The organism is Mycobacterium sp. BK086 (genome assembly GCA_004362315.1).
Lineage (GTDB): Bacteria > Actinomycetota > Actinomycetes > Mycobacteriales > Mycobacteriaceae > Mycobacterium.
On record SNWL01000008.1, the window covers coordinates 57,672 to 114,834 of the forward strand.

General features: G+C 66.9%; 55 protein-coding genes and 1 pseudogene (2 of these 56 only partly in view). 39 read left to right on the top strand and 17 right to left on the bottom strand.

From position 1 onward, the window contains the following. Together EV580_RS26665 and EV580_RS26670 are read right to left on the bottom strand one after the other, a co-directional pair. A protein-coding gene (locus tag EV580_RS26665; RefSeq protein WP_133695167.1) for a GAP family protein crosses the window boundary here: on the bottom strand, positions 1–328 show its beginning. It extends 341 nt beyond the left edge of the window; the window shows 328 of its 669 coding nt (coding positions 1–328); the start codon lies at positions 326–328; its stop codon lies off the left edge, out of view. A 126-nt stretch (positions 329–454) separates the two neighbouring features. Further along, entirely contained in the window at positions 455–802 is a 348-nt protein-coding gene (locus EV580_RS26670) for a hypothetical protein (RefSeq protein ID WP_133695169.1), read from the bottom strand. A gap of 9 nt (positions 803–811) precedes the next feature. Here EV580_RS26670 and EV580_RS26675 point away from each other — a divergent pair, with 9 nt between their 5' ends. Then, entirely contained in the window at positions 812–1,780 is a 969-nt protein-coding gene (locus EV580_RS26675; RefSeq protein ID WP_286171867.1) for a putative antibiotic biosynthesis monooxygenase, read from the top strand. 18 nt (positions 1,781–1,798) lie between these two features. Here the strand turns inward: EV580_RS26675 and EV580_RS26680 are convergent, their stop codons facing one another. Then, positions 1,799–2,107: a hypothetical protein gene (locus EV580_RS26680; protein WP_133695170.1), complete on the bottom strand. Its 309-nt coding sequence runs from the start codon at positions 2,105–2,107 to the stop codon at positions 1,799–1,801. Between the two features lie 197 nt (positions 2,108–2,304). Between EV580_RS26680 and clpB the strand changes: the two genes are divergently transcribed. Beyond that, positions 2,305–4,851, top strand: a complete 2,547-nt coding sequence (clpB, locus tag EV580_RS26685; protein ID WP_133695172.1) for an ATP-dependent chaperone ClpB — start codon at positions 2,305–2,307, stop codon at positions 4,849–4,851. A gap of 48 nt (positions 4,852–4,899) precedes the next feature. Here clpB and EV580_RS26690 read toward each other — a convergent pair whose 3' ends face one another. After that, the gene (locus EV580_RS26690) at positions 4,900–5,454 is read right to left on the bottom strand and encodes a TetR/AcrR family transcriptional regulator (protein WP_133695173.1); all 555 of its coding nucleotides are present in this window, start codon (positions 5,452–5,454) and stop codon (positions 4,900–4,902) included. An 81-nt stretch (positions 5,455–5,535) separates the two neighbouring features. On the opposite strand from EV580_RS26690, the gene EV580_RS26695 reads away from it, so the two are divergent. From EV580_RS26695 to EV580_RS26720, 6 genes and pseudogenes are all read left to right on the top strand, one after another. Beyond that, positions 5,536–6,753 (top strand): FAD-dependent monooxygenase, encoded by a 1,218-nt coding sequence (locus EV580_RS26695; protein ID WP_133695175.1) that lies wholly within the window; start codon positions 5,536–5,538, stop codon positions 6,751–6,753. After that, positions 6,753–8,114, top strand: a complete 1,362-nt coding sequence (locus EV580_RS26700) for an alpha/beta hydrolase domain-containing protein (protein ID WP_133695176.1) — start codon at positions 6,753–6,755, stop codon at positions 8,112–8,114. The genes EV580_RS26695 and EV580_RS26700 overlap by 1 nt, the downstream gene beginning before the upstream one ends. A gap of 89 nt (positions 8,115–8,203) precedes the next feature. After that, positions 8,204–8,977, top strand: coding sequence for a trehalose monomycolate transport factor TtfA (gene ttfA, locus EV580_RS26705; protein ID WP_133695178.1), 774 nt, complete (start codon positions 8,204–8,206; stop codon positions 8,975–8,977). Between the two features lie 17 nt (positions 8,978–8,994). Then, a pseudogene (locus EV580_RS34350) lies at positions 8,995–9,132 on the top strand (SDR family NAD(P)-dependent oxidoreductase); the annotation flags it as partial. A 109-nt stretch (positions 9,133–9,241) separates the two neighbouring features. After that, positions 9,242–9,802: an orotate phosphoribosyltransferase gene (gene pyrE / locus EV580_RS26715; RefSeq protein WP_133695181.1), complete on the top strand. Its 561-nt coding sequence runs from the start codon at positions 9,242–9,244 to the stop codon at positions 9,800–9,802. A gap of 2 nt (positions 9,803–9,804) precedes the next feature. After that, positions 9,805–10,572: an FAD-dependent oxidoreductase gene (locus tag EV580_RS26720; RefSeq protein WP_133695183.1), complete on the top strand. Its 768-nt coding sequence runs from the start codon at positions 9,805–9,807 to the stop codon at positions 10,570–10,572. Between the two features lie 8 nt (positions 10,573–10,580). Here EV580_RS26720 and EV580_RS26725 read toward each other — a convergent pair whose 3' ends face one another. The 3 genes from EV580_RS26725 to EV580_RS26735 are packed head-to-tail and all read right to left on the bottom strand — an operon-like array spanning position 10,581 to position 15,327. Then, on the bottom strand, positions 10,581–12,434 hold the full coding sequence (locus tag EV580_RS26725) for a putative bifunctional diguanylate cyclase/phosphodiesterase (protein ID WP_133695185.1): 1,854 nt from the start codon (positions 12,432–12,434) through the stop codon (positions 10,581–10,583). After that, positions 12,434–14,575 (bottom strand): Rv1355c family protein, encoded by a 2,142-nt coding sequence (locus EV580_RS26730; RefSeq protein WP_133695187.1) that lies wholly within the window; start codon positions 14,573–14,575, stop codon positions 12,434–12,436. The genes EV580_RS26725 and EV580_RS26730 overlap by 1 nt, the downstream gene beginning before the upstream one ends. Further along, positions 14,572–15,327, bottom strand: coding sequence for a hypothetical protein (locus EV580_RS26735; protein ID WP_133695189.1), 756 nt, complete (start codon positions 15,325–15,327; stop codon positions 14,572–14,574). The genes EV580_RS26730 and EV580_RS26735 overlap by 4 nt, the downstream gene beginning before the upstream one ends. A gap of 431 nt (positions 15,328–15,758) precedes the next feature. Here EV580_RS26735 and EV580_RS26740 point away from each other — a divergent pair, with 431 nt between their 5' ends. The 4 genes from EV580_RS26740 to nhaA are packed head-to-tail and all read left to right on the top strand — an operon-like array spanning position 15,759 to position 20,207. Then, positions 15,759–16,643, top strand: a complete 885-nt coding sequence (locus tag EV580_RS26740) for a hypothetical protein (protein WP_133695191.1) — start codon at positions 15,759–15,761, stop codon at positions 16,641–16,643. Continuing rightward, positions 16,636–17,280, top strand: a complete 645-nt coding sequence (locus EV580_RS26745; protein ID WP_133695192.1) for a TrmH family RNA methyltransferase — start codon at positions 16,636–16,638, stop codon at positions 17,278–17,280. The genes EV580_RS26740 and EV580_RS26745 overlap by 8 nt, the downstream gene beginning before the upstream one ends. 15 nt (positions 17,281–17,295) lie before the next feature. Continuing rightward, positions 17,296–18,396 (top strand): glycoside hydrolase family 76 protein, encoded by a 1,101-nt coding sequence (locus tag EV580_RS26750; protein WP_133695194.1) that lies wholly within the window; start codon positions 17,296–17,298, stop codon positions 18,394–18,396. Beyond that, the gene (gene nhaA / locus EV580_RS26755) at positions 18,393–20,207 is read left to right on the top strand and encodes a Na+/H+ antiporter NhaA (RefSeq protein WP_133695195.1); all 1,815 of its coding nucleotides are present in this window, start codon (positions 18,393–18,395) and stop codon (positions 20,205–20,207) included. Before EV580_RS26750 ends, nhaA begins: the two co-directional genes overlap by 4 nt. A 3-nt stretch (positions 20,208–20,210) precedes the next feature. Here the strand turns inward: nhaA and EV580_RS26760 are convergent, their stop codons facing one another. Next, complete coding sequence (locus EV580_RS26760; RefSeq protein ID WP_133695197.1) at positions 20,211–21,110, bottom strand: SDR family NAD(P)-dependent oxidoreductase; 900 nt, start codon at positions 21,108–21,110, stop codon at positions 20,211–20,213. Positions 21,111–21,172: 62 nt separating this feature from the next. Here EV580_RS26760 and EV580_RS26765 point away from each other — a divergent pair, with 62 nt between their 5' ends. Genes EV580_RS26765 through EV580_RS26780 form a run of 4 tightly spaced genes read left to right on the top strand, consistent with a single transcriptional unit; the run spans position 21,173 to position 24,866 of the window. Next, positions 21,173–21,616, top strand: coding sequence for a nuclear transport factor 2 family protein (locus EV580_RS26765; RefSeq protein ID WP_133695198.1), 444 nt, complete (start codon positions 21,173–21,175; stop codon positions 21,614–21,616). A gap of 4 nt (positions 21,617–21,620) precedes the next feature. Beyond that, positions 21,621–22,790, top strand: a complete 1,170-nt coding sequence (locus EV580_RS26770) for a sulfotransferase family protein (protein WP_133695200.1) — start codon at positions 21,621–21,623, stop codon at positions 22,788–22,790. Continuing rightward, positions 22,790–24,034 (top strand): DUF1214 domain-containing protein, encoded by a 1,245-nt coding sequence (locus tag EV580_RS26775; protein ID WP_133695948.1) that lies wholly within the window; start codon positions 22,790–22,792, stop codon positions 24,032–24,034. Before EV580_RS26770 ends, EV580_RS26775 begins: the two co-directional genes overlap by 1 nt. Position 24,035: 1 nt before the next feature. After that, a complete protein-coding gene (locus tag EV580_RS26780; protein WP_133695201.1) occupies positions 24,036–24,866 on the top strand; it encodes an oxidoreductase in 831 nt (276 codons plus the stop codon). Positions 24,867–25,002: 136 nt separating this feature from the next. On the opposite strand, the gene EV580_RS26785 is transcribed toward EV580_RS26780, so the two are convergent. Further along, on the bottom strand, positions 25,003–25,947 hold the full coding sequence (locus EV580_RS26785; protein WP_133695203.1) for a LysR family transcriptional regulator: 945 nt from the start codon (positions 25,945–25,947) through the stop codon (positions 25,003–25,005). Between the two features lie 23 nt (positions 25,948–25,970). Here EV580_RS26785 and EV580_RS26790 point away from each other — a divergent pair, with 23 nt between their 5' ends. From EV580_RS26790 to EV580_RS26825, 8 genes are read left to right on the top strand one after another with little or no spacing between them, the layout of a single operon-like run. Next, a complete protein-coding gene (locus EV580_RS26790) occupies positions 25,971–27,140 on the top strand; it encodes an XdhC family protein (protein WP_133695205.1) in 1,170 nt (389 codons plus the stop codon). Positions 27,141–27,199: 59 nt separating this feature from the next. Continuing rightward, positions 27,200–28,090: an FAD binding domain-containing protein gene (locus EV580_RS26795; RefSeq protein WP_133695206.1), complete on the top strand. Its 891-nt coding sequence runs from the start codon at positions 27,200–27,202 to the stop codon at positions 28,088–28,090. Further along, positions 28,090–28,566, top strand: a complete 477-nt coding sequence (locus EV580_RS26800) for a (2Fe-2S)-binding protein (protein WP_133695208.1) — start codon at positions 28,090–28,092, stop codon at positions 28,564–28,566. Before EV580_RS26795 ends, EV580_RS26800 begins: the two co-directional genes overlap by 1 nt. Continuing rightward, positions 28,563–30,953, top strand: a complete 2,391-nt coding sequence (locus tag EV580_RS26805; protein ID WP_133695210.1) for an aerobic carbon-monoxide dehydrogenase large subunit — start codon at positions 28,563–28,565, stop codon at positions 30,951–30,953. Before EV580_RS26800 ends, EV580_RS26805 begins: the two co-directional genes overlap by 4 nt. Position 30,954: 1 nt before the next feature. Beyond that, positions 30,955–31,827, top strand: a complete 873-nt coding sequence (locus EV580_RS26810; protein WP_133695211.1) for an XdhC family protein — start codon at positions 30,955–30,957, stop codon at positions 31,825–31,827. Further along, on the top strand, positions 31,824–32,705 hold the full coding sequence (locus EV580_RS26815; protein WP_133695213.1) for an AAA family ATPase: 882 nt from the start codon (positions 31,824–31,826) through the stop codon (positions 32,703–32,705). Before EV580_RS26810 ends, EV580_RS26815 begins: the two co-directional genes overlap by 4 nt. Before the next feature lie 10 nt (positions 32,706–32,715). Then, positions 32,716–33,396 carry an SRPBCC family protein gene (locus EV580_RS26820; RefSeq protein ID WP_133695215.1) on the top strand — a complete coding sequence of 227 codons (681 nt, stop codon included), beginning with the start codon at positions 32,716–32,718 and terminating at the stop codon, positions 33,394–33,396. Beyond that, positions 33,393–34,586: a vWA domain-containing protein gene (locus EV580_RS26825; protein WP_133695217.1), complete on the top strand. Its 1,194-nt coding sequence runs from the start codon at positions 33,393–33,395 to the stop codon at positions 34,584–34,586. The genes EV580_RS26820 and EV580_RS26825 overlap by 4 nt, the downstream gene beginning before the upstream one ends. 565 nt (positions 34,587–35,151) lie before the next feature. On the opposite strand, the gene EV580_RS26830 is transcribed toward EV580_RS26825, so the two are convergent. Continuing rightward, complete coding sequence (locus tag EV580_RS26830; RefSeq protein WP_133695219.1) at positions 35,152–35,340, bottom strand: hypothetical protein; 189 nt, start codon at positions 35,338–35,340, stop codon at positions 35,152–35,154. Here EV580_RS26830 and EV580_RS26835 point away from each other — a divergent pair. Next, positions 35,339–37,510 (top strand): Ig-like domain-containing protein, encoded by a 2,172-nt coding sequence (locus tag EV580_RS26835; RefSeq protein WP_133695221.1) that lies wholly within the window; start codon positions 35,339–35,341, stop codon positions 37,508–37,510. The two genes, EV580_RS26830 and EV580_RS26835, sit on opposite strands and share 2 nt — an antisense overlap. A gap of 30 nt (positions 37,511–37,540) precedes the next feature. On the opposite strand, the gene EV580_RS26840 is transcribed toward EV580_RS26835, so the two are convergent. Next, on the bottom strand, positions 37,541–37,771 hold the full coding sequence (locus tag EV580_RS26840; protein ID WP_133695222.1) for a hypothetical protein: 231 nt from the start codon (positions 37,769–37,771) through the stop codon (positions 37,541–37,543). A 144-nt stretch (positions 37,772–37,915) separates the two neighbouring features. Next, entirely contained in the window at positions 37,916–38,575 is a 660-nt protein-coding gene (locus tag EV580_RS26845) for a VTT domain-containing protein (protein ID WP_133695950.1), read from the bottom strand. Positions 38,576–38,699: 124 nt separating this feature from the next. Here EV580_RS26845 and fbaA point away from each other — a divergent pair, with 124 nt between their 5' ends. Then, the gene (fbaA, locus tag EV580_RS26850; RefSeq protein WP_133695224.1) at positions 38,700–39,737 is read left to right on the top strand and encodes a class II fructose-bisphosphate aldolase; all 1,038 of its coding nucleotides are present in this window, start codon (positions 38,700–38,702) and stop codon (positions 39,735–39,737) included. An 86-nt stretch (positions 39,738–39,823) separates the two neighbouring features. Here the strand turns inward: fbaA and EV580_RS26855 are convergent, their stop codons facing one another. Next, positions 39,824–40,555 (bottom strand): Rv0361 family membrane protein, encoded by a 732-nt coding sequence (locus tag EV580_RS26855; RefSeq protein ID WP_133695225.1) that lies wholly within the window; start codon positions 40,553–40,555, stop codon positions 39,824–39,826. Positions 40,556–40,647: 92 nt separating this feature from the next. Between EV580_RS26855 and EV580_RS26860 the strand changes: the two genes are divergently transcribed. Beyond that, positions 40,648–41,064 carry a DUF3151 domain-containing protein gene (locus EV580_RS26860; protein ID WP_133695227.1) on the top strand — a complete coding sequence of 139 codons (417 nt, stop codon included), beginning with the start codon at positions 40,648–40,650 and terminating at the stop codon, positions 41,062–41,064. Here EV580_RS26860 and EV580_RS26865 read toward each other — a convergent pair. Together EV580_RS26865 and EV580_RS26870 are read right to left on the bottom strand one after the other, a co-directional pair. Continuing rightward, positions 41,061–42,833 (bottom strand): FUSC family protein, encoded by a 1,773-nt coding sequence (locus tag EV580_RS26865; RefSeq protein ID WP_133695228.1) that lies wholly within the window; start codon positions 42,831–42,833, stop codon positions 41,061–41,063. The genes EV580_RS26860 and EV580_RS26865 overlap by 4 nt on opposite strands. Then, positions 42,834–43,733, bottom strand: a complete 900-nt coding sequence (locus tag EV580_RS26870) for a cation diffusion facilitator family transporter (protein ID WP_133695230.1) — start codon at positions 43,731–43,733, stop codon at positions 42,834–42,836. It lies immediately after the preceding gene. A 138-nt stretch (positions 43,734–43,871) separates the two neighbouring features. Between EV580_RS26870 and EV580_RS26875 the strand changes: the two genes are divergently transcribed. The 12 genes from EV580_RS26875 (at position 43,872) to EV580_RS26930 (ending at position 55,787) form a co-directional block, all read left to right on the top strand. After that, positions 43,872–44,855 carry a PE-PPE domain-containing protein gene (locus EV580_RS26875; RefSeq protein ID WP_133695232.1) on the top strand — a complete coding sequence of 328 codons (984 nt, stop codon included), beginning with the start codon at positions 43,872–43,874 and terminating at the stop codon, positions 44,853–44,855. A 148-nt stretch (positions 44,856–45,003) separates the two neighbouring features. Continuing rightward, the gene (locus EV580_RS26880) at positions 45,004–45,639 is read left to right on the top strand and encodes a TetR/AcrR family transcriptional regulator (protein WP_133695234.1); all 636 of its coding nucleotides are present in this window, start codon (positions 45,004–45,006) and stop codon (positions 45,637–45,639) included. Positions 45,640–45,749: 110 nt separating this feature from the next. Then, entirely contained in the window at positions 45,750–46,325 is a 576-nt protein-coding gene (locus EV580_RS26885; protein ID WP_133695236.1) for a TetR/AcrR family transcriptional regulator, read from the top strand. 67 nt (positions 46,326–46,392) lie between these two features. Beyond that, positions 46,393–47,583 carry a lipid-transfer protein gene (locus EV580_RS26890; RefSeq protein ID WP_133695238.1) on the top strand — a complete coding sequence of 397 codons (1,191 nt, stop codon included), beginning with the start codon at positions 46,393–46,395 and terminating at the stop codon, positions 47,581–47,583. A gap of 49 nt (positions 47,584–47,632) precedes the next feature. Then, positions 47,633–48,073, top strand: a complete 441-nt coding sequence (locus EV580_RS26895) for a type II toxin-antitoxin system Rv0910 family toxin (protein ID WP_133695240.1) — start codon at positions 47,633–47,635, stop codon at positions 48,071–48,073. A 1-nt stretch (position 48,074) separates the two neighbouring features. Further along, a complete protein-coding gene (locus tag EV580_RS26900) occupies positions 48,075–48,941 on the top strand; it encodes a MaoC/PaaZ C-terminal domain-containing protein (RefSeq protein ID WP_133695242.1) in 867 nt (288 codons plus the stop codon). Between the two features lie 28 nt (positions 48,942–48,969). Then, positions 48,970–49,842 (top strand): SDR family oxidoreductase, encoded by an 873-nt coding sequence (locus tag EV580_RS26905; RefSeq protein ID WP_133695244.1) that lies wholly within the window; start codon positions 48,970–48,972, stop codon positions 49,840–49,842. 2 nt (positions 49,843–49,844) lie between these two features. Further along, positions 49,845–51,104 (top strand): acyl-CoA dehydrogenase family protein, encoded by a 1,260-nt coding sequence (locus tag EV580_RS26910; protein ID WP_133695245.1) that lies wholly within the window; start codon positions 49,845–49,847, stop codon positions 51,102–51,104. After that, entirely contained in the window at positions 51,101–51,925 is an 825-nt protein-coding gene (locus EV580_RS26915; RefSeq protein ID WP_133695247.1) for an alpha/beta fold hydrolase, read from the top strand. Before EV580_RS26910 ends, EV580_RS26915 begins: the two co-directional genes overlap by 4 nt. Positions 51,926–51,978: 53 nt before the next feature. Then, positions 51,979–53,529: an acyl-CoA synthetase gene (locus EV580_RS26920; RefSeq protein ID WP_208114673.1), complete on the top strand. Its 1,551-nt coding sequence runs from the start codon at positions 51,979–51,981 to the stop codon at positions 53,527–53,529. Next, positions 53,526–54,929 (top strand): aldehyde dehydrogenase family protein, encoded by a 1,404-nt coding sequence (locus EV580_RS26925; protein ID WP_133695250.1) that lies wholly within the window; start codon positions 53,526–53,528, stop codon positions 54,927–54,929. Before EV580_RS26920 ends, EV580_RS26925 begins: the two co-directional genes overlap by 4 nt. Positions 54,930–54,953: 24 nt before the next feature. Further along, the gene (locus tag EV580_RS26930) at positions 54,954–55,787 is read left to right on the top strand and encodes an SDR family NAD(P)-dependent oxidoreductase (protein WP_133695252.1); all 834 of its coding nucleotides are present in this window, start codon (positions 54,954–54,956) and stop codon (positions 55,785–55,787) included. 134 nt (positions 55,788–55,921) lie between these two features. Here EV580_RS26930 and EV580_RS26935 read toward each other — a convergent pair whose 3' ends face one another. Together EV580_RS26935 and EV580_RS26940 are read right to left on the bottom strand one after the other, a co-directional pair. Continuing rightward, a complete protein-coding gene (locus EV580_RS26935) occupies positions 55,922–56,701 on the bottom strand; it encodes a site-2 protease family protein (protein WP_133695253.1) in 780 nt (259 codons plus the stop codon). A 36-nt stretch (positions 56,702–56,737) separates the two neighbouring features. Beyond that, on the bottom strand, positions 56,738–57,163 hold the 3' portion of the coding sequence (locus EV580_RS26940) for a peptidase M50 (RefSeq protein ID WP_133695255.1). It continues 183 nt past the right edge of the window; only the last 426 of its 609 coding nucleotides appear in the window; its start codon lies off the right edge, out of view; the stop codon is at positions 56,738–56,740.

A 57,163-nucleotide genomic window follows, 5' to 3' on the forward strand; every position in this document is an offset into this window, starting at 1 on the left:
TCAGCCAGCCCGGGGTGTGTGCCGACTTCTTGCGGGTGAACCACCGATACAGCCCGAACACGATCAGGGCCGCACCGATCGCGATGCGGACATACGGTGCCCACGTCGGCTGCTTGCTGAGCCCACCCAAGGCATCGGACACCAGCACGAACCCCGCCGTCAGCCCGGCGATACCCAGCACCCAGCCCAGCAGGAACGCGATGCTGGTGGGCCGCGGGGAGGGCGTGTGCAGCATGAGAATGCCCGGAATGATCGACAGCGGGGACAACGTGATGACGAGCGCCAGCGGGATCAGTTCGACCAATTCCGAACCCAGACTGGTCGTCACAGGTGCCTCCTGGCGATAGTCGGACAACGTGCGGCCACGGCTGACCGTACTATCTCTGCCCGTGGGCAAGGATGCCGACGAAGAAAAGGGTGACGACGGCCACGACGGCCAGCAGAACACCTTGATCTACGTCTCCGGGGTCGCAGCGGTAGTGCTGCTGGTGATATTGGTCTGGGCGGTCATGGACACCGCGGACAGCTCGCAGCGTCCCGATGCTCCGGCGACGTACGCACCGAACACGTACACCACGACCACGACCACCTCTCGTAAGACGTCCACGACGTCGCGGACCACATCGACGCGGATCTCGACCACCGATATGAACCCCACCTCCGGGTCCTCGACGACGACGTCGCCGTCTGAGACCACCGGTGAGGAGACGAGCCCGCCGGAGACGGACTCCTCCACTCCCACGACGACGGTGACCATGACCAACCCGTACGCGACGACATCCGCGCCGAACGCCGGGCGCACCTAGGCCTTATGACCGCGGCGACCGTCGTCACCATCTTTCATCCGGCCGGCGATCCCGCCGACTTCGTCGCATGGGCGGACGAATTGCGTTCCAGTGCAGCCGATTCGACAGACTTCCGGATCTCCGTCTTGGACAACCAGCACCTGGATTGGGGTATCGCGGTCACGTTCGCCTCTGCGCGTGCACTGCACCAGTGGCTGGACAGCACGGATCGCCGGCACTTGCTCGGTGCGGGTGTGCAACGCGGAATTCTATGTGCCACATCGGATATGGTGATCGGCGACGACGGTGGAGTGCCTGCCGGGGTCGGGGTCTTCCGGCACAGCGTGGCGCGGCATCGCGCCGACGAATTCGTGGCGGCCGAGGCGGTGCTGGCCGAGGTGAGTGCGCAGTTCAGTGGATTCGAAGGGGTCTGCACCTTTCCTGCGCCAAACGGCGGAGAAGCATTCGCGGTGCTGCGGTTTCGCACCGAGCACCAGTTGGTGTCGTGGCTGGAGTCCCCCCAGCGGTTGGCCGCGCTCGGACCGCTGCGGTCGAGCTTGACCCGGGAATTCTCGCGGGTGTCCTCGACGACGACCTTCGGCAGCACGGTGCGCACCGAGAACGGCCACACCGCGGTCACCCCCGACTGGAAGACCGCGATGCTGATCCTGTTGGTGCTCTACCCGACGGTGATGCTTGTGGTCGCGGTTCCTCGGTCCTACGATCGACAGCCTCGGCGCGCCGCCCTGGTTGTCGATGTGGGTGAGTCAGGTCGTCAGCGTCGCGGCACTGCAATGGGCGCTGATGCCATGGGCCGGAAGGCTATTCCGGCGCTGGCTCGATCCGATCGACGGCGCGGGGATCCGCATCAGCATCCTGGGTGGTGGGGTGCTGGTGATCGGCTACCTGGTGACGCTGGCTGTGTTCGCGCTCGTGCCGTGGCTGCAGTATTGGGACTACTCCAGTCGCTGAGTGGATCAGTAAGGGCGGGTTGACCTTTCATCGGCCGACGGTCAGCCGGGTTTTCGCCGCAACATCCAGGCCGGCACCCAGTGCGTGACCGCCTTCCCGCGGGATCCGTACGCGATCTCGTAGGTCACCAACCCCCACCAGTCGCCCTGCTCGCAGATGCCCCAGCAGCTCAGGGTGCCGGTGACGACCTTGTGCATTTGCAGACCGTGCGGATGGTAGCGCCCTGAGCGATGGGGTTCGCGAGGGAACAACACCGTGAGGTCGATCAGGACCGGGATCGGGGGGCGGACCACGCGGAACGGCTCCCGGACCGGCTGCCCGGTGTAGCCGATCGACACCCGGTCCACCATCGTTCGATCATATGTTCGAAGATGGCTGAGCGGGAGATGCCTCGAAACCGGGGCCCAAAGTCCCTCGCGAAAACTGTTCAGAAAAGTTTAAGTTGAGCGGAACAGACTCAACCTTGACGACGTTGAAAAAGCCGACAAGCATTTTGCCGTGCCCTGCCGACTACTCGCGGGCACGGCCTGACCGAAAGTGAGGTGTCGTGGATTCTTTCAACCCGACGACCAAGACTCAGGCGGCACTGACCGCCGCGTTGCAGGCTGCCAGTGCGGCCGGCAACCCGGAGATCAGGCCCGCCCACCTGCTGTTGGCGCTGCTCACGCAGGCTGATGGCATTGCTGCGCCATTGCTCGAGGCTGTCGGTGTCGATCCCGCCACCATCCGCACCGAGGCGCAACGCCTGGTCGACCGGCTGCCGTCGAGCAGCGGTGCGACCTCGCAACCGCAGCTGTCCCGCGAGTCGCTGGCGGCCATCACCGCCGCCCAGCAGCTGGCGACCGAGATGGACGACGAATACGTCTCTACCGAGCACCTGATGGTCGGCCTGGCCACCGGTGACTCCGACACGGCCAAGCTGCTGACCGGTCATGGCGCGTCCCCGCAGGCTCTGCGCGACGCGTTCGTGAAGGTCCGCGGCAGCGCCCGGGTGACCAGCCCGGATCCCGAGGCCAGCTACCAGGCGCTGGAGAAGTACTCCACCGATCTGACCGCGCGCGCTCGGGAGGGCAAGCTCGACCCGGTCATCGGGCGCGACAACGAGATTCGTCGTGTCATCCAGGTGCTGAGCCGTCGCACCAAGAACAACCCCGTTCTGATCGGTGAGCCCGGTGTCGGCAAGACCGCGATCGTGGAGGGCCTGGCCCAGCGGATCATCGACGGCGACGTGCCCGAGAGCCTGCGCGGCAAGACCGTCATCTCGCTGGATCTCGGCTCGATGGTCGCCGGTGCCAAGTACCGCGGTGAATTCGAGGAGCGGCTCAAGGCCGTCCTCGACGACATCAAGAACTCGGCCGGGCAGATCATCACGTTCATCGACGAACTGCACACCATCGTCGGCGCCGGTGCCACCGGCGAGGGCGCGATGGACGCCGGTAACATGATCAAGCCGATGCTGGCCCGCGGCGAGCTGCGGCTGGTCGGTGCGACCACCCTCGACGAGTACCGCAAGTACATCGAGAAGGACGCCGCCCTGGAGCGCCGCTTCCAGCAGGTGCTGGTCGGCGAACCGTCGGTGGAGGACACCGTCGGCATCCTGCGCGGCCTCAAGGACCGCTACGAGGTGCACCACGGCGTGCAGATCACCGACTCGGCTCTGGTCGCGGCGGCCACACTGTCCGACCGCTACATCACCAGCCGGTTCCTGCCGGACAAGGCCATCGACCTGGTCGACGAGGCCGCGTCACGGTTGCGGATGGAGATCGACTCGCGGCCTGTCGAGGTCGACGAGGTCGAGCGGTTGGTACGCCGGCTCGAGATCGAGGAGATGGCGCTCGCCAAGGAAGAAGACGCCGCCTCCAAAGACCGCCTCGAGAAGCTGCGTGCCGAGCTGGCGGACCTGAAGGAGAAGCTGGCCGAGCTGACCACCCGGTGGCAGAACGAGAAGAACGCCATCGACATCGTGCGTGAGTTCAAGGAGCAGCTCGAGGTGCTGCGCGGCGAGGCCGATCGGGCCGAGCGCGACGGCGACCTGGCCAAGGCCGCCGAGCTGCGGTACGGCCGCATCCCCGAGGTCGAGAAGAAGCTCGACGCTGCGCTGCCACAGGCCGAGGCCCGCGAGGCCGTCATGCTCAAGGAGCAGGTCGGCCCCGACGACATCGCCGACGTCGTGTCGGCGTGGACCGGCATCCCCGCCGGCCGGATGCTCGAAGGCGAGACCGCCAAGCTGCTGCGCATGGAGGAGGAGCTGGGCCGACGGGTCGTTGGCCAAAAGAGCGCCGTCCAAGCGGTATCCGATGCGGTTCGTCGTTCGCGTGCCGGCGTCGCAGATCCCAATCGGCCGACAGGCTCGTTCCTGTTCCTCGGTCCGACCGGTGTCGGTAAGACCGAGCTGGCCAAGGCGCTCGCCGACTTCTTGTTCGACGACGAGCGGGCCATGGTCCGCATCGACATGAGCGAGTACGGCGAGAAGCATTCGGTGGCAAGGCTTGTCGGTGCCCCGCCGGGATACATCGGCTACGACCAGGGCGGTCAGCTGACCGAGGCGGTGCGCCGTCGCCCGTACACGGTGGTGCTGTTCGACGAGGTCGAGAAGGCTCACCCGGACGTGTTCGACGTACTGCTGCAGGTTCTCGATGAAGGACGGCTGACCGATGGTCAGGGCCGCACGGTCGACTTCCGCAACACCATCCTCATCCTGACCTCCAACCTGGGGTCGGGCGGCACCGAGGAGCAGGTGATGGCGGCGGTGCGCGCGGCCTTCAAGCCGGAGTTCATCAACCGTCTCGACGATGTGCTCATCTTCGACGCGCTGAACCCCGACGAACTGGTCCAGATCGTGGATATCCAACTGGCACAGCTGCAGAAGCGGCTGTCCCAGCGTCGCCTGGAATTGCAGGTGTCGCTCGAAGCCAAGCAGTGGCTCGCCGACCGCGGGTTCGACCCGCTCTACGGTGCTCGGCCGCTGCGGCGGCTGGTGCAGCAGGCCATCGGCGATCAGCTGGCCAAGCTGTTGCTCGCCGGTGAGGTGCACGATGGTGACGTCGTGCCGGTCAATGTGGCTCCGGACGGCGAATCGCTGGTTCTGGGCTGAGTGCCCGATGCAAGGGTCCCCGCACGAAAAGTGCGGGGACCCTTTGCGTTAGGCGTCGGGTAGGCCCAGCGCGGCGAGCGCGCCGGTGACCGTCGCCTCGCGCAACCGGCGCGGCGGGCTGTCCGGAAATTGCAGGCAGCAATCCTGTAGTCCGCCGAAGGCGATGACGCCTCGCGCCGATTGTTCCAGCGTTGGTCGTCGGCCGAACACCAACGTGCACAAGCGTTCTCGCCAGGCCAAGAGCTTGTCGATCAGTCCCAGATCGGCCAGGGTGCTGAGCTCGGTGACGATCAGCAGCAGGTCCGCGCGATGCCGGTAATGAAAGTCGAAGTACCCCTCGAGTAGCGCACGCGGGGTGGCCGGATCTGTCGCGGCACGGGCTTCTTGATCGGCCACGAACCGCTCACCCTCGTCGATCAGCGGCTGCAGAATGCTGCGGACCAGATCTTCGCGTGACTTGAAGTGGTAGTAGAGCGCGGGCTTGGTGATGCCGAGCCGGTCGGCGATGTCTTGGAGGCTCGTCCGCTGGACGCCCTTCTGGCCGAACAGCTCGCGCGCGACGTCCTGGATCCGCTCTCGGGTCCCTGACGCAGGTCTGCTCACGTAGCCACCCTAGCTGACCGATCGTTAAGTAAGCTGTATCGTGTGTACTTACCGATCGTTAAGTAAGTGAAAGGGGTCGCCATGCGCGTACTCATCTCGGGCGCCAGCATCGCCGGACCGGTGCTGGCCTACTGGCTCACTCGTCGCGGTTTCGACGTGACGGTGGTCGAACGGGCGCCCGCGCTGCGCAAGACGGGCGGTCACGCCGTCGACCTGTTCCGCCCCGCGATGAACATCTCCGAACAGATGGGCGTGATCGAGCAGATCCAGGCACGGGCCACCGGCACCACGCGAATGATCCTGCAACGCACCCGGGGACGACGACCGGTCGAGGTCGACTACCTGAAGCTCGTCGGCGTCATCTCCGACCGGCACGTCGAAATCATGCGCGACGACCTGAGTCAGATCTACTACGACGCTGGCCGCGACCACGTCGAGTACCTCTTCGGCGACCAGATCACCGCGATCGCCGACGACGGCACAGTCGATTTCGCCCAGTCGGCACAGCGCCGCTACGACATCGTGATCGGCGCCGACGGCCTGCACTCCGGGGTCCGACAGCTCGTCTTCGGTTCCGACGCCGGACACAGCAGGTTCCTCGGTGGCTACCTGGCTGTGCTGTCGGTGCCGAAAGAGCTTGCGCGCGATGGGGAAATGACGAACTTCCTGGACGCCAGGCGATGGGCGATGATCTACACGGCCGACCATCTCGACGATGCCCGTGCGGTGTTCCTGTTCCGCCCCGAACAGCCGTTGGAGTATCACCACCGCGACGACGCCCGGCAGCGCGCCCTGTTACGCGCCGCGTTCACCGGCCTGAATCCGACGGTCGACCGCTGGCTCGCCGAACTCGACGGCCCGGGCACCTTATACTTCGACTCGATCACTCAACTGGAGCTCACCAGCTGGTCACGTGGCCGCGTCACTCTGGTCGGCGACGCGGGCTACTGCCCGGGCCCGGCCGTCGGAGGCAGCACCAGCCTCGCGGTGCTGGGCGCTTACGTGCTGGCCGGCGAACTCGAGCGGGCCGGCGGCGACCACGTCGAGGCTTTCGCCAACTACGAGGCGGTGATGGCCGATCCGGTACGGCACAGCCGCGCGTTCGCCCGCACGGTGGCCAAATCGCTGGTGCCGCGCTCGGAGTTGGGGGTGTGGGCACTGGTCGCCGCGGGCCGCGTCCTCGACGCGCTGCCGGCCGGGTTGACCACGGCCGTCGCCAAACTCAACAACAAGGGCATCCGGCTCTACGACGCCATGGGTTATCCCGACTACCCGGTGCCGGCCTCTGCTATTGATTGATGGTGCCGACTGATCCCGTCATCACCGCGGTCCCCGGAGAGCCGAACCTGCTGACCGGCGCCTACGACCTGGCCAGCGTCGGCTACCGCGCCGACGAGTATTTCGTCGCGGGCACCGCCGCCTCGTACGCGCCGCCGGACACCGCTGACTACACCACCCGCATCGTGGTGCTCCAGCCGTTGGACCCCGCCGCCTGGAACGGCACCGTCGTCGTCGAATGGCTCAATGTCAGCGGCGGGATCGACGCACCCGCCGTCTGGTTCATGGCGCACCGCGAGATCGTCCGGGCCGGCTATGCGTATGTCGTCGTCTCGGCTCAGCGGGTCGGGATTGAGGGCGGCCTCAGTCTCGTTGGCGATGCGTCCCTGAAAACCCTCGATCCACAACGGTATTCACGCCTGCACCATCCTGGCGACAGCTTCGCCTACGACATCTTCACTCAGATCGGGCGCGCCGTGCGCGCGGGTGCGATCGACGACCTCGAACCGCAGTTCGTCCTGGCCGCGGGGGAGTCGCAATCGGCCACCTTCCTGACCACCTATGTCAACGACGTCGATCCCGACGCCGGCGTCTACGACGGTTTCCTGATCCACTCCCGGTTCGGGTCGGCGGCACCGCTGGACGGGACATCTCTGCTCGACGAATCCGGGGAGTTCCACACTCGCCCGGTGCCGTTCCGGGCCGACCTGCGCGCGCCGGTGCTGGCCGTGATCACCGAAACCGACCTGCTCGGTGCGCGGTTGCTCGGTTACGTCCACGCTCGTGTGCCGGATACCGAAACACTGCGGGTCTGGGAGATCCCCGGCTCGGCGCACGCCGACAACTACACGATCAAGGTGGGCTTCATCGACAACGGATCGGTGCCCCTGGACCAGATCGTGGCGGCCTACGCGCCGACCAACGAACTGATGGGTCAGCAGCTGCCGCACTTCATCAACTTCGCCCCGCAGCACCATTACGTCCTGCAGGCCGCGCTCGCCGGGCTGCACGACTGGGTGCGCACCGGGCAGCCCGTGCCGACCGCGCCCCGGATCGACCTGACCGACGCCGACCCGCCGGCAATCGCGGTGGATGCGAACGGCCTGGCCATCGGTGGGCTGCGCACCCCGTGGGTGGACGTCCCGACCGCCCGCACCTCGGGCGAGGGTGCTGACGACGAGAACGTGCTGCTCGCGATCTTCGGCTCGGGGGAGCCCTTCGACTCCGAGACGCTGGCCAGGCTGTATCCGGGTGGACGGGCCGAGTACCTCGAGCGCTTCACTCTGGCGCTGGACCGAGCGATCGGGGCCGGTTTCCTGCTGCCGGCCGACCGCTCGGAAATCCTCGAGCTCGCCGCGGCGGTCTTCCCGGCGGGGGATTAGCGGGCAACCCGGGAAGATCTCGGCGCGTAATGGGCTTGTGACCTGCTGGAGTTCTCGCAACCGGGCAGTGAACAGATACGCTACGTCTAATGGTTCCGTTCTGGTTCACGCTGTCCGCACTCTGCTTTGTGGGTGCGGCGGTGCTGTTGTACGTCGACATCGGTCGTCGACGTGGCTTGGGCCGCCGCCGCAAGTCCTGGGCGCGGTCGCACGGGTTCGACTTCGAACCCGAGTCTGCCGAGATCATCGACCGCTGGAAACGCGGCGTGATGTCGACAGTCGGCGATGTCACCGCGCGCAATGTCGTGCTGGGTCAGATCCGGGGCGAGGCGGTGTACATCTTCGACCTCGAGGACGTCGCCACCGTGATCGCCCTGCACCGCAAGGTCGGCACCAACGTGGTGATGGATCTGCGACTCAAGGGCATCGCCGAGCCGCGCGAGAGCGACGTCTGGCTGCTGGGTGCGATCGGCCCGCGGATGGTCTACTCGACCAATCTCGACGCCGCCCGCCGGGCGTGCGACCGCCGGATGGTCACCTTCGCCCACACCGCTCCGGACTGCGCCGAAATCATGTGGAACGAACAGAACTGGACGCTGGTGTCGATGCCGATCGGCAGCACCCGCGCCCAGTGGGACGAGGGGCTGCGGACCGTGCGGCAGTTCAACGACCTGCTTCGGGTGCTGCCCCCGACCTCACAGCCGGCCCTGCCACAGTCCGCCGGGCGTCGCAACGCCTCCCCTGGTCGCCCGCTGGCGCCCGCCGGTCGCCGCGAGCTGCCACCGGGACACGCCGAGGCCCCGCCCCCGCTGCGCCCGCAGCAGCCGCGGAACGGCACACAGGCTCCCAACTACCAGCGCTGAGCCGATAGGGTCTCCGGGTGCCCCGTCCCGTCGAGCTGATCACCGGGCCTACCGCCGGTCTGGGCGGAGGCTATGCCCGCCGCTACGCGCGTGACGGCTACAACCTGGTTCTGGTCGCACGAAATGTGGAGCGCCTCGAGAACCTCGCGGCCAAGGGCAAGATCATCAGCATTCCCAGCCTGCAGTACAAGGTGCTGACCACGGTCGGCCGGCTGGTTCCGCGCGGAGTGGTCCGCGCGGTCAACAACACGATGGGGAGAAGCCGTGGCCGCACCTGATCTCAACGCCGCCGAGCGTGCCGAACTCGCCGAGCTGGTCCGCCAGCTGTCGGTGGTGTTCGGTCGCGTCACCCTGTCCTCCGGCAAGGAGGCCGACTACTACGTCGACCTGCGCCGCGCCACCCTGCACCACAAGGCCGCGCCGCTGATCGGCCGGCTGGTGCGCGAGCTCACCGCCGACTGGGACTATGACGCGGTCGGTGGACTGACCATGGGCGCGGACCCGGTGGCCGGCGCGGTGATGCATGCGCCGGGCCGTCCGATCGACGCTTTCGTGGTGCGTAAGGCGCTGAAAAGCCATGGGATGCAACGCCTCATCGAAGGCGCCGACGTTGCGGGCAAGCGGGTTCTGGTGGTCGAGGACACCAGCACGACCGGCGGGTCGGCGCTGACCGCTGTGCATGCGGTGCTCGAGGCGGGTGCGACGGTCGTGGGTGTCGCGACGGTGGTGGACCGGGCGACCGGCGCGGCCGAGGCGATCGAGGCCGAAGGAGTGCCCTACCGCAGTGTTTTGGGTCTGGCCGACCTCGGGCTGCCGACGTCCTGACGGTGAGCACTGACGAGGAGTCCATCGAGGCTTCGGAATACGAGTGGGACTACGTCGTCGACGTGATCTGTGCCGGCGCCGGTCTCGGCGCGCTGGCGCACGCGCTCTGGTCCTCGGAGCTGGACCTCGACGTCGAATTGGCCGACGCTGAATTGTCTTTGGAGACAGCCGATCCCGATACCTTCGCATACCTGCAGTCGATGACCGAAGATCTGGGTCCGGTGGGAGACCGGGCGATGGAGCTGGCCGTCGCGCACGTCAAACCCGTGGTGGTCAGCACGGACCGCAAGGCCACGATCGAACCGTTCTTCGGCTCGCGGCTGCGCGACTTCTCGGCGCGCTGTGTCGCCTCCCCGTTTGGCGTCATCTACAGCCAGGTACCCGACGCCATGACCGCGATGTACAGTGCCGGCGAAACGATCCGGGTGGCTCTTCTCGGCGAATTTCGGCCTGAAACCGACCGTCCCGGTGGGGAATTGGCCGAATGGCTACGTCAGCAGGCCGATGAGCGAGGACTGCTCGACGAGTCCGGTACGGCGTTGCGACGGCTGGTCTTCGAGGACGGTCGCGTTGCGGGCGCGGAATTGTCCACGGGGTCCGGGACGCGGCTGGTGCGCGCGGTTGTCGGTGTCGCCCTGTCGATCGGACCCACACCTGCCAGCGCCGAATGGCCGGTTCAGGACACGCTGCCCACGGGGGCGCCGCAGATCGCCGTCGTGAGTCGCACCGCGAGCCGATTCGGCCTCGTCGAGCTGCTGTACGGCTGCTGAATCGAACTTCAGGGTGTGGAAAAATCCACCGGGATAGTCTTTTTCGCCAGTAGCTCGGCCATCGCGTCGGCCGGTATCGGGCGGGACAACAAGAACCCCTGAGCGCGGTGGCAGCCGTGCTGGAGCAAGGTCTTCGCGGCAGTCGGCGACTCGACCCCCTCGGCCACCAGCTCCAGGTTGAACGCCTCGGCCAGTGCGATGATCGCCCGCACGATGGCCAGGTCTTCCGGGTTGGTCCCGAGATCGAAGACGAACCCCTTGTCGATCTTGAGGGTGTCGACCGGAAGTGATTTCAGGTGTGTCAGCACGCTGTAACCGGTGCCGAAGTCGTCGATCGCGACCTGGACGCCGACGTCCTTGAGCCCGGCCAGGGTGATGCGTGTTGTCTCGATGTCTTGCACGACAACGCTTTCGGTGATCTCCAGGCACACCGACTTGGCGTCGAGGTTGTATTCGGCGATCGTGTCGGCCACGGATTCGACGAACCCGTCGGTGACCAGCTGGACGGGGGAGACATTGATCCGAATGACCGCATCCTTGCCGATTCCGCTGGCCTGCCAGCCGCTGAATTCCTTGCAGGCGGCGCGCATCACCCAGCGGCCCAATTCGCCTGCGAGATTGATCGATTCGGCGACGTTGATGAACGAATCCGGCAACAGCAGACCGCGCGTCGGGTGCTGCCAACGGACCAAGGCCTCGGTCGCCAGGATTTCTCCGGTGCGCATGTCGACCTCGGGCAGGTAGTGCAGGGTCAGCGATCCGGCGTCGATCACGTTCTGCAGATGCAGCTCGATGTCGTTGCGGAATTCACTCTTCAACGACATCTCGTCGGTGAACATCGCGATCTTGTTGCCGCCTGCATTCTTGGCGTTGAGCACCGCCTGGTCGGCTCGGCGCAGCAAATCCGACGTGGTGTCGCGGCCCGGAACTCCCAGTGCGACACCGGCACTGACGGTGCGCGTGAGCATCTCGCCGCCGATCGTCACCCGGTCGCGCAACACTGCTTGCAGCCGGTGCGCCAAAGCCAGCGCGGCGTCGGCGTCCATCGGGCCCGCCGGCACGACGACGAACTCGTCACCGCCGAGGCGGGCGATCAGGTCCTCACCGCCGGTTTCCTCGCGCAGTCGTTCGGCGAACGCCTGAATGAACCAGTCGCCGGCGTGGTGGCCGAGGTAGTCGTTGATGGCCTTGAGCCGGTCGAGGTCGAGGAACAGCGCCGAGACCGGCCCGGGCCGATCCGCCCGCAGCCGGTCGTCGAGATAGGCCAGCAGCGCCCGGCGGTTGTGCAGTCCGGTCAGGTCGTCATGCTCGGCGAGATAGCGCAGCTCTTCCTCGGCGACCACCCGCGCCTGCACCTGGGCGAACAACGACGCGATCGCCTGCAGCGCATTCAACTCCTCCGGCGACCAGTCCTTGATCCCGATTTTGATGAACCCGATGCACCCGGTCGTCGTGTCGCCGGAGAGCAGTGGGACCGAGGCGAGCGAAGGCAGCGCGACACCGCTGGCCTCTTGGACCCGGCGCTGGTAGTCATCGGCATCGCCGTCGTCCGGGATCGGCTCGGGGTCGGGGGAGAAGAAGACGGGCTCCTTGGCGTTCTCGGCAGCCGCGAATATCGGGTCGGCGTCGGCGAAGTACACCACCCCGAGCGGGTCCGGATCGGGCACGTCGGGGCGCGGCGGCCACTCTGCGATCAGCTTCGTGGCGCGGATGGCGTGGTCGTTGTAGCGCAGGAAACTGAAGTCGACACCGAAGGACGCCACCAGGTCCGCAAGCACGTCCTGACTCACCTGAGCCGAGGTGGCCGACGTGGCCGCCATCAGTTTGGTGGCCACGCTCGTGACGAGGGTGTCGAGCGCCATTACCCGAGTGTCCCCCTCCCGGCGGTGCGACGCCTACTGCGCACCGATGGGCTCGGAGCGTGACTGAATCTGAGCACCAACGCCTGCGCTTCGTCAGTGTCTGTCCCGGTCAGTGCGCGGAACTGTGCTTGCAGATCGCGTAGCTCCTCGACGTGCTCGGCGGCGAGCTCGTCGAGGTCGCGATCGTCGTGGGCGTAGAGGAACACCGGCGAGACGGGCTGAACCCCGAGGCCGAGCTGCTGGGCCGCGATCCACACCGCCTCGGTGGCCGCACCGGCGCGGGCGTAGTCGGTCAGGGTGCGGCCGACGACGGTGACGACGCCGAGCGCCGAGCTGGACAGCACCCGCTCGGTGACATCCTGACCGAGCGCCGCGCCCGCGTTCCACTGCGCCAGGCGCGCCATCACGTCGCCGCGGCGCAGGATGTCCAGGGTGGCCAGATCGGCGTTGGCCAGTTCGAGGCCGCGGATGTCCAGCCCGTCGGAATCGTCGTCGCCGGGCCAGCGCACCTCGGAGATCATCTCGGCGTGCAGGCGCGGTTGCAGATAGCGGATCCGGTCGGTGGCGGCCAGGATCGCTGCCGCTCGTTCCATGTCGGCACGGTCGGTGAGCAGCCGGAGTGCACCGCCCTCGGCCCGGGCCGCGGCGTCGAGATCCGCGACGGAGGCGGCCGTCAACGGTGCCGGTGTGCCGCGGTGACGGTTGGTCCCTCGCTCCAGCATCGGTCCGTACAGCGCGGCCAGCGTGTCGTCGTGGCCCTCCGCCAGTTCGACCACGGCGCGCAGCGGGACGGGGTCGTCGCCCTCGGTGATGGTGACCGGACCCAGCACGCCGAGCGCCGCGGCGGCCACCCGCGCGTTGAAGGTGGCGGCCCCGATCGCCACCGCGCTGGCCCGGTAGGCGACGTCCATTGTCGAGGTGTACTTCGGGTCCAGCTCGACGATCACCGAGTCATTGTGCGACACGATGTTCCAGGGCTGCATGTTCCCCCCGGAAGGCGCGCGGCGCGCCGCGGCCGCCACGGCATCCGCGGGTGCGCTGTCGGCGTGTGCGGTGGGCTCGGCGGAAATCGAGACGACCGGTTCCGGCGGCAGCGCGGGCTCTTCGATGCCGTCGAGCGCGCGGGCCACATCGATACGGACCCGGCCGGACGGCAGCCGCTCGCCGAGGCCGATTCTGCGGACGGCCTCGGCCACGGTGGCCGCTCCGACGGCGATGTCCCCGGCCAGCTGCGGCCATGTCGACAACGTGCGGCCGACCTCGACGAGCGAGGCGGCGCCACGGTCGGACAATCTGCCCGCGTCGATGATTCGCAGCACGTGCGGCACCTTGTCGGTACTGCTCAGACCGGCCAGCTCGGCGACGCCGATACCGCCGAGCAGACCGTGCAGGATGGGCCGCTCGGGTTCGAGGTCGTAGCGTTCCACGTCGATCAGGCCGCGGTCACTGCTGGCCATCAGCACCGGGATGCGGCGGGCCCGAGCGGCCTCCCGAACGGCCGCCTTGATGTCGAGGGAGTCGCACTCCTCCACGACGATGTCGAGACCGTCGAGAAAGGCCCCCATCGTGTCCATGGTGAGACCATCGGTCATCGTCCGTACCGTGAGGTACGGATCGAGTTCAGCGACGCGTCTGGCGGCCACCACAGCCTTGTTCACGCCGATGTCGAACACCGTCGCGGGCACCCGGTTGAGGTTGGACAGTTCCAACTCGTCGAAATCGGCCAGCCGCAGCTCGCCGCACAGTCCCTGGGCGGCCAGCGTGTGGGCGATCGCGTGGCCCACCGACAGGCCCACCACGCCGATGGTGAGTCCGGCCAGCCGCTGTTGCTCGCCGAGGGTGATCATGTTGCGGTTGCGGTCCAGCCGCAGACGGTGAAACGCCCGCGGGGCCGGCACCGCCATCACCGCATGCCGCCAGGGATAGTGCGCCCAGCGCATCGGCTCGGCGAGCACGTCGGCCTCGACCGCGGGCCTCAGCGCGCGCAGTGCCGCATCGAAGTCCGCGGAGCGGTCGATGAATTCGGTGCGCGGGTCGGCGCGCAGCCGGGCCAGTGTGGGTTCGTCGTTGGGATCGTCGCTGAGCAGGACTCGCGCGTTGTACGCGTCCTCGCCGGAATCGGCGGAGACGTCGAAACTCACATGCCACTCCCGTACTGCATGCCGAAGCCGCTGAACTCCTCGGAGATGGTCGCCAGCATGCGCATCTCCTTGACGATTTTGGCCAACTGACCGGGTTCGGCGTGGTTGGCGAATGTGCGCCTATCCCACCACATCATCTTGGTCCGGTAGCGGTCACTGGGGTAGGCCGCGGCCGGAATCTTGGTGGCGATCACGCCGCCGGAGGTGCTCCACCGGTCCAGGACGTGGGCGGCGGCGGTGGCGAGGATGAACTGGGCGCCCAGCAGCTGCATGGTCGGAAAGGCGGTGCGCGCGAAGGTGCGGGTCAATTGGCCGCTGCGGGCGGGGTCGTCACTGACCCAGGCCGACTTCATCTCGACCACGCCGAACGGCAGTCGGTCGGTGATCATCTTGCGGACGGTGTCCTGGCCGGGCTGGCCTTCCCACTCGACGATCGCGTGCGATTCGTCGGCGCTGAAGTACGGGCCCTTGGCCCGCAGGCCGCCCAGCATCCGGCCGGTCTCGTCCACGGCGGTGTAGAACAGCGTGGTGTCCCGTCCGTCGGCGAACGACTCGAGGTCGAGCGCCGCCTCGACTCCGTGTTTCTCGTAGCTACGCATGGCTCCCTGCAGGTAGTCTTCCCATAGCTCAGGTTCGCTGTCGGGTTGGGCGCACGTGATCGTGCAACCCGTATCCGTGTCGCGCCAGCTAATCGTCTCCGGGAGGTGGTAGACCTTCTGATCAGGGAAGTCCAGCACTGAAGCGTTCATCATTTCCCATCTGTAAGGCGGCCTGCGGACAGGGTTTCCGCAGCGGACGCCGAGGTTGAGCGGGCGCTATTTATTCGAACTTGCAAATATCAGTATCTCGCCGAAGGGCCTCAAGACTCCAGCCGTTAGCTGGAAAAGCCCTGGTTACCGGGGGGTAGCACCCGCGACCGGCTTCGAATGCCGGCGGATCTGGCCGGCTCCGTGAACACCTGTGCGCACAACATTCCAGGTCAAAGGCAGCGTGGCTACCGACCGGGCGGGAGACCCTACACTCGTCATCGCCGGAAACCGATTTGTTATTACCGGTGCGTCGAAAGCCGGATAGTACGTCCCTGGTGTGACCTAGGGGTCAGAAAGGGCGTGGGGTGACCTGTATCGCATTCGTGTTGCGATCCCTTCGCGGTGCCCTGCGCGGATGGAAATTTGCCCGTGCGATGACGGTCTTCCTGGCCATCGGCAGCGCAATCTGCGTTTCCGCGTGCTCAGATTCGCCCAGCAAATCCAGTTACGGAGCCGCTCAGGCTCGTATCGGGGAGTCGTTGGCTCTGCTCGGCTGGAACATTTCGGTTGCTGATTTTCGATGGGCGGGAGAATTCGTTCTCGTCAATATTGATGCCGCGCCCGCCGATCCGGCCGGACCTCATACCAAGCCCGAAGACCTCCGCTTCGGGCTCTACGGCACACTCGCCCATCCGGTCGAGGCCACCGGGCTCGGCAGCTGTGACACGGTCCAAGGGGTGACCAGCGCGCCGCTGTCAGCATCGGGCCAACGGCTCACCGGCACGGTGTGCATCGGGCCGGTCAAAGAACAGAGTGCGGTGCGCGGCGTCTACGGCTACTCGCCGCGCGACCGGATCGCCGGCACGACCGCCGCCTACCCGGCGGCCTTCCCGGTCGGACTGCTGCCGACGAACAAGAACGACACCGGGCTCACCGTCATGACGACCAGCGTGGACGGGTTTCGCGCCGACGGCACGCAGCTGACCGAAGAGGCGCTGGGCGACCCGACGGTCTTCGCCGGCAAGGGGTACATGTTGCTGGGGTTGCAGGCCGAAGCCGGCGCCGGCCAGTACCGCGACGACTCGGTGCGCCGCGGCGGTCCGATGATGCTGGTGGCCGCGCCCAGCCTGCCCGGCCCGGGCTTGAGTCCGGCATGCGCGGCCTACGGCGCTTCGGTGCTGGTTCTGCCGGATGCATCGCTGGACGCGGTCCGGGTCAACGCCTCGCTGTGCACGCAGGGCGATATCAACGAAGCCCTGCTGTACGCGACGGTGTCGGTGATCGGAACTCATGCAGCGGTGTGGGTGACCCGTGAGTGACCCCGGTCCGACCGAGTGGAGTAACGGTGCTCCCGGCGTGGGGCCGTGGGCCGGTGAACTGCCCGACGACCCCCGCTATGACCCGGAACTGTTGCGCGAGGGCGACACTCGCAACGTCGTCGACGCCTACCGCTATTGGACGCGGGAGGCGATCATCGCTGACATCGACCGTCGCCGACACGCCCTGCACGTCGCGATCGAGAACTTCGGCAGCGACGCCAACATCGGCGCGGTGGTGCGCACCGCCAACGCCTTCGCCGTCGACAGCGTGCACATCGTCGGACGCCGGCGCTGGAACCGGCGCGGGGCCATGGTCACCGACCGCTATCAACGGCTCACCCATCACGACAGCACCGAAGAGTTGTTGGCCTTCGCGGCGGGCGCCGGGCTGACCGTCGTCGCCGTCGACAACATCCCGGGCGCGGTTCCACTCGAAACCACCACGCTGCCGCGGGACTGCCTGATGGTGTTCGGCCAGGAAGGGCCCGGCATCTCCGAGGCGGCGCAGTCCGGCGCGGCCATCACGGTGTCGATCGCGCAATTCGGCTCGACCCGCAGCGTCAACGCCGCGGTCGCCGCCGGCATCGCGATGCACGCCTGGATCAGACAATGGGCCGATCTTTCGCAGGCTTGGTAGGGCAGGATTGGCCGCATGGACCAGCTGTGGGCCAACCGCGCTGCCAGCGCGGAGGCCGCGATCGCGAAGCGCCATCTGCGCGCGCTCTGGCATCTGCCCGGAACGCAGCTCGGCGTCGTGGGCTGGCCGCCCGGTCGTGGTGACCGATGGTTCGGAACCTGGCACTACTGGTGGCAGGCACACCTGCTGGACTGCCTGGTCGACGCGCAGGTGCGCGACCCGCAGCCAGAGCGGCTCGGCAGGATCAAGCGGCAGATCCGCGGCCACCGGCTGCGTAACAACGGCCGCTGGACCAACAGCTATTACGACGACATGGCTTGGCTGGCACTGGCATTGGAGCGCGCCGAGCGGTTGGCCGGCGTCAGGCGCCCGCGCGCACTGGCGACACTGTCCGAGCAGTTCGTCAAGTCCTGGGTGCCCGAGGACGGCGGCGGAATCCCCTGGCGCAAACAGGATCAATTCTTCAACGCGCCGGCCAACGGGCCCGCCGGGATCTTCCTGGCCCGCTACGGCGACCGGTTGCGCCGCGCGCAACAGATGGCCGACTGGATCGACGAGACGTTGATCGACCCGGAAACCCATCTGGTGTTCGACGGCATCCAGGCCGGTTCGCTGGTACGCGCGCAGTACACCTACTGCCAGGGCGTGGTGCTGGGATTGGAAACCGAGTTGGCCGTGCGCACCCGCGACGATCGGCACCCGGCCCGGGTCCGGCGGCTGGTCGCCGCGATCGGCGAACACATGGCACCGGGCGGAATTCTCATCGGGGCGGGTGGCGGCGACGGCGGGTTGTTCTCCGGGATCACCGCCCGCTATGTGGCGCTCGCGGCGACCGGGCTGCCCGATGATTCGGACGAGAACGCCGCCGCCCGCGACGCTGCCCGGGGCATCGTCCTGGCATCGGCTGAAGCGGCGTGGGACAACCGCCAAAGTGTGGACGGATTACCGTTGTTCGGGCCCTCCTGGGACAGCACGGCCGAGATCCCGGCCGCAGGTGGCGCGCAGGCACAGTTCGTCGAGGGCGCGGTGAACTCGTCGCAGACACCCGAGCGGGACATGTCCGTACAACTGTCGGGTTGGATGTTGATGGAGGCGGCACATACGGTGACAGCGTGAGAGGCAGCCGGCTGGGTCGCGACCCGACAGCGAAACGTTTCGGCGAGAACGCCGCCGCAGCACTGCTGCTGACATTTACCGTCGTGGCCATCCTGTGGGCGAATTCGCCATGGGCGCACACCTATTCCGAGTTCTGGGAAACGCATGTCGGACTGAGTTTCGGCAACTACCACGGCGAGCTGACGGTCAAGGCGATCGTCAACGACGCTCTGATGGCATTCTTTTTCTTCATCGTGGGCCTGGAAGTCAAGGCCCAGTTCACCATTGGCGAGCTGACCGAGCGCTCCCGCGCTGTGGTGCCGGTCGTGGCGGCGGTCGCCGGGCTGATCTTGCCCGCGGTGATCTTCCTGCTGTTCAACCCATCCGGAGACGACGCCAGCGCCTGGGGCGTGGTCATCTCGACCGACACCGCGTTCCTGGTCGGCGCACTGGCGATCATCGCGCCCAAATATCCGGCGCGGCTGCGCACGTTCCTGCTCACGTTGGCCGTCGTCGACGATGTCGGCGCACTGGCCGCCATCGCCCTGTTCTACTCCGATCACATCCGGCTCGTTCCGCTGCTGATCGCCGTCGCGCTCGTGCTGGCTCTGGTCGCCGTGCGCTACCTGCCCGCGGCCACGCGTGGCGTCACGTATTCGGTTCTGGCCGTGGCCCTGTGGTTGGCCTTGTTCAACGGCGGCGTACACCCGACGCTGGCCGGTGTGGTGGTGGCACTGGTGATTCCGGTGTTCACGCCCGAGCGCCAGCGGGTGGAGGCGGCGGTCGAGGTCATCCGGGCGTTCCGGCAGTCACCGAACTCGGAGTATGCCCGCGCCGCAACCCGCAGCCTGCGCGACTCGATCTCGATCAACGAGCGGCTGGTCACCGGCTTCGGACCGTACGTGTCCTTCGGGGTGCTGCCGCTGTTCGCGTTGGCCAATGCCGGTGTGCGCCTGGACGCCGATACCGTGATGGCGGCGATGCGTTCACCGCTGACCTGGGGTGTGGTGGCGGGTCTGGTGGTCGGCAAGCTGATCGGTATCACCGGGGCGACTTGGCTCGTGCAGCGCACCGGGCTGGGCCGGCTCTCTCCGGGGCTGACGCTACGGCGGATCGCGGGCGGTGCGACGCTGTCCGGGATCGGCTTCACCATCTCCCTGTTCATCGTCGATCTGGCGATCACCGATCCGCACTCGGCAGACCTGGCGCGCGTCGGCGTCCTGATGGCATCGGTCACCGCATTCACGTTGGGGTGGGCCGTCTTCCGCCTCACGGACTGGCTCAGCCCACCGGTCGCTGTCGGGCACAAGCTGGTTCGCGAGGTGGATCCGGAGCGCGATCATGTGCGCGGACCGGTCGACGCGCCGCTGACCCTGGTCGAGTACGGCGACTACGAATGCCCGTTCTGCAGTCGTGCCACCGGCGGCATCGACGAAGTCCGCGCCCACTTCGGTGACAGGCTGCGCTATGTGTGGCGGCATCTGCCGCTGGAGCGGGTGCATCCGCGGGCCATGGATGCCGCCAGGGCCAGCGAGGCGGCCGCCCTACAGGGCAAGTTCTTCGAGATGGGAACCATGATGTTCCAGTTCCAGGACTACCTGGAATGGCAGCACATCTACCGCTACGCCGACCAAGTCGGTTGTGACATCACCCAATTCGACGAAGACCTGCACTCGCCTCGGGTGCTGCACCGCGTCGACGACGATGTGCAGGACGCCGAGCTGATGGACCTCAACGCGACGCCGACGTTCTTCGTCAACGGCATTCGTCACCGCGGACCGTGGGATTCGGCCAGTCTGATCCGCGCGCTGGAGTCCGGCAGTCAGACCTGACGATCACACGGAAAGTGTTGTGCCGGTTTCCTGTTCGGCGAACTGCACGACCCGGGCCGCGGCGTCGTAGTCACACGCCCCTGGCGAGCGGCCGATCAAGGCCGGCGCGCCACGAAGACCGAATCGACCGACGGGGCCGACGTAGCTGCCCGGCGGTAGGGGCTCACTGATGCTGTACAGCGTGGGCACCGCGCCCTGGTCGACGTCGTTGGCGAGCCGCTGGGCCAGTCCGTCGACCACCTTGTACGCCGCCGACATCAGCGGCTTGTCCGACGTCTGCGCCAGGTTGGACGCCACCCAGCCGGGGTGGATCAGGTGGGTGACGACATCGGAGCGGGCCGCGCGCAGGCGCCGGTCGAGCTCCAGGCCCCACAACATCATCGCGAGTTTCGAGTGCCCGTAGGCGAACAGCGCGGTCCATTTGGTCCGGCGCAGGTGCATGTCGTCGAGTCGCAGCGTCGCCATGCGGTGCCCGTCGGATGCGACGTTGATGATCTGAGAACGCACCCGGGGAAGCAGCAGATTCGTCAGGGCGAAGGGCCCGAGCATGTTGGTGCCCAGGGTGGCCTCGAACCCGTCGACGGTCTCCTGGCGTTGGTCGGTCAGCACTCCGGCGTTGTTGATGAGGATGTCGACATCGCCGTCGAGCGCGTCCACGAACGCGCGCACCGAGGTCAGATCGGAGAGGTCGACCTTGAGTATCTCGGTCGAGCCGGCGATCTCCGCGGCGCGCTGTGCGCCCAGCTCGGTGTTGCGGACGGCCATGATGACGTGCGCGCCGGCCGTGGCCAGCGCCCGCGTGGTGCCGAGCCCGACACCGTTGGTCGCGCCCGTCACGATGATCCGTTTACCGGTCAGATTGCCGAGCCGGGCCGGCGACCACTGCGTCACGTCGGCGAGCATAACTGGGAATCTTGGACAAACAAGACCATCTAAGCAATCGCTCTGCCATCATGCCCCTTGTTATGAGTGACAGTGCGCAGGCGATCACGAACCTCATCTACACCTATGCCGAACTGCTCGACGGTGGCGATCTCGACGGGGTCGCCGCGTTGTTCACCCACGGCCGGATCTGTGGGGTCGAGAACGGCCCACCCGAGACGGTGTTCGAAGGCCCGGAACGAGTGCGGGCGATGTACGAGATGGCGACCCGCATCTATGAGGACGGCACGCCGAAAACCAAGCACAACACCAGCAATGTGCAGCTCGACGTCGACGAGGACGCAGGCACCGCACGCGGCAAGGCCTACTACGCCGTCACCCAGGCGACACCCGATCTGCCGCTGCAGATCATCGTCACCGGCCACTATCACGACACCTTCCACCGGGTCGACGGCCAATGGTGGTTCGACTCGCGCACCATGTTCGTCGACCAGGTCGGCGACGTCAGTCAGCATCTGAAGTTCTGACCCGATGGCCGGCGCTTTCGCGATGGACGCGGTACTGGCCGACGCGGTCGCCAAGGAAGGTCTGACCGAGTGGGGCCCTGGCGATTTCCGCGAGCCGCTGGCGGTGCTGCTCGACGACTATCCCGGGGCCGGGCTCAACGCGATCGGTGAGCACATCCTGCGGTCCGGCCTCGTACACAGCCTGCGGATGCGGCTGCGCACCGAGGAATGGATCCGCCGGTACCCGGAGATCCTCGACGAACACATCGAGGCCCCGATCGTCGTCGTCGGCATGATGCGCAGCGGCACCACACTGCTGCAGCGTCTGCTCGCCGCAGATTCGCGTCTGCACTGCGCGCGCGGATGGGAGGTGGTGGAGGCCGCTCCGAAACTGGACTACGACTTCGCCGGGACCGATCCACGTATCGCGATCAGCGAGACGCGGGAGAGCAAGTCGCGTGAGCTGGCGCCGGAGCTGTTCGCCATCCACCCGATGTATGCGAAGGAGGCCGAGGAGGAGATCGTCTTCCTGGCCGACGCGTTCCTGTCTCACGTTCCCGAATCCGGGGCCAACCTGCCGAACTACCGATCATGGCTCAACACACAGGATTTCACACCGGCGTACGACTATTTGCACCGGATGTTGAAGTTCCTGCAGTGGCAGAAGCGCCGGCGTGGGGTCACCGCCGGGCGCTGGGTGCTGAAGTCACCGGCCCACCTCGGGTACCTCGACACGCTGCGTGAGCAGTTCCCCGACGTGCATATCGTGCACATGCATCGCAACCCGCGCACCACCGTCTCTTCCGGCGCGAGCCTGAACGCGACCCTGCACGCCATGCATGCAGACGAGGTCGACACCAACCGGGTCGGTGCGCAGTGGCTGGAGCGGATGGGCTGGACCAACGACCGGGCGATGGCGGTGCGTGACAGCTGGGCCGATGAATCTGCTCGGGTCACCGACATCCACTTCGACGACGCTGTCAGCGACCCGATCGGCCAGATCGAACGGCTCTACGATGTGCTCGGCATGCAGGTGACCAACACGGCCGCCGCCATGATGATCGACTGGCTGGCCACCCGGCCCCGCGAAGTCTCCCGGCCGCCCTACAGCCTTGCCGACTACGGCCTGAGCGATAAACAAGTTGACGAGCGATTTGCGTTGTACAACATACGTTTTGGAAAGGACGCGCAATGATGGCCGATGATGCGGTGGCAACGCAGTCGCAGCACGAGCAGGAGCTGGCCGCACTCGACCTGACCGAGCATCCCACGGTCAAGGCGGCCTACCGCACGGTCGCGGAGAACTGGCTCGGTCGCGCGAAGGCCTCCGATGCCATGCGCGAGCGATTCGACGATGCGTTCGCCGAGGTGATGTTCTCTGCGGCGGTGTGGTCGTCCAATCAGGACAAGCTGCGGCCCAAGGTCAGTTGCATCACCCGGCTCGCTCACCCGGTGGGTGACCGGCAGATTCCCGGATCACGCTGGGGCATCGACAATCCCGACACCGTGTACCGAGTGATTCCGATCTCGGGTGACGAGCGCTACGAGATCCGTGGCCGCGTCGGTGCCAACCGGATGACGGAGAACTACTTCACGCTCTGGGATCCCAATATGGGCACCGTGGCCGTGTTGAACGGCAAGACGATGGACGTCGAGAGCGACGGAAGCTACACCATCACAGTGGATTCCGACCCTGCAGGCGGACGGCCCAATCACGTGCAGACCACCGCGGAAGCGCACGAGTTCTACATCCGCGACGTCCTGTTGGATTGGGAGAACGACGATCCCAACCACATCACGGTAGAGCGCCTCGGCGGCGCACCGGCCACGCCGGCGCGCACCGTCGACGAACAAGCCGACGCCACCGCCGACATGATGGCCTACTTCGCGAACTTCACCGGAAAGCTCAGCCACGGCATCTACAAGATGCCGGCCAACAACTTCAACCTGGCCTGGTCGGCGGACAAGGTCGGCGCGATGAAGAACCAGGTGTACGTCATGGGCCGGTTCGACCTCGGCCCCGACGAGACATTCGTGGTCGACGTCAAAGACGGTGGCGCCGAGTACTTCACCGTGCCGCTGAGCAATATCTGGGGCACCACGCTGGACATCGTGGACCGCACCGGAAGCCTCAACAAGGCGCAGTCGGTACCCAACGAAGACGGCAGCTACACCTACGTCATCTCGCCGGTCGATCCCGGGGTGGCCAACTGGATCGACTCGGCAGGCCTGCGCGAAGGCATCCTGACCCTGCGGATGGCCGAGTTCGCCGAGGGTGGCCCGACACCCGATCTCGGTGCGCACGGGCGGGTTGTCGCACTCGACAAGCTGGCCGACGAGGTGCCCGACATCGCGCGGGTCACCCCCGAACAGCGCGCCGAGCAATTGGCCCAGCGCCGTGCCGCCTACCTGCGCCGCTTGCCTGAAGGGACGATCTGATATGGGTTGCTGGCTGGTCACCGGATGCTCGACCGGTATCGGGCGCGAGATCGCCCGGGCCGCATTGGAATCCGGACACAATGTCGTGGTGACGGCGCGGCGGATCGAGTCGGTGCAGGATCTGGCCGACGAGTTCGGCGATCGCGCCCTGGCCATCGCGCTGGACGTCACCGACAAGGACTTGATCGCCGACGCGGTGGCCGCGGCCGACGCCACGTTCGGCGGGGTGGACGTGTTGGTGAACAACGCGGGCAATGGATACCTGTCGGCGGTGGAAGAAGGGGAGGACGCCAAGGTTCGACTGTTGTTCGACACCAACTATTTCGGCGTCGTCGACACGATCAAGGCGGTACTGCCGTCGATGCGGGAACGCGGAGCCGGGCACATCATCAACATCTCGTCGATGACGGGGCTGGTGGCCAACCCGCCCAATGCGTACTACTCGTCGACGAAGTTCGCGCTCGAAGCGCTCACCGAGGCGCTCGCCCAGGAGGTCAAACCCCTCGGGATCAAGGTGACGGCCATCGAGCCCGGCGCATTCCGCACCGATTGGGCCAAGCGATCGATGTGGGAATCATCTACGCCGATCGGCGATTACGACGACAGCGTCGGCACCCGCAAGAACCTGATCAAGGATTTCGCCGACCACCTGCCCGGGGATCCGCGCAAGGTCGCCGAGGCGGTGCTGATGGTGAGCAAGCTGGACGAACCGCCGCTGCGCCTGCTGCTCGGCCGCGATGTGCTCAAGGCCGTCCGGGACAAGCTCGCCGCGTTCTCCGCGTCGATCGACGAGTGGGAAGCCGTCACCAAGGACGTGAACTTCCCCAGCTAGTTTCGCCCAAACCGACATCTCGCAGGAGAAGTGCGAGTGGATCGCGATATTTCGTCGATCTCGGCGTGACACCCCGCGACAGTAACGCCAGGGCGGGTAATCGACCGATTCTTCGCCGTGGCGTTACGCTCGGCACTCAACTCCAGAGCGTCACATGGACTTTCGGCCGGAAGCGGGTCACGCCCACGCCCGTGCCACGGATCATCGCCTGCGTACAGCGCGGGGTGGTGATGAAGTTCAGCAGTTCGGTGACCGCGGGCTGACGGGCGCTCACCGGCAACGTGGATGCGCACCACTCGCCGGCCAGTTGCAGACCCGGTCCCTTGACATGCACCAGCCGGCCCGCGGAGAGATCCTTGCCGACGGCGAATCCGACGGCCAGCGACACCCCGCCCACCCGCTGGACCTCCTCGAGTGCGGCGGCATCGCTCTGGAAGATCCGCTGATTCGCCTCGGGGATCGCCAAAGCTCGTAAGACGGAGGCGATTTCGCCGTCCACACCACCGGCCGAAGGGCCGAGCATCCAGTGCTGCTCGCGCAGCAGGGCCGGTGTCGGCGTGCCGGTGGCCAGCGGACTACCCGCTGAGGCGACGGTGATGATCTGGTACTTCAGAAACGGACGTTCGGTACTGACACCCGCCGTGGGCCCCAGCGCGATGTCCACCGCCCGGGATTCGATCAGGTCGCGAAACCGGCTTGTCGGATGCACACTCAGCTCGACCGAAAGATCGTCGGCCCGCGACGAAAACAACTCGATGAGCCCCGGCGCCGCATGCTCGGCGAACGCACTCGACGCGGCGATGCGCAGCAATCGGCGGCCGTGTGCGGCCTCGGTCACCTCGATCGCGGTCTGCTGCTGCAGACCGAGGATCTCGATGGCTCGGCTGGCCAGCCGCAACCCGCCCGGCGTGAAGGCCAACCCGGCCGATGTCCGGCTGAACAACGGGTCGTCGAGCTCTTTGCGTAGCTGCGCCACATGCATCGAGACGCCGGCATCGGACACGCCCAATTCCTCGGCTGCGGCCCGCACGGAGCCCAACCGAACGACGGCCGAGAAGGCTCGAAGTTGCGCCGGTGTCACGAAATCAGCCTACGTTTGTTGGTGTGCAAGACGTTCTGGCAGAACTCGCGGCCATCTGGCGAACCGGCGAAACGGCCGGCCTCGGCACGGTGGTGCGCACCTTCCGGTCGGCTCCCCGCCAGCCGGGTGCGGCCATGGTCGTCGCACCTGACGGCTCGGTCAGCGGCTCGGTGTCGGGCGGCTGCGTCGAGGGTGCGGTCTACGAATCGGCCACCGAAGTCGTCGCCACCGGGATGCCGCGACTCGAGCGCTACGGCGTCAGCGACGACGACGCGTTCGCCGTTGGGCTGACCTGCGGCGGCATCCTCGACATCTTCATCGAACCGGTCTCTGCGCGCAGCTTTCCGCACCTCGACAAGGTGATTGACGCCATCGCCGAACACCGGCCGGTGGCGATCGCCACCGTCATCACCCATCCCGACCCGGACTGGCTTGGCCGCCGGCTGGTACTTGGCCCCGAAATCGCTGAGGGGACGCTGGGATCCGCGCGCGCCGATGCCGCGGTGACCGACGACGCCCGCGGTCTGCTGGCCGCCGGTCGAAGCGAAGTGCTTACCTACGGTCCCGACGGGCAACGCCGCGGCGAGGGCATGGAGGTGTTCGTCGCTTCGCACGCGCCGCGCCCGCGGATGCTCGTGTTCGGGGCCATCGACTTCGCTGCCGCGGTGGCCCAACAGGGTTCGTTCCTCGGCTATCGCGTCACGGTGTGCGACGCGCGCGGCGTGTTCGCCACCCCCGCCCGTTTCCCGACCGCCCACGAAGTGGTGGTCGACTGGCCGCATCGCTACCTGGCCGCGCAGGCCGAGGCCGGCGCCATCGACGCGCGCACCGTCATCTGCGTGCTCACCCACGACGCCAAGTTCGATGTGCCGTTGCTGGAGGTCGCGCTGCGGCTGGACCTCGGCTACATCGGGGCGATGGGATCCCGTCGCACCCACGACGACCGGCTGGCCCGGCTGCGGGAGGCGGGGCTGACCGAGGCCGAGCTGAGCAAACTCGCCAGCCCGATCGGGCTGGACCTCGGGGCCCGCACCCCGGAGGAGACGGCGGTCTCGATCGCCGCGGAGATCGTCGCCCGCCGATGGGGCGGCGGGGGCCTGCCGCTCTCGGCGCTCGACGGACGGATTCATCACGACGACGACGGTAACCCCTCGCTGTCAGGGGAGTTAAGCGATCACTTAAGTCGCTATTGACGGTCCTGAAATAGCAGGCCGACACTGGTGTCCCCATCGGCGGACGTGAGGTCGGTCACATGCAGGTTCCGGGTCCCTTCGAATACGAACGCGCCACCAGCGTCGACCATGCGGTCGGCCTGCTGGACCGACTGGGGGAGGGGGCGTTCGTCGTCGCCGGTGGCCACAGCCTGCTACCGATGATGAAACTGCGCATCGCCAACCCCGAATACCTGATCGACATCAACGACCTGGCCGGCGAGCTTGGCTACCTCACCGTCGAGCCCACCCTGGCCCGGTTGGGTGCGATGACGCGGCACCGGGAAGTGCTCGAGTCGGCCGAGCTGCTCGAGGTCTGCCCGATCTTCGCCGACGCCGAACGAGTCATTGCCGACCCGGTGGTGCGCAACCGCGGCACGGTGGGTGGGTCGCTGTGTCAGGCCGATCCCGCCGAGGACCTGTCCACCGTGTGCGAGATCCTCGACGCGGTGATCGTGGCGCGCGGTCCGGCCGGCCAGCGTGAGATCGGCATCGACGATTTCATCCTCGGGCCCTACGAGACCGCGCTGGCGCACAACGAGATCCTCACCGAAGTTCGGATCCCGCTGCGCCACAACACTTCCAGTGCCTACGCCAAGGTGGAACGCCGGGTGGGCGACTGGGCGGTGACCGCGGCCGGTGCCGCCGTGACGCTCGACGGCGACCAGATCGTCGCGGGGCGGGTGGGTTTGACCGCGGTCAATGCCGACGCCGAGGGGCTGGCCGCCGTCCGCGACGCACTGGTGGGGTCGCCGCCGACCGAGGAGACCTTCGCCGCGGCCGGCCGGCTGGCCGCCCAAGCCTGCGAGCCCGCCACCGATCAGCGCGGCACCGCCGACTACAAGCGGCACCTGGCCTCCGAACTGACCATCCGGACCCTGCGCACCGCGGTCGAGCGGGTCCGCAACATCCCGGCACCGAAGGGGAACTGATGCACGTCACCATGACCGTCAACGGCGAGCAGGTCAACGCCGAGATCGAACCCCGGATGTTGCTGGTGCACTTCCTGCGCGACCAGCTGCGGCTCACCGGAACCCATTGGGGCTGCGACACATCCAACTGCGGTACCTGTGTGGTGGCCGTCGATGGTGAGCCGGTGAAGTCCTGCACGATGCTGGCCGCGATGGCATCGGGTCACGACATCCGCACGGTCGAGGGGCTGGCCGACGGCGCCACGCTGGACCCGGTGCAGGAAGGCTTCATGCAGTGCCACGGTCTGCAGTGCGGGTTCTGCACCCCGGGCATGATGATCACTGCCCGCGCACTGCTTGACCGCAACCCCGATCCTTCCGAAGACGAGATCCGCGAAGCCATTTCGGGCCAGATCTGCCGCTGTACCGGCTACACGACGATCGTCCGCTCCATCCAGTGGGCCGCCGAGCATTCCACGCAGGAGGTCCAGGCATGACGACGGTAGAGAAGCGCCCCGAAGACACCGCCGACAACGACAAGAAACCCTGCGGCTACGGCCGGATGCTGCGCAAGGAGGACCCCCGGTTCATCCGCGGCCGCGGCAACTACGTCGACGACGTGCAACTACCCGGCATGCTGCATCTGGCGATCCTGCGCTCGCCTTACGCGCACGCCACGATCAACAGCATCGACATCACTGCCGCGCAAGCACATCCGAAGGTCAAGGCCGTCGTCACCGGTGCCGATCTGGCCGAGAAGGGGCTGGCGTGGATGCCCACGCTGTCCAACGACGTGCAGGCCGTGCTGGCCACCGACAAGGTGCGCTTCCAGGGCCAAGAGGTGGCGTTCGTCGTCGCCGAGGATCGCTACTCGGCGCGAGATGCGTTGGAGCTCATCGACGTCGATTACGAGCCCCTGGATCCCGTCGTCGACGTCCGCACCGCGCTGGACCCGTCCTCGCCGGTGATCCGCACCGACCTCGAGGGCAAAGCCGACAACCACTGCTTCGACTGGGAGACCGGCGACGCCGCGGCCACCGAGGCTGTCTTCGCAACGGCCGACGTCATCATCAAGCAGGAAATCGTCTATCCCCGAGTGCATCCCGCACCGATGGAGACCTGTGGTGCGGTTGCCGATCTCGATCCGGTGACAGGCAAGCTGACGCTCTGGTCGACGACCCAGGCGCCGCACGCGCACCGCACGCTGTACGCGTTGGTGGCCGGGTTGCCGGAACACAAGATCCGGATCATCTCGCCTGACATCGGCGGCGGCTTCGGCAACAAGGTGCCGATCTACCCGGGCTATGTCTGCGCGATCGTCGCGTCGCTGGTGCTCGGTAAGCCGGTCAAGTGGATGGAAGACCGCAGCGAAAACCTGACGTCCACCGGATTCGCCCGGGACTACATCATGGTCGGCGAAATCGCCGCCACCAAAGAGGGCAAGATCCTGGCACTGCGCTCCACCGTCCTGGCCGACCATGGCGCGTTCAACGGTACTGCGGCACCGGTCAAGTACCCCGCCGGGTTCTTCGGTGTGTTCACCGGCAGCTACGACATCGAAGCCGCGTACTGCCACATGACCGCGGTGTACACCAACAAGGCCCCCGGCGGCGTCGCCTACGCCTGCTCGTTCCGCATCACCGAGGCGGTCTACTTCGTCGAACGCCTCGTCGACTGTCTGGCCCACGAACTGAAGATGGACCCCGCCGACCTCAGGCTGGCGAATCTGCTGCGCCCCGAGCAGTTTCCGTACAAGTCGAAGACCGGCTGGGTGTATGACTCGGGCGATTACGAGGCCACCATGCGGCTGGCCATGGACATGATCGGGTACGAGGCCCTGCGCGCCGAGCAGGCCGAGAAGCGGGCCCGCGGCGAGCTGATGGGCATCGGGATGTCGTTCTTCACCGAGGCGGTGGGAGCGGGCCCGCGCAAGGACATGGACATCCTCGGCCTGGGCATGGCCGACGGTTGCGAGCTGCGTATCCACCCGACCGGCAAAGCGGTGCTTCGGCTTTCGGTGCAGACGCAGGGTCAGGGGCATGAGACGACGTTCGCCCAGATCGTGGCCGAGGAACTCGGGATCCCGCCCGACGACATCGAGGTCGTGCACGGCGACACCGACCAGACCCCGTTCGGGCTGGGCACCTATGGCAGCCGGTCCACTCCGGTGTCGGGCGCGGCAGCGGCGTTGGTGGCCCGCAAGATTCGCGACAAGGCCAAGATCATCGCCTCCGGCATGCTCGAGGCGTCGGTGGCCGACCTGGAATGGGAGAAGGGTTCGTTCCACATCAAGGGCGATCCCTCGGCCGCGGTGACCATTCAGGACATCGCGATGCGCGCGCACGGTGCCGGCGACCTGCCCGAGGGATTGGAAGGCGGCCTGGACGCCGAGGTCTGCTACAACCCGGAGAACCTGACGTATCCGTACGGGGCCTACTTCTGTGTCGTCGACGTCGACCCCGGCACTGCGGTGGTCAAGGTGCGGCGCTTCCTGGCCGTCGATGACTGTGGCACGCAGATCAATCCGATGATCATCGAGGGCCAGGTGCACGGCGGCATCGTCGACGGGATCGGCATGGCGTTGATGGAGATGATCGCCTTCGACGAGGAGGGTAACTGCCTTGGTGGTTCGCTGATGGACTACCTGATCCCGACCGCGGTCGAGGTGCCGCATCTGGAGACGGGGCACACGGTGACGCCGTCACCGCATCACCCTATCGGCGCCAAGGGAATTGGCGAGTCGGCGACGGTCGGCTCTCCGCCCGCCGTGGTCAACGCGGTGGTGGATGCGCTGGCACCGTTCGGAGTGCGGCATGCCGATATGCCGCTGACGCCGTCGCGGGTATGGGAAGCCATGCAGGGCCGCGCGACCCCGCCGATCTGACATGTCGACCATCGCCGAACGCGCCAAACAGCTGCTGCACGAACGTAAACCGTTCGTACACGCCACGGTGGTGCGTGCGCAGCCGCCAACGTCAGCACACGCCGGAGACGAGGCGATCCTGCTCGCCGACGGCACGATCGAAGGATTCGTCGGCGGGCAGTGCGCCCAGAATTCGGTGCGCAAGGCCGCACTCGGCGCGCTGCAGGCCGGTGAGAGCGTACTGCTGCGGGTGCTTCCCGACGGCGATGTGCACTTTCCCGATGCCCCCGGAGCTTGCGTGGTGGTCAACCCGTGCCTGTCCGGCGGGGCGCTGGAAATCTTTCTGACACCGCAGTTTCCGGCGCCACTCGTCCGGATCTGTGGCAGCACACCGATCGCAGACAACCTGGCCCAGGTGTGCGATGTGCTCGGCTACGAGGTCCGCCGGGACGGTGAGCCGACGTTTGACGGCGCCACCGCCGTCGTCATCGCCACCCACGGCGGGTCGGAAGCCGAAACCGTCCGTGCCGCACTGGATGCCGGCGTCGGGTACGTCGGTCTGGTGGCCAGCCGGGTCCGAGGGGCGTCGGTGCTCGATTCGCTGAACCTCGATCAGGCCGACCGCGCCCGAGTGCACACCCCGGTCGGATTGCCGATCGGTGCCAAGACACCCGCCGAGATCGCCGTGTCCATCGCCGCGGAGGTAATAGCCGGAGTTCGCCGCGATGGTCTACCCGTCGCCCCGCGTCCGCACTCACCCGCGACTGCGGTCGATCCGGTCTGCGGCATGACGGTCACCATAGGGTCCGACACGCCACATGTGCGGCGGGGCGGAGAAACTCACTGGTTCTGCTGCCCGGGCTGTCGGAGCAGATTCCTGGCGGCGCGGGCGTGACGTTCACCAGCGTCGACGACGTCATCGGCCGGTTCGACGACTGCGGGTATCTGCTCGACGAGGGCACCGCGTCGGCGTTCTATCTCGCTGCCGCGCTGAAACGACCGCTGCTGCTCGAAGGGGAGCCCGGCGTCGGAAAGACAACGGCCGCCAAAACCCTTGCCGCGGTGCTGGATACCCCGATCGTCCGGTTGCAGTGCTACGAGGGACTGACCGCGGCGGAGGCGTTGTACGACTGGAACTACCAGCGTCAGCTGTTGGCCATCAAGCTGGCCGAGTCACGCGGCGCGGCGATCGACGAGTCCGACCTCTACAGCCAGGCGTATCTGGTGGACCGGCCGATCCTGGCGTGCGTGCGTCACCGCGGAGCCGCCCCACCGGTTCTGTTGATCGACGAAATCGACCGTGCCGATGACGAATTCGAGGCGCTGCTGCTCGAGTTCCTCGGTGAGTCGTCGGTGACGGTGCCTGAGCTCGGCACGTTCGTCGCGCAGCACCCGCCGGTGACGGTCCTGACCTCCAACCGCAGCCGCGACCTGCACGACGCGCTGCGGCGGCGCTGCCTGTATCACTGGATCGACTATCCGCAGCCGGCTCGCGCGGCCGCGATCGTGCGGCGCAGCGTGCCCGGCGCGACGGCGCCGCTGATCGAGCACGCCACCCAGTTCGTCGGCCGGGCCAGGGATCTGGATCTGGACAAGCCGCCGGGCGTTGCCGAGACCATCGACTGGGTCGCCGCGCTGGTCACCCTGGGGGTCGGTGATCTGGTCGACCCGGCCGCCCTGGCAGGCTTGAGTGCACTGGCCAAGACCCCGGACGACAGCGCAGCACTAAGCGATGCGCTTACCGCGTACCGCACCCAACTGGCCACCGGATGAGGGAGAGCCCATGAAGATCGACAACGAGTTCACCGTCAGTGTCCCGATCGCGAAGGCCTGGGAAGTCCTAAGCGATTTGGAGCAGGTGGCCCCGTTGATGCCCGGCGCACAGTTGACCGGTCGGGACGGCGACGACTTCCTGGGCAAGGTCAAGATCAAGGTGGGACCGGTGACCAGCGAGTTCAGCGGCAAAGCGCACTTCCTCGAGCGTGACGAGGCCACCCACCGCGCCGTCGTCGACGGCCGCGGCAAGGAGGCGCGTGGCACGGGCAACGCCGCTGCAGTCGTAACCCTGCAGCTGCACGAGGCCGGCGACCACACCCGCGTCACCGTCGAAACCGACCTCAAGATCGTCGGAAAACTGGCCCAGTTCGGCAGCAGCATGTTGCAGCAGGTCTCCGAGAAGCTCCTTGGCCAGTTCGTCGACTCGTTGGAGGCCAAGCTCGCCGGAGGCGATGAAGATGCGGCGCCGGCTGCCGAGGTCGTCGCGACCGCCGCCACCCCGGGTGCCGAAGCCCTTGGCGCACCGGCCGCAGTGGCACCGCGTATCGCGCCGGCTCCCGAGCCGGAACCGATCGACCTGCTTCAGCTGGCCGGCGGCACCGCGGTCACCAAGTACGCCGCGGCGGGCGTGGCCGCCCTGGTGCTCCTGATCCTCATCGCACTCCTGCGCCGGCGGCGTACCGAGTGACCTCACCGGCGCTGCTGCGCGGTGTCGACCTGGCCGCCTTCTCGGCCGGACTGGTCGCCCGCCTGCGCGCCGGTGGTGTGGCGGTGGCGGCGAGCGGCCCGGCGGCCTTCGTCGCCGCGATGCGTGAACTGGTGCCGACCTCGCGCAGCCAGCTGTACTGGGCGGCCCGCCTCGCGCTGGTGAACCGGGTCGAGGATCTGACGGCCTTCGACGCCGTCTTCGAGGCGGTGTTCGCCGACGCCGTCCTGCCGATCGACCCGATCACCTTGCGCGCCCAGCGTGGCCTGGCCGCCAGTCCGATTCCCGCCGCCGGGCTCCGGGACGCCGAAGCCCCTGAGGCCGGCGGACTGCCCTGGGCCACCCGTCCGCCGTCGCTGCGCACCGCCGACCCCGCCGGTGACGCGGCCGCGATCCCCGATGTGCTGCCCAGCCGGATCGTGGCGCGGGCAGAGGAACCCTTCGACACGTTCGACGACGCCGACCTGCGCCTGATCGGAACCTGGCTGGAGCAGGCGGTCGCGTTCTGGCCGCGGCGGCGCACCCTGCGCACCGAAGCCCACCGGCACGGCAAGCGAATCGACCTGCGCGCCACCATGCGCGAGGCGCGGAACACCGGATGGGAACCGGTGGTGCTGGCCAGGACCCGTCCACGCCGGCGTCGACGCCGGCTGGTCCTGGTGTGTGACGTGAGCCGGTCGATGCAGCCGTACGCGGCGATCTATCTGCACCTGATGCGGGCTACGGCCCTGCGCCAGGCGGGTTTTCACCCTGAAGTGTTCGCGTTCTCGACCACACTGAGCCGGCTGACCGCGGTGATGGCCCACCGCTCGCCGGAGACCGCGCTGGCCAAAGCCAACGCCAAGGTCACCGACCGCTACGGCGGGACCCATTTGGGCGGCTCGATCGCCGAGTTGCTTGCGCCTCCGCACGGGGCTGCGTTGCGCGGTGCGGTCGTGATGATCGCCTCCGACGGCTGGGACAGTGACCCGCCCGAAATCCTCGATCGGGCGCTGGCCCGGCTCAAACGCCGTGCGGCCCATCTGGTTTGGCTCAACCCGCGGGCGGCGGCGCCGGACTTCCAACCGCTGGCCGGATCGATGGCCGCCGCGCTTCCGTACTGCGACGTGTTCTTGCCCGCGCATTCGCTGACCGGGCTGCAGGAGTTGTTCGCCGCGCTCGCCGCGTTGTAGGGCTCCTCGGAGAAGCGCCGGCGCAACGAGCTGGAGTTGGTTACGAGCATGTTGACTAGATACAGCTCTGTAGGTATGTTACTTGCAAGATACGTCACACCACGGCGTTGAAGTGACGTCCGTCATATCCGGCGGCGCCTGCGCCCTTCACGATTGGACTCACGTCAATGGCCGACCCCTTCGACCCCACCGCCGCGCGGCAGCCCGCTCAAGGGCCACGTTCTGCGAGCGATCCCGCTCCCGAAGGCCGATCCACGCCGGTGGGCCGCCGCTCAACCGCCGGATCGCAGGGAACGAACGTTGCGCTCATCGGCACCCGCGCGGCGCAGGTTGGTGGGCTCGCGCTCGCCGCCTATGTCATCACCGCTGTGGCCGGCGGCCAGGGAATCGCGTCCGCCGAGGCGGGGAATGCGGAAACGGCCAATTCCTCCACGTCGTCGTCACAGCACGAGACGGAGCCCGCCAGTGCGAAGACGTCCGGACCGCGTGCCGCTTCTCGTCACTCGGCCAACCGACCCGCTGTCGCTGACAACGACGGCGGCGCGAAACCCTCGTCGGCGACGCGTCAGTCGGGTCCGTCACCGGCTGCGAAACGGCCGAGCACAGGGAACTTCCGAAATTCCTCGAGTGACCGGCAATCGCGGGCGGCGGCCTCATCGATCGATTCACCCGTCGCCGTGGCGACGAACGCCGTCGCATCCGGGCCGAGTCGTGCGCTGTTGCCGTCGCCCACGGCGCCGAAGTGGATGTCCATGGATTGGGCTCCGCTCACGTGGATCCGGCGCACGTTCTTCAACCGGCCGCCGACTGTTCGTTACCGCGCCAGCCTCAACTCGCAAGATATGACCAACGGCGTGATCACAGGCAACATCGGCGCACTTGATCCTGACCGAGACCGGTTGAGCTACACGGTGATTGCGAACCCCAAGTACGGAACCCTGGAGATCGATCAACTCACGGGAGATTTCACGTTCACGCCGACGGCGCTCTTCGCCGAGTTCGGCGGGGCTGACACATTCACCGTCAAGGTCAGCGACGGCCGGTTCCATCCGCTGTCGGTCATGTTCTCACCGGACCGCGGCACTCCGACGCCCCGCCTCCCTGTTGCCGTCACACCCTTGCCCGGCGCCTCGCCGTCGTCCCCGTTGGAGACGTTCAAGGTCGACAAGGTGATCGACTTCGACGTCCCGGACGGCGTGGTCGTCACCGGCGCGGACCTGGCCCCCGACGGCGAGCACCTCCTGCTCGAGGTGAACATCGCCGGGAAATCGCAGATCGCCGTCAGCAACCTCGACGGCGGTGATTACCAATGCATTTCGTGTGGTGTGGTCACCAACGCCGCCAAAGCGATTGCACTCGAGGACAATCAGAGAATCTGGTTTGCCAGCACCTCCGGACAGCAATCGGCCGATGACCCGCTCGGGGGCGCCGGATTGATCAGCTACTCGATTCTCGAATGCGAAGGATCGATCTCTTCGTGTGCCAACCCCACCGTCAAGAAAGTGGAATTCCCCTCGGATCGTGGCCCGATGGCCGCGAGCACCCAGAATCGGGAGGCCAAGCCCGACCCCTTCGGTGAATACGTGACGTGGACCGAGAACACCCCGGTCACCGGCCCGCGAATGAGCATCGCGCGGCTGGTTGCCACGGAGACCGGATACTCGCTCGTCGATCAGCGGATCTTCAGTCCGCAATGGGACGAAAACACCGAGTATGCACAGGATTTCGCCAACGCGACTCGCTTTTACGAGGGCGCGAGTTGGCACGCCGGCGGTCGGTATCTGAAGTACCAGACCACGACGACCGGCCTGAACTACGACATCTGGCTGTTGGACACCCTCACCGGTGAGCGGCGCCAACTCACCACTGATCTCGACTACAACGAGTCCGGTGACGTGTCTCCCGATGGCCGATCGGTCTACTTCAGTTCCGCGCGCGGAGCCGACCGCATGGACGTCTTCACTGCGCTGCAGCGTCCGTCGCTCCTCGACGTCGCGGCATTCCCCCAGATGGCCCGGGTGAGTCTGTGGAACAACCGGCGCGCGATGAACGAGCCCTGGGTGATGAATCTCGAGGAAGGTCAGGAGTTGGGCGCCTACTCGGGGCAGCCGATCATCATCGATCCCGACTGGACGATCCGCGGCTGGAGCTGGTTCCCCGATTCCACCCGCGCCCTGATCAACGAACAACAGCGCCCGGACACCGTGACCCCCGGAGCGCCCGACACTCCGTGGCGCTTCAGCATCATCAGCTTCCCGAACCGGGAGGCGACGGCCCCGCTCGCACCGGTGCACCAGGACCCCGAGGCCATCGCCAAATGGTCAGTGCCGGTTGAGGAATACAACCCGATGATGGGCCGTCAGGTTCCGTCGCGAGTCCTCAAGGGGATGCACTCCGGAACGGCCACACTGCAATACAGCGGGACCTTCGCGTCCGGTTCGTATTCGGTGACCTATGACAATTACTCGGACGACGGCAAGACCTTCATCAACGGCACCGAGAAGGTCACGGTCGTCAATCCGATCGGCAACGCCACCTGGACTGCCGATCTGACCAGCACCGGGGAACGCACCGGCTACCTCAAGGGCTCGATCAAAGCCGGAAAGGCCAACGCGTTCTCGGGAACGGTGTCCTCCGAGATCAACGGAGTCACCTATAGCGGCGTTCCGATCCAGACCGACTTCCCGGTCATCAATCCGCCCCAGCTCGCGGTCTCGTCATTCGACAACAGGGTCCGAGTGACGGCCACCGTGGCCGAGGACGGTTACCCCCGACCCGTCCAGGGTGCGACCGTGACCGTCGGTTCGGTGACGACGACCACCGACGAGCACGGCTTCGCCCAGATCCCGTTCGTGCCCGGCGACACCATCACCGCCATCGCCGGCGGCTTCCAATCGATCAGTCAGCAGGTGCCGTCCGCCTGACCGATGCCGGCCTCGGCTGTCGAGCTGGTCCTAGGTCTGAGGTGTGGCGACCATCAACGGGCCGCTCATCGTCCCGTCGACAGCGGCCTTGTAGTCGCCCATGGTGCCGTCGGAGTCGATTGCGGCACCGTTGTTTCCACTGTCACCGTCTTGGACGGCAAATGTCGTCGACGGGCTGGCGACAGCAACCACCGTGGGGCCCAACGCGGTTGCCAGCGCAATCCCAGCTACGACGACCGCTCCCTTGAGAATTAGCTTCATATTCCCGGGGTCCTTTCGCTTTGATCAGCGAAAACTACCGGCGGTTCCTGGCAGGATCGCTGTGCGATCCCTGCCAATATCCTGGTCGGGCGCCGGTCAGCGCGTCAGGATGTGCGCCGGTCGCGCTTGCGCGAGCAACCTCTTCTAGGACTCGGCGATCGGATCTGGCGCGGCGAGCTTGGCGGCCTTGCGGCGCTTGTACCACTCCCACACCATCGGGGCGATGGACGCGACCGCGATGAGGATGAAGATCGGCTCGAGCAGTTTCTGGATGATCTGGAACTGCCCCAGTCCGTAGCCGAGCAGGGTCAGGCCGACACCCCACAGGAGCGCGCCGATCACGTTGTAGAGCGTGAAGACCCCGTATTTCATCTTCGCGGCGCCCGCGGTGATCGGGGCGAGCGTGCGCACGATCGGGACGAACCGGGCGAGCACGATCGCGAACGGCCCGCGCTGCTCGAAGAAGATGTGTGCCTCGTCCAGGTAGCGCTGCTTGAGAATGCGGGCGTTGGGCTTGAACATCGCGGTGCCGAGGAATCGGCCCACGAAGTAGCCGACCTGCCCACCCAGGATCGCCGCGATCGGGATGAACACCAGCAGCTGCCAGAGCTGGAAGTTGGCATCGACGTCGGCGCCCTGCGCAGCGGTTCCGGCGGCCAGCATGCCCGCCACGAAGAGCAGCGTGTCACCGGGCAGCACGGGAAACAGCACGCCGGACTCGATGAAGACGACGACCAGGATGCCGACCAGGGCCCAGGTGCCGAACTGCTCGATCAGCTTGAGCGGGTCGAGAAAGTCCGGCATGAGCGCCAGGGTGGTGGTGGTCACGACGCCCAAGGGTACCGGGGGCGGTTATCAGCGACCCGTGCCAGTCGACAGGCTTCTTGACATACTGACTCGATCAGCGCCTGAGTCGAGAGGAAGTGCCATGCCCATCGCAACGCCCGAGGTCTACGCCGAGATGCTGGGCCGCGCCAAGGAGCACTCGTTCGCGTTCCCGGCGATCAACTGCGTCGGCTCGGAGAGCGTCAACGCCGCCATCAAGGGTTTCGCCGACGCCGGCAGTGACGGCATCATCCAATTCTCCACCGGCGGAGCCGAATTCGCCTCGGGGCTGGGTGTCAAGGACATGGTCACCGGTGCGGTGGCGCTGGCCGAGTTCGCCCACGTCATCGCCGCCAAGTACCCGATCACCGTCGCGCTGCACACCGACCACTGTCCCAAGGACAAGCTGGACGGTCTGGTCCGACCGCTGCTCGCCATCTCAGCCGAGCGGGTGGCCAAGGGCGCCAACCCGCTGTTCCAGTCACATATGTGGGATGGCTCGGCTGTCCCGATCGACGAGAACCTGTCGATCGCTCAGGAACTGCTGAAGCAGGCGGCGGCCGCCAAGATCATCCTGGAGATCGAGATCGGTGTGGTCGGCGGAGAAGAGGACGGCGTCGAGGCCGAGATCAACGAGAAGCTCTACACCACCTCGGAAGACTTCGAGAAGACCATCGAGGCCCTGGGCGCCGGTGAGCACGGCAAGTACCTGCTGGCCGCGACCTTCGGCAACGTGCACGGCGTTTACAAGCCCGGCAACGTCGTGCTCAAGCCCGAGGTGCTGGCGGAGGGACAGCGGGTCGCGTCGGCCAAGCTGGGCCTGCCCGAGGGATCCAAGCCCTTCGACTTCGTGTTCCACGGCGGCTCGGGCTCGCTGAAGTCGGAGATCGAGGACTCGCTGAAGTACGGCGTGGTGAAGATGAACGTCGACACCGACACCCAGTACGCGTTCACGCGCCCCCTCGCCGCGCACATGTTCACCAACTACGACGGGGTGCTCAAGATCGACGGCGAGGTCGGCAACAAGAAGGTCTACGACCCGCGCAGCTACCTGAAGAAGGCCGAGGCGTCGATGTCGGAGCGCGTTGTCGAGGCCTGCAACGACCTGCACAGCGCCGGCCGTTCGGTGTCCGCCGGCTAGCCACGGGCACGTCCGGCCAGATCGACATCAGGGCTGTGGATCGACCCGCAACCGCGACCTTGGTGTCGATCTCGCGCGTGTGATGCTCAGGACGCCTGGCAGATCTTCCACTGGTTGTCGCGGAACTGCAGGTCGAAGCTGCGGGTGGACCGTGTGGCCGGATCGAAGGCCATGAACGAGGTGACGTTGGCCTCGGCGTGGTCGCCGTTGACGACGACCTCGTCGATGCTGGCCACCACCGGGTATTGCCGGGCCGCGGCCACCCGAGCGTGCGTGTCCGACCAGGCCTGATCGTCGTACCTGACGTAGCTGTCCCTGGTCTGGCCGCAGGTGATCCCGCGCAGCGCGGCCAGGTCGCCGTTTTGTACGGCGGCGTCATAGTTCTGGATGGTCGTACGGACCATGTCTTCCTGCGAGACCTTGGTGGAGCTGTGGCGGGTGAGCAGGATGGTGGCCACGATCGCCACCGCGGCGAGCGCGGCGATGACGGCGATCACCGCGAGCACCAACCCCCAGCTGCGTCGGCGGGTCGCAGCGGGGCGCGCGGGGATGGCCTGCGGACCGGTCCGCGGCATGCTGGAGACCGGGATCACCTCGGTCGGAGTCGAGAAGATCTCGGTTTCCGGATCGGGTTCGCGGTGGATGATCTGCGTCGACCCCGCATCGAATCCCGGTGCGGTGAAACGACGTTCGGCCAGCGCGTCGGTGACCCCGATGGCCTGGGTGGCCGCCTCGGTCTCCTGAGTCGGCTGCTCGTCGTCGCTTCCGACGACGGGCGTGGTCTCGTCGTCGTGGTCGGGCCCGGATGGGTTCGACATGGGGTGCTGCCGTCCTCCTGAAGTGCTGTTGCCTCCGACCCTAACGGTTGGGTATGTCCATCTGCTGACGGTGGCACCGGCACAATGGGGCAATGACATCGTTTGGTGATCTTCTGGGCCCCGAGCCCGTGCTGCTGCCCGGTGATATCGAGGCCGAAGCCGAACTCCTGGCCGGTGAGAAGCCGGCGATCGTGGCTGCCGCGCACCCGTCCGCATCGATCGCGTGGGCATGCCTGGCTGAGGAGGCGCTGGCCGACGACAAGGCGGTCACCGCGTATGCCTACGCCCGGACCGGATATCACCGCGGCCTGGACCAGTTGCGCCGCAACGGCTGGAAGGGCTTCGGGCCCGTGCCGTATCGCCACGAGCCCAATCGTGGCTTTCTGCGCTGCGTGGCGGCGCTGGCGCGGGCGGCCGACACGATCGGGGAGACCGAAGAGTTCGCTCGCTGCCTGGACCTGCTCGACGACTGCGATCCCGCGGCGCGCACCGAGCTCGGCCTGGCCTAACGGTCTCGCGCCAGCGATTGGCGCAGCTCGGTGACCATGTCCGCGACGAACAGCGGAGGTTCGCCCGGCTCGGGCGGTGCTTCGCCGGTGCGCACGGCGGCCGCCAGGGCTCGCAGCGCCAGGACATCGGCGTCGGGGGAGTGGGCGCCGAACAACGATCGGCCGAACTCGATGCCGTCGGTCCGGTGCTCGACGGTCCAGCAGGCCGCGATCGTCCGGTAGGCCAGCTGTTCGCTGGCCGCGACCGCCGGTAACAACCGCTCGGCGATCGCCCGGTTTCGCGGCGAGCTGGCCATCATCACCTCGTCGGCCTCCATCAGCGCGATCGCCGCGATCTGCAGATCGCGGCGGGCAGCGCGGGCGGCCAGCCCGGCGGTGTCGCCGGCGGCGAGGTAGGGGAAGACGTCGGCGGCCGCTTCGAGGGTGCGTCCGATGGCGTCGGTCAGCCGAGTGAACTCCTGCCATCGCGCCGCCACCAGATACACCGCCACCCCGACCGCGCAGCCGATCAGGGTGTCGATACCGCGGGCCAGCAGCAGATGGCCGATGTCGACCGAGTGGGTTCCCGACGAGATGGTCAACGCCGTCGCGGTGATGAAAACCGTTGCCAGCGCGTAGTTTCGGACCACCAGCAGCTCGATGACGAGATTCAGCAGGGCCAGCAGCACGATCAGCCAGAGGTCGTGGGGATGCAGCGACAGGATCACCCCGGCCAGCCCGAGGCCCACCCAGGTGCCCAGCAGCCGCTCGGCGCCGCGCCGCAGGGTCCGGCCGCGGTCGGTGCCCTGATGCAACACCAGCAGTGCGGCCGCCATCGCCCAGTACGCGTGGTCGACGCCGAGCGCCATGGCCGCCACACCGGCCAGCGGAACGCCTACAGCCACCCGCTGCATGATGTGGCGCACGTGTGAGCCGGGGCTGACGGCGCGGCGCAGCACGGTTGCCAGCGGCGGGCTGCCCAGCGGGATGCGGTCGGCCGCCCGGGTTGCGACGGTTTCCGGGGCCAGCTCAAGCGCACCGAGCCGGCGGGCTTGCTCGGCTGATTCCGACGCCGGAGCGCCACCCTGCGCGGTCGTGGTCACCGCCGTGGTGAACAGGACGTGTATCGCGTGGTTGGCAGCGCGTAGTCGGTGCAGGACGCTGGTCTGTGGTGCGCGCAGCGGCTGGTAGTTGACCAGCACGCTCCACGACCGGTGCAGCGCGCTGGCCGCCCGATGGCGCGCCGTGCGTTCCTGCGCGGAGGCGGCGGACTCGATGTAGCCCGCGACGGCCTCGGCGGCGGCCGCGACCGCGGCGCGCTCGGGTCGGCGGAAGCCGACCAGCGCGCCCGCCATCTGCACCAGCCAGGCCACCGCCCCGCCCGCCAGCACCAGCAGCCCAATCGTCCAGGGCGCCAGATGGGCCGCCGACACCCCGATCCCGGCTGCACAGGCTACGACGAACACGTATGCGCCGGGCGGTCCGACGGCCAGCGCATTGCACAACCACACCGCCGCGACGGCGACCAGCGAGACTGTCCCGACGCCCAGCCACGGCACCTGTGCCGACCAGTCACCGAGCGCGACGGCCGCGGCGAGCGAAACCGCCACCGTGGCAAGCTCGATGCCGCGGTTGGCGTACGGACGGTCGCCGCCGAAGCGTGAGGTGAAAGCTCCCAGGGTGGCGATGAGCCCGGAACTCATCGCCCCTGCGGCCCAGCCGGCCGTGACGGGGATGGCGGTGCTGATGGCCGCGCGCAGGCCGATGGGCCAGCGCGACGGAGCGCTCAACTAACCACAGTCGGTTTGTCCGGGGCAGTCGTCGGCGGATTCGGGCGGTTCGACCTGCACGGTCGCGTGGTCCAGGCCGCGGGCGGACAGCACCGCCCTGGCGTCGTCGAGCACCCGGGCGGAGTCGCCACTACTGGTCAGGTGGGCGGTGCACATGTCCTTGCCGGGCACCAGCGTCCACACGTGCAGGTCGTGCACCTCGGTGACACCGTCGACGGCGGCCAGCGCCGAGCGCAGCTCGTCGACGTCGATGTGTTGCGGCGAGGATTCGGACAGGATCCGCAATGCGGCGCGGGCCAGACCGATCGCCCGCGGCAGCACCCAGAGCGCGACGAACACCGCGACCACCACGTCGGCGTAGGGCCAGTGCGTGGTCACGTTCACGATGCCGGCGATCAGCACGCCGATGCTGCCGACCGTGTCGGCGACGACCTCCATGTAGGCGCCCTTGACGGCCAGGCTCGACTCGGACTGCGAGCGCAGCAGCAGCACCACCGCGAAGTTGGCGATCAGGCCGACGAGCGCGACGACAATCATTGGGACGCCGGGGATTTCGGGCGCATTGCCGAGACGGTCGATTGCCTCGTAGAGAATGAACGTGGCGACGCCGAGCAGCAGGACGGCGTTGGCCACGGCGGTGAACACCTCGGCCCGGTGCCAGCCGTAGGTGCGGGCCGCCGACGCCGGACCGTGGCGGGCCAGCAGGACGGCGGTCAGCCCCATGAACATGGCGACCAGGTCGGTCAGCATGTGGCCGGCATCGGCCAGCAGGGCGATCGAATTGATCATCAGCGCGGTGGTCAGCTCGACGACGAAGAACACCGTCAGGATGCCCGCGGCGATGAGCATCCGGCTCACCCGCGTGTCACCGCCGTGGCTGTGGTCGTGTCCTGATCCCATGCCCGAAATATATGCGTAAACACGCATATATTGCAAGCGCCGAAACCCCAATGGCGAATTGGTCGATAGCGCTGAACTGATATGGTGTGTTCACATACATACACGATTGTTTGTTAAATCCTGATCCGAGGAGCCCGCATGCTGCGTTCAGTCGGCAGCTGTGTCCGCGCGGCGGTGTTCGGTGGCTTCGTCGTGGCCACGGTGGCCGCACCTCTGACGCGCCCCGGGGTCGCGCTGGCCGATGAGCCGACCGGTCCGGCCGTCGCCGAGGTCCTGGTTGTCGGCGGTACCGGCAACAGTGCGCCGACCCCGAGGATGATGCACACCCTGTACGAGCAGGGGATATTCAGCGACCCGGACCCGGGGGGTGTGGCGTACCCGGCCCAGTTGTGGCCGATTCGCGGCAAGCTGACGCTCGACGAGTCACTGGCGATCGGCATCGCGAATCTCGACGATGCGCTGGCTGACGTCGGCGGACCGGTCACGGTGGTCGGGCTGAGCCAGGGCGCGGTCGTCGTCAACTACGAAAAGCGGGCCTTGATGGCTCAGCCGGACCGGCCAACGGACATCACATTCGTCACCATCGGCGACCCCACCAACAGCGATGGTGGCCTGCTGGCGAAACTGCCGCACGTGCACATTCCGATTCTGGACGCCACGATTCCTCGGGCTCCAATCGAAACTCCTTATGACACAATGGAAATCGTGCACGAGTACGACGGATACTCGGACTTTCCCGACAATCCGCTGAATCTGCTCGCCGATCTGAATGCACTCGTCGGGGTGGTCTACCTGCATCCCAACAAGACCGGCGTCGATCTCGACGATCCGAGCAACGTCGTGACCACCAGCACGAATTCACTCGGGGGCACTACGACCCACATCTTGGTGCCTACGGATGAGCTTCCGCTGACGCGACCATTGCGTGCCCTCGGCGTTCCGGACCGGGTGGTGGATGCCTTGGACAGGCCGCTGCGCAGGATCATCAACACTGGCTATTCCGGCGAACGACCGGGGCGAAAGGCGCCGCGGTCCGGTCTGGGGTCCTCCCCGGCTCACCCCGCGGCCTCGACGGCCCGTCGCTCGTCGAGTGCGACCGCGCACTCGAGGCCGCGCCGCTAGCACGCGCATTCGAATCGTCGATGAGCGACAGCCGCAGCCGATCTGCGTGACAACGGCACGCCACGGCGCCGTGTCCGTCGTCCATCGCTACTATGTCCGGCAGGCAACGATTCTCGTGTCGGCGTAGTAGAGGTGTCGTAAGGCGGCAATGGGTGTGGTGAGCGTGGGTGAGCGTCGAACTCAGGCTGAGCGCACTGCCGCGATGCGAACCCGGTTGCTCAACGCCACCATCGAATGCCTGGTCACCTTCGGCTACGCCGGCACGACGACGCCACGGATCGCAGAAGCCGCCGGGGTGACCCGCGGCGCGCAGGTACACCACTTCCGCTCGAAAGAGGACCTTGTCGTCGCGGCCGTCGAGCACCTGGCGCAGCAGCGGATTCAGGCCGCGCTCCGGCAGAGCAGCGGCGTGTGGAAGAACCCCGATCCGGTCGCCGCGGTGCTGGAGTTCCTTTGGGAATCGCATCAGGGCGACATGTTCGTGGCCACGATCGAACTCTGGGTTGCCGCTCGCACGGACGATGTGCTGGCCAGGGAAGTGGCACGTGTCGAGCCGATGGTGAACAGCACGCTGATCACTGCACTTGCTCAGCTTCTGCCAGATCATGTGGCGCGCAAGCAAGTTCGTAACGCGTTGTTCACCGCGATGGATGCGCTCCGGGGGATCCTCGTCGTCGGTTTCGTCGACCGCGATGTCACTCAGGCGCGCAAGCGGTGGGATCGCGCGACCGCCCATCTTGCCGGCATGCTGTCAGAAGCCTTGGCTTCCAACGGTTCTGACTGAGACGAGATAACCGGCGACAGCGCCTCGGTATCTTACATACAGTTTGGAATGCAGGTATTGTCCGCCGGGTGGGAATCGGACGCCGGACTCAGTCGGAGCGGACTGCCGCTATGCGCCGTCGCCTGCTCGAAGCGACGGTCGAGTGTCTGATCGCCTACGGCTATGCGGGCACGACAACACATCGCATCGCGGCGCGGGCCGGCGTCACGCGGGGTGCTCAGGTGCATCACTTCCGGTCGAAGGAAGACCTCGTTGTCGCGGCGGTGGAGCACCTCGCCGAGCAGCGGGTCCGAGCGGCCTTGCGGGGTCACCGCTGGTTCAACAACGACACCGACCCGGCCACGGATGTCCTTGGCTTCCTTTGGGATACGCATCAAGGCGACATGTTCGTCGCGACCATGGAGCTGTGGGCCGCGGCGCTGACAGATGACGTCCTTGCCAGCCACGTTGCGCGGGTGGAGCGGTTGGTCAACCAGGCGGTGATCGGCGCGGTGGCCCAGTTGCTACCCGACTGCGCCGGGCAGCAGGCCCTTCGCAACGCCATCTACACCGCAATGGACGTCCTTCGCGGAATCTTGGTGGCCAGCTTCGCCGACCGCGAGCCCGGGCAGGTCCGGCGCCGCTGGGACCGCGCGGCGGCGGATCTGGCTCCGGTCCTGGCTAGGGCCATTGCTCGCGAAGACTGAGATCCTTGCAAAGATACGTTCTGGTTGGTATGTTTCTGCCATCGGCGAGGCCGGGAGAGGAGAAGTGATGGCGAACAGAGTGTTCGTGATCGGCGTGGGGATGACCAAGTTCGAAAAGCCCGGCCGGCGCGAGGGCTGGGACTACCCCGACATGGCGCAGGAATCCGGCAGCAAGGCCCTCGAAGACGCTGGAATCGACTACAACCTGATTGACCAGGCTTTCGTGGGTTATGTCTACGGTGAATCGACATCGGGCCAGCGCGCGCTCTACGAGCTGGGTATGACCGGAATCCCGGTGGTCAATGTCAACAACAACTGCTCCACCGGCTCGACGGCGCTATACCTTGCCGCCCAGGCGATTCGCGGCGGGTTGGCCGAATGCACGTTGGCGCTGGGCTTCGAGAAGATGCAACCGGGCTCGCTGGGCTCGACCTTCAACGACCGGGCTCAGCCGATGGAGAACCACTTTCTGGCGCTGGCCGAGATCTCCGAGGTGCTGTTTCCGCCCGCACCGTGGATGTTCGGCGCGGCGGGGCGCGAGCACATGAAGGAATATGGCTCTACCGCTGAGCATTTCGCCAAGATCGGGTACAAGAACCACCGCCATTCGGTGAACAACCCGTATGCGCAGTTCCAGGAGGAGTACAGCCTCGACGACATCCTCGCGGCGCCGATGATCTATGACCCACTGACCAAGCTGCAGTGCTCCCCGACGTCGGACGGCTCCGGTGCGGCAATCCTTGCTTCCGAAGCATTCGTCGAACTGCACGGACTCGCCGAACAGGCCGTCGAGATTGTCGGGCAGGCGATGACGACCGACTTCACCAACAGCTTTGACGGGACCTGCAAGGCGCTGATCGGCTATCACATGAATGTCGAAGCGGCGCGGCGGGTTTACGACCAATCAGGACTCGGTCCGGAGGACTTCCAGGTCATCGAACTACACGACTGCTTCAGCGCCAACGAGCTGTTGCTCTACGAAGCCCTCGGCCTCTGTGGCGAAGGCGACGCACCCAAACTCATCGACGCCGGCGATACCACCTATGGCGGCCGATGGGTGGTCAATCCGTCCGGCGGCCTGATCTCCAAGGGCCACCCGCTCGGCGCCACCGGTTTGGCCCAATGTGCCGAACTGACTTGGCAATTACGGGGCACCGCCGACAAACGGCAGGTATCGGGTGTCACCGCAGCGCTGCAACACAACATCGGCCTCGGCGGGGCCGCCGTCGTGACCGCCTATCAGCGCGCCGAGCGCTAGTACCGCCACCTACACCGAAATCACCGAACACACTTAAGGAGTCATCACCATGGGACATATCGAGGCGACCCGCGACCTGGCTGCCAGTCCAGAGGCGCTGTGGAGCATCATCTCCAACCCCAACACCTGGGGTCAGTGGTTCACCGTCCACGACAAGTGGCTCGAGGAACCGCCGACGACGCTGACGCCCGGTGTTCGCCTGACCGCCAAGCTCGTCATGCTCAACATGGCCAACAAGATCGAGTGGTCCGTCAAGTCCGTCGAGGCGCCGAGCAGCCTGTCCCTGGGTGGCACCGGAATGGCTGGCGTGAAGGCAGATTTCACCTTCACCATCGAACCTGTGGGCGCCGGTTCCCGCTTCACCGTGGCCGGCGACTTCGAGGGCGCGCTGGTGAAGGGCGCGCTCGCCAAGGCGGTCGAGAAGGACGGAGCGAAGCAACTCGACAAGACGCTGACCAAGCTCGACGAGTTGGCATCGGCGGCCGTCTGACATGACAGACACGCTGCAATTCGACGACTCCGGGCTGGACACCTGGACCGAGGATGACCACTTCGAGGTGACCCGCGAGCGCATCGCGGAATACGCCGCCGCCACCAACGATCCGATCGCGGCGCATCGAGCTGGCGATATCGCACCGCCGGTCTTTGCGATCGTCCCGGTATTCGAGGCGATGATGATGCCGACCGTGGATGTGCTGCCCGTCGAACTGGTGCCGCGAGTGGTGCATGGGGAGCAGGACTTCTACTTTCGGCGGCCCATTCGCCCGGGGGACAAGCTGGTCTCGCGGGGCAAGATGATCGGCTACGAAGGGCTCGAAAACGGCACCCGCGCAGCCATTCTCGTCGAATGCCGCACCGAGGACGGCGAACTGGTCAACGAGCAGTACGTGACCTGCTTCGTGCGAGGCTTCGACGCCGGCAAGAAGATCGGGAGCCTGACGCCGTCGCACAAGTTCGATGCCAAGCTGCGCGCCAAAGGCCCGATCGCCAAGGTGACCCAGCACGTCGATCTTGACCAGACGTTCCGGTACTCGCCAGCCTCCGGTGATCCGATGCCGATCCACCTCGACGAGGAGGTGGCCCGCGATGCCGGGCTGCCGGGCATCATCGCGCACGGTCTGTGCACCATGGCGTTCACCTCGTGGGCCGTGCTGACCGAGGTGGCCGGCTCAGACGTCACGCGGCTGCGCCGGCTGGCGGTCAGATTCTCCAAGATGGTGCTCCCCGGCGACGATCTGGAAACCCAGATCTGGAAGCAGTCCAGCGGCGAAGGTGTGACGACCTACGCCTTCGAGACCAGCCGGTCCGCTGCCGGTGAACTGGCGATCACCGACGGTCTCGCCGTCATCGCCGATTAGAACTGAAACAACTCACAGGAGTAGACAAATGGGAATTCTCGACGGGCGGGTTGCCGTCATCACCGGCGCCGGTCGCGGGATCGGGCGCGAGCACGCACTGCTCTTCGCTCGCGAGGGTGCTGCCGTCGTGGTGAACGACCTGGGCGGTTCCAACACGGGTGAAGGCGCCGACTCCGGGCCGGCCCATGAGGTGGTCGCGGAGATCACCGCTGCCGGGGGCCGCGCGGTGGCCAACGGCGACAACATCTCCAGCTGGGCGGGAGCCAAGAACCTCGTGCAGCAGGCGATCGACGAGTTCGGCCGTCTCGACGTGTTGGTCAACAATGCCGGCATTCTGCGCGACGCATTCATCGCCGGGATGGACGAGGAGCAGTGGGACGCCGTCGTCACGGTCCACCTCAAGGGCCATTTCGCGATGCTGCACCACGCGTCGGAGTATTGGAAGGCTCAGTCCAAGGCCGGTGATCAGCCGGTTGCCGCGGTGATCAATACGGCATCGGGTTCCGGGCTCACCATCCCCAACGCAGGTCAGGCGAATTACGGTGCCGCGAAGGCCGGAATCGCGGCGTTGACGCTGATCGCCGCCGAGGAGCTGGAGCGCTATGGCGTCCGGGTGAATGCCATTGCTCCCATTGCCCGGACTCGGCTGACACTGGCGACGCCGGGCATGGGTGCGCTGATGGCCGAACCGGAAGACGGTGGGCTCGACCTGTTCTCGCCGGCCAACATCTCACCGCTGGTCGCCTACCTGGCCAGCGAGAAGTGTGCGGCCACCGGGCAGGTCTACGCCGTTCAAGGCGGTGCCATTTCACAGCTGCAGGGATGGCACGACGTGGAGACCATCGAGACCGACAAGGTGTGGGAGATCGACGACATCGCCGCACGACTGCCGGGAGCCTGATCATGATCGAATGGTCGGACACCGACATCATCATGCGCGACACCGCGCGGGAGTTCATCGCCAAGGAGATCCGCCCGCATCTCGAGGAACTCGAGAGCGGGAGCCGGTCGCCCTATCCGATCGCGCGAAAGCTGTTCAGCGAGTTCGGACTCGACGTGATGGCAGCAGAAGCGGTGAAGACGATGCTGGACCGCGAACGGTCCCGCGCCGAGTCCAACGAGGTGTCCAACGCTTCCCGCGGTGGCGGCGGTGGTCTGGGTGAGCTCGGTGCCCAGGCGTCGATGGCCGCCGTCCTGATCACTGAACTGGCCTCCGTCAGCATCGGCTTGCTGTCGACGATCGGGGTCAGCCTCGGTCTGGGCGCGTCGACGATCATGACGCGCGGCACACTGGCCCAGAAGGAACGCTGGCTGCCCGAGTTGATGACGTTGGAGAAGGTCGCGGCCTGGGCGATCACCGAGCCCGACGCCGGGTCGGATGCTTTCGGTGGCATGAAAACCTATGTCCGGCGCGACGGTTCGGACTACCTCCTCAACGGCCAGAAGACCTTTATCACCAACGGTCCCGATGCCGACGTCATCGTGGTGTACGCGAAGCTCGATGAGGGTCCTGACTCTGACGTCGACAAGCGCGACCGGCCGGTGCTCACCTTCGTGCTCGACGCCGGCATGCCCGGGCTGACGCAGGGCAGGCCGTTCAAGAAGATGGGGATGATGTCGTCGCCCACCGGCGAATTGTTCTTCGACAATGTTCGCCTCGGCCCTGACCGGCTGCTCGGCGAGACCGAGCAGCACGGCGCCGGCGATGGACGAGAAAGTGCCAGAGCCAATTTCGCCGGCGAACGGATCGGAATCGCCTTGATGTCCCTGGGCATCATCAACGAGTGTCACCGATTGTGTGTCGACTACGCCAAGTCGCGCACACTCTGGGGTAAGAACATCGGCCAGTTCCAGTTGATCCAATTGAAATTGGCACAGATGGAAGTCGCCCGAATCAACGTGCAGAACATGGTGTTCCAGACCTTGGAGTCCCTCGGCAGCGGGCGGTTGCCTTCGCTGGCCGAGGCTTCGGCGATCAAGCTGTACTCCTCGCAAGCCGCGACAGAGGTCGCCATGGAGGCCGTGCAGCTCTTCGGCGGTAACGGATACATGGCTGAGTATCACGTGGAAAGGCTTGCCCGCGATGCCAAGTCGTTGATGATTTACGCGGGGAGCAACGAGGTTCAGGTCACCCACATCGCCAAGGGACTGCTCTCGGCATGATCGATACCGGGACGGGTTGCTACGACGGCGTGCGAACCCGAGTCCTGTCGGTGGGCGGTGAAGGGCTGCCGATCGTGTTGCTGCACGGCTACGCGGACTCCGCCGACACCTGGCGCGCGGTACTCGGACAGCTCGACGCCGCGGGCCGGTGCGCCATGGCGGTCGACCTTCCCGGCTTCGGGTGGGCAGATCGCCGGCGGCCGGGTCCGCTTCTGCCGCAGTTCGATACCTTCGTCGATGCGCTATTGGAGGATCTCGGACCCGCGGTGCTCGTCGGGAACTCGCTGGGTGCCGCGACCGCGATCCGGGCCGCCGCCCGTAAACCCGATGCCGTGCAGGCGGTCCTTGCGCTCAACGACCCGCTCAACGCCCGCCATCTGCCGGCCCGGCTTGCTCGTCACCGACGACTCCCGGTTCAGGTCTGGCACACCGCGGCAATGCTGCCGATCCCCGACGGAGTCCTCCGATGGGCGGCGGGCAAGGCCGTCCGGCATGTGCTGTACGGCCCCGGCGCGGCCGCCGACCCTGCCGTCATCGCGCGGTGGCGGCGCACCATCGGCGGACCCGCTGCCCTGGCAAGCCTGGGGCGCTATGCGTTTCAATATGCGCACGAGACCGCTGCCGGGCACGGTGACCTTCAGATCGCGTGCCCCGCGGTGGTCGCCCATGGGGCCAAAGACCGCATCATTCCGGTCCAGGCCAGCCGGACCCTGCATCAGCAGATTCCCGGCAGTTCCCTTGTCGTGCTGCCGAGATCCGGCCACTGTCCGCAGTTGGACAACCCGCGCGAGGTCGTCCGACTGATCCTGGGGCTGCAGTGACCACGCAGCTGGTGAGCACGCTTCGTGCGGTCTCGGTGTTGCAGCGACGGGGAATGATCGACCTGACCGATCCGGCCGGACTGCTGACCGCCGCCCGCGCCCTGCGGCGGTACGGGTCATTCGGAGGACTAGTCTCGTACACCGCTTCGCGCTACGGTGATTCGCCCGCGCTGACCGATGAGCGGGGGACGCTGACTTTCCGCGAACTGGATCAGCTTTCGAATGCCACGGCGCGAACTCTGCTGGCCCGCCGGCCAAGTGGCGATTGCGCGATCGGGCTGCTCAACCGAGGCCATCGAGGTCTGCTGGTGGTCCTGGCGGCCGCCGGAAAGGCCGGCATACGAACGGTTCTGCTGAACACCGGGTTCGCGGGTCCACAGTTGCGTGACGTCTGTGTGCGTGAGCGGATCCAGATCGTGCTTGCCGACCAGGAGTTCGCCGAGCTGTTCGATGCCTTACCGCCCGATGTCGAGGTACTGCTGAACTGGGCCGAGGGCTCTCACGCTCACCCGTTGATCGACGACCTCGCCGCGCGGCAGTCCACCGACCCGCTGCCGTATCCCAGCCGTCCCGGGGGTTTGGTGCTGCTCACCAGCGGCACCACCGGAATCCCCAAGGGCGCGCCGCGGGACCGGATCAGCCCGCTGCAGTCGGCGCAGCTTCTCGACCGGGTGCCGTGGCCCGCGAACGGTTGCTACGTGGTGGCGGCACCGCTCTTCCATGCCACCGGGTTGGCAACAGCGACAGTCGGATTGGCGTTGGGCAATCGCGTTGTTGTGTCCAGGCGGTTCGATCCGCAGGCGGCCCTCGCCGCGATCGCGGGGCATCACGCCGACGCCATGGTCCTGGTTCCCACCATGCTGAGCCGCATCCTCGACCTCGGACCCGACATCATCGACCGGTACGGTACGTCGTCACTGCGCGTCATTTTCGCTGCCGGGTCCACGCTGTCGCCGCAGTTGTCCCGACGCACACTGGACACCTTCGGTGACGTGCTCTACAACCTGTACGGCTCGACCGAGGTCGCCACCGCGGCTGTCGCGACGCCCGAGGAATTACGCGTCGCGCCGGGTACCGTCGGGCGCCCACCCGTCGGCTGCCGCATCGCCGCGTACGACACGTACGACCGGCCCATCACCGAGCCCGGACGCACCGGCACGCTGTATGTGTCGAGCGGACTGAGCTTTTCGGGCTACACCGACGGTGGCAGCAAGAGGGTGCTCGACGGATTGATGTCCAGTGGCGACACCGGGCATTTCGACGACCGGGGCCTGTGGTTCGTCGACGGTCGCGATGACGACATGATCGTCTCGGGAGGGGAGAACGTCTACCCAATCGAGGTGGAGAACTTGCTCACCGAGCATCCGGCCGTCGTGGAGGCCGCCGCGGTGGGGACACCGGACCGGGATTTCGGACAGCGCTTGTGTGTATTCGTCGTGATCAAGGACAGCGCCCAGCTGGATGCCGAGGCCGTCAAGACCTATGTCCGCGATCGACTGGCTCGTCACAAGGTGCCGCGCGATGTCTACTTCGTCGATGCGTTGCCGCGCAACGAGACCGGGAAGGTGCTCAAGAGGAATCTGTTGAGCAAGGTTGCCGAGTGACGCCCACCGCCGAATCGGTGACGAACGTGGTCGCTGCGCTGCGATCTCGACAGCCCGAGTGGGAGGCGCTACCCGTCAACGCTCGGGTGCGCTGGCTGTCGCGATATCGGGATTGGTTGTGGGACAATCAATCACGACTCGAGGCGCTTTTGATTGCGGAGACGGGTAAACCCGCGGTCGAGGCCGGCCTCGAGATTCCCTATATCGTCCAAGCGATCAACTACCACAGTCGCCGGGCGCCGCGGGTGCTCGCCGACCGCAGGCCGCGTCCGCACGGCATGTTGGCTATCACCAAGCGGCAGTTGATCGTTCAGCGCCCGTACCAGGTGGTCGGTGTGATCACGCCGTGGAACTTTCCGCTCGGCCTGTCCCTTCTGGACGCGGTGCCGGCGCTGTTGGCGGGCTGCGCGGTGGTGGTCAAACCGTCGGAGCTGACTCCGGCAGCGGTGTCGGCCGCGGTCGCCGGCTGGGCTGAAATCGGCGCGCCACAGGTTCTCGACGTGGTGTGCGGGGACGGCCGCGCCGGCAACGCGGTTGTCGCCCAGGTCGATTTCGTCCAGTTCACCGGTTCGGTGCGGACCGGCCGGGCCATCGCCAGGGCGGCCGCGGACCGCTTGATCCCGTGTGCCCTCGAACTCGGCGGCAAGGACGCGATGATCGTTCTCGACGACGCCGACGTGACGCGCGCGGCCAACGCGGCGGTGTGGGGAGCGATGGCCAACTGCGGCCAGATGTGCGTGTCCGTTGAGCGGGTGTACGTCGAATCGGCGGTCTACGACGAGTTCGTCTCGCAGGTGACGGCCAAGGTCGCAGCACTGCGCCCCGGAATCGACATGGGCCGGTTCACCAATCCGGCTCAGACCGAGGTCATGCGGCGACATGTGGACGATGCCCTTTCGCGCGGAGCGACCGCGCTGGTCAGCGGTCATGGCGGCCACGGGCCCACGGTGCTGGCCGGCGTCGACCACCGCATGCTCTGCATGACCGAAGAAACGTTCGGCCCGACGTTGCCCGTGGTGCGGGTCAGTGACGAAGACGAGGCGGTCCGGCTGGCCAACGAGTCCCGCTACGGCTTGTCTGCGGCGGTGTTCAGCGGCGACCGACACCGGGCCGAACGCATCGCGCGGCGCATCGACGCGGGGGCCGTGAACATCAACGATGTCTTCGCGAACCTGTTCACGCTGGCATTACCCCAATCCGGGTGGAAAGAGTCGGGTCTGGGCACGCGCGGCGGCAGTGAAGCGGTGTCGAAGTTCTGCAGGCCGCAGGCGATTGTGGCCGCTCGGGTGACCCCCGCCCGAGAGCTCACCTGGTATCCCTACACCCCGTTGCGCGGCGCGGCGATGCGCCGCGTTTCGCGGCTGATCGGCGCGCGGGGCTTTCGGCGCCGATTCGGCTAGCGGTTCGACAGAAGGAGGCGGCACATGGCAGCGACGAACCTGAGGGATCGGGTCGTGGTGGTGACCGGCGGAGCCAGAGGTATCGGGGCGGCGACCGCGTCGGCGTTCGCCCGGGCCGGAGCCAAGGTGGCCATCGGCGATGTCGACGTCGAACTGGCAGAGCGGACGGCGGCCGAGGTCGGCTGCTGGTGGGGTGAGGTCGACGTCACCGACCGGGCCAGCTTTGCGTGCTTCCTGGACTCGCTGACCGGGGCGCTCGGGCAGATCGACGTGCTGGTGAACAACGCTGGGATCATGCCGGTGACGCCACTGGTCGACGAGACGGCCGAGTCGATCCAACGTCAGCTCGCCATCAACGTCGCCGGTGTCATCTACGGAACGCAGCTGGCTGTGGAGCGCATGGGTCCACGAGGATTCGGGCACGTGGTCAACGTCGCGTCCGCCGCGGGCCGGATGGGCTTCGGAGGCGTGTCCACCTACTCCGCCACAAAGTTCGCGGTGGCCGGTTTCACCGAGGCCATCGCGCTCGAGTCGGCGGCTACCGGTATCACGTTCACCACGGTGTACCCGGGCATGGTCAGGACGGAGTTGTCCGCCGGTCTCGCCGACCACTGGCTGATGCGGACCTGTGCGCCCGAGGTCGTCGCCGCGGCCGTCGTCGACGCGGTGCGCCGGCGCCGGAGGTCGGTGTACGTGCCCCGCCGGCTGGGCCCGTTGACCTCGATCTACGGCCTGCTGCCGGCCAGGGGTCGTGCTGCGGTGATGGGCCTGCTGGGAGCCGACCACCAGATGCTTGACGGCGACGGTGACATCCGCCGCTCCTACGAATCCCGGGTCAGCCGGGCGTCCCAGAACTAACCTTTGGGCCAATTCTGCGAAGTCGCTCCCAGCCGCCTCACAGCTCGCTAGGTTGAAGTTTGCCAACCGGGGGATGGAACCGAGCCGGGGGGCAACGACGGAGGGGATCGCTGCCCCCCGCCTTGGTGTCCGAATCAGGCCCAGGCGGACCAGAAGCGGGTCAGCTGCATGCCGATCGAGGCCAGCGCTCCGGGCACTCCCGACAGGTCGAAGAACCAGAAAACCGCCGAGAAGAACCACTGGTTCAGTGCCGGGGCCAGCAGCAGGACGATCAGGAACAGGAAGCCGAACTGCTTGGCCGGCGCCACGGCGCGCTGCGTCTCGGGGCTCAGATGCGGTTCGAGTGCCGCATAGCCGTCCAGGCCGGGGATCGGCAGCAGGTTCAGCAACAGCGCCGTGATCTGCAGGAATCCCAGGAAAGCGACGGCCGACCAGAACACCCCGTGACCGGAGTCGTAGAACAGGCGGGTGGCCGCAAGCAGGACGACGGCGAGCGCCAGGTTGGCGGCCGGCCCCGCCAGGCTCACCAGCGTGCGCTGCCGCGGTTTCATGAACGCGGTGCGGACGTAGACCGCGCCGCCGGGCAGCCCGATTCCGCCGAGCGCGATGAACAGCAGCGGCAGGCCGAGCGACAGCAGCGGGCTGGAGTACTTGAGCGGATTGAGCGTCAGATAACCGCGCATCGCGACGTCGTGGTCACCGAATCGCCAGGCCGTGTACGCGTGGCCGAACTCGTGCAGACACAGCGACACCAGCCAGCCGGCGACGACGAAGACGAACACCCCGACGTAGGCCAGCGGCCGCACGGTGTCCGCGGCCAGCCAGGCCACCACCCCACCGGCCGCGGTGATCGCGACGATTGCCAGGAAGACCGGGCTGGGCCGGACCGACTGGTGCAGCGGACGGATGTTCACCTCACGAAACTACCGGACACGCCGCGTGACCTGGGATCACGAGACCCGTAGCCAACCCGTGGTGTGCCGGTAGAACGCGGCCCGTTTGGCCTCGCGGGACAACTCGACGCCGTCGCGCACGACCCGGGCGCCGGTGGTGCCGAGCTGGACGGCCCGGCCGGTCAGCCAGCGTCGCGGACGCATCCGGCCGGTCAGCACCGCCGCCCGCAGGCCCGGCATCGACGCGGTCGGCTCGATCCTCACGGCCGTCACCTCCCCATCGAACAGCAGGTCGTCGTCGACGACGGCCTCGCCGTGGATCACCCGGTCCTCGCCAGGGGGCAGCCAGAACGCCGCGCCGACGAGAACGGTGCCCGTCTCGTCGCGGATCAGCGGAACCCGTTGCGCCACACCGGTCAACGCTCGCCGGGCTCCGCGCCACCGCGACACCGGTGCCACCTCGACGTCGAGGCGTTCGGTGCG

Excerpts from the sequence above, each read along its gene's own strand:
- EV580_RS26675 (WP_286171867.1), top strand. The coding sequence starts at position 812 with ATGACCGCGGCGACCGTCGTCACCATCTTTCATCCGGCCGGCGATCCC.
- EV580_RS26680 (WP_133695170.1), bottom strand. The coding sequence starts at position 2,107 with ATGGTGGACCGGGTGTCGATCGGCTACACCGGGCAGCCGGTCCGGGAG.
- EV580_RS26695 (WP_133695175.1), top strand. The coding sequence starts at position 5,536 with ATGCGCGTACTCATCTCGGGCGCCAGCATCGCCGGACCGGTGCTGGCC.
- EV580_RS26700 (WP_133695176.1), top strand. The coding sequence starts at position 6,753 with ATGGTGCCGACTGATCCCGTCATCACCGCGGTCCCCGGAGAGCCGAAC.
- ttfA (WP_133695178.1), top strand. The coding sequence starts at position 8,204 with ATGGTTCCGTTCTGGTTCACGCTGTCCGCACTCTGCTTTGTGGGTGCG.
- EV580_RS26725 (WP_133695185.1), bottom strand. The coding sequence starts at position 12,434 with ATGGCGCTCGACACCCTCGTCACGAGCGTGGCCACCAAACTGATGGCG.
- EV580_RS26735 (WP_133695189.1), bottom strand. The coding sequence starts at position 15,327 with ATGATGAACGCTTCAGTGCTGGACTTCCCTGATCAGAAGGTCTACCAC.
- EV580_RS26740 (WP_133695191.1), top strand. The coding sequence starts at position 15,759 with ATGACGGTCTTCCTGGCCATCGGCAGCGCAATCTGCGTTTCCGCGTGC.
- EV580_RS26750 (WP_133695194.1), top strand. The coding sequence starts at position 17,296 with ATGGACCAGCTGTGGGCCAACCGCGCTGCCAGCGCGGAGGCCGCGATC.
- EV580_RS26760 (WP_133695197.1), bottom strand. The coding sequence starts at position 21,110 with ATGCTCGCCGACGTGACGCAGTGGTCGCCGGCCCGGCTCGGCAATCTG.
- EV580_RS26765 (WP_133695198.1), top strand. The coding sequence starts at position 21,173 with ATGAGTGACAGTGCGCAGGCGATCACGAACCTCATCTACACCTATGCC.
- EV580_RS26770 (WP_133695200.1), top strand. The coding sequence starts at position 21,621 with ATGGCCGGCGCTTTCGCGATGGACGCGGTACTGGCCGACGCGGTCGCC.
- EV580_RS26775 (WP_133695948.1), top strand. The coding sequence starts at position 22,790 with ATGGCCGATGATGCGGTGGCAACGCAGTCGCAGCACGAGCAGGAGCTG.
- EV580_RS26780 (WP_133695201.1), top strand. The coding sequence starts at position 24,036 with ATGGGTTGCTGGCTGGTCACCGGATGCTCGACCGGTATCGGGCGCGAG.
- EV580_RS26795 (WP_133695206.1), top strand. The coding sequence starts at position 27,200 with ATGCAGGTTCCGGGTCCCTTCGAATACGAACGCGCCACCAGCGTCGAC.
- EV580_RS26800 (WP_133695208.1), top strand. The coding sequence starts at position 28,090 with ATGCACGTCACCATGACCGTCAACGGCGAGCAGGTCAACGCCGAGATC.
- EV580_RS26805 (WP_133695210.1), top strand. The coding sequence starts at position 28,563 with ATGACGACGGTAGAGAAGCGCCCCGAAGACACCGCCGACAACGACAAG.
- EV580_RS26810 (WP_133695211.1), top strand. The coding sequence starts at position 30,955 with ATGTCGACCATCGCCGAACGCGCCAAACAGCTGCTGCACGAACGTAAA.
- EV580_RS26820 (WP_133695215.1), top strand. The coding sequence starts at position 32,716 with ATGAAGATCGACAACGAGTTCACCGTCAGTGTCCCGATCGCGAAGGCC.
- EV580_RS26835 (WP_133695221.1), top strand. The coding sequence starts at position 35,339 with ATGGATTGGGCTCCGCTCACGTGGATCCGGCGCACGTTCTTCAACCGG.
- EV580_RS26830 (WP_133695219.1), bottom strand. The coding sequence starts at position 35,340 with ATGGACATCCACTTCGGCGCCGTGGGCGACGGCAACAGCGCACGACTC.
- EV580_RS26840 (WP_133695222.1), bottom strand. The coding sequence starts at position 37,771 with ATGAAGCTAATTCTCAAGGGAGCGGTCGTCGTAGCTGGGATTGCGCTG.
- EV580_RS26845 (WP_133695950.1), bottom strand. The coding sequence starts at position 38,575 with ATGCCGGACTTTCTCGACCCGCTCAAGCTGATCGAGCAGTTCGGCACC.
- fbaA (WP_133695224.1), top strand. The coding sequence starts at position 38,700 with ATGCCCATCGCAACGCCCGAGGTCTACGCCGAGATGCTGGGCCGCGCC.
- EV580_RS26855 (WP_133695225.1), bottom strand. The coding sequence starts at position 40,555 with ATGTCGAACCCATCCGGGCCCGACCACGACGACGAGACCACGCCCGTC.
- EV580_RS26860 (WP_133695227.1), top strand. The coding sequence starts at position 40,648 with ATGACATCGTTTGGTGATCTTCTGGGCCCCGAGCCCGTGCTGCTGCCC.
- EV580_RS26870 (WP_133695230.1), bottom strand. The coding sequence starts at position 43,733 with ATGGGATCAGGACACGACCACAGCCACGGCGGTGACACGCGGGTGAGC.
- EV580_RS26875 (WP_133695232.1), top strand. The coding sequence starts at position 43,872 with ATGCTGCGTTCAGTCGGCAGCTGTGTCCGCGCGGCGGTGTTCGGTGGC.
- EV580_RS26880 (WP_133695234.1), top strand. The coding sequence starts at position 45,004 with ATGGGTGTGGTGAGCGTGGGTGAGCGTCGAACTCAGGCTGAGCGCACT.
- EV580_RS26885 (WP_133695236.1), top strand. The coding sequence starts at position 45,750 with ATGCGCCGTCGCCTGCTCGAAGCGACGGTCGAGTGTCTGATCGCCTAC.
- EV580_RS26890 (WP_133695238.1), top strand. The coding sequence starts at position 46,393 with ATGGCGAACAGAGTGTTCGTGATCGGCGTGGGGATGACCAAGTTCGAA.
- EV580_RS26895 (WP_133695240.1), top strand. The coding sequence starts at position 47,633 with ATGGGACATATCGAGGCGACCCGCGACCTGGCTGCCAGTCCAGAGGCG.
- EV580_RS26900 (WP_133695242.1), top strand. The coding sequence starts at position 48,075 with ATGACAGACACGCTGCAATTCGACGACTCCGGGCTGGACACCTGGACC.
- EV580_RS26905 (WP_133695244.1), top strand. The coding sequence starts at position 48,970 with ATGGGAATTCTCGACGGGCGGGTTGCCGTCATCACCGGCGCCGGTCGC.
- EV580_RS26910 (WP_133695245.1), top strand. The coding sequence starts at position 49,845 with ATGATCGAATGGTCGGACACCGACATCATCATGCGCGACACCGCGCGG.
- EV580_RS26915 (WP_133695247.1), top strand. The coding sequence starts at position 51,101 with ATGATCGATACCGGGACGGGTTGCTACGACGGCGTGCGAACCCGAGTC.
- EV580_RS26920 (WP_208114673.1), top strand. The coding sequence starts at position 51,979 with ATGATCGACCTGACCGATCCGGCCGGACTGCTGACCGCCGCCCGCGCC.
- EV580_RS26930 (WP_133695252.1), top strand. The coding sequence starts at position 54,954 with ATGGCAGCGACGAACCTGAGGGATCGGGTCGTGGTGGTGACCGGCGGA.